At 65.1% G+C, this 47,254-nt stretch carries 40 protein-coding genes and 4 tRNA genes; 31 read left to right on the forward strand and 13 right to left on the reverse strand.

Annotation, left to right across the window (positions count from 1 at the left end):
• Window positions 1–445 precede the first annotated feature (445 nt).
• Together GOSPT_RS21685 and GOSPT_RS21690 are read right to left on the reverse strand one after the other, a co-directional pair.
• Window positions 446–1,387 carry an oxygenase MpaB family protein gene (locus GOSPT_RS21685; RefSeq protein WP_005209125.1) on the reverse strand — a complete coding sequence of 314 codons (942 nt, stop codon included), beginning with the start codon at window positions 1,385–1,387 and terminating at the stop codon, window positions 446–448.
• Between the two features lie 111 nt (window positions 1,388–1,498).
• On the reverse strand, window positions 1,499–2,800 hold the full coding sequence (locus GOSPT_RS21690) for an FAD-dependent monooxygenase (RefSeq protein ID WP_005209126.1): 1,302 nt from the start codon (window positions 2,798–2,800) through the stop codon (window positions 1,499–1,501).
• Window positions 2,801–2,862: 62 nt separating this feature from the next.
• On the opposite strand from GOSPT_RS21690, the gene GOSPT_RS21695 reads away from it, so the two are divergent.
• Together GOSPT_RS21695 and htpX are read left to right on the forward strand one after the other, a co-directional pair.
• Entirely contained in the window at window positions 2,863–3,876 is a 1,014-nt protein-coding gene (locus GOSPT_RS21695; RefSeq protein ID WP_039857016.1) for a polyprenyl synthetase family protein, read from the forward strand.
• A gap of 97 nt (window positions 3,877–3,973) precedes the next feature.
• Window positions 3,974–4,828, forward strand: a complete 855-nt coding sequence (gene htpX / locus GOSPT_RS21700; RefSeq protein ID WP_005209130.1) for a zinc metalloprotease HtpX — start codon at window positions 3,974–3,976, stop codon at window positions 4,826–4,828.
• Between the two features lie 22 nt (window positions 4,829–4,850).
• Here the strand turns inward: htpX and GOSPT_RS21705 are convergent, their stop codons facing one another.
• A complete protein-coding gene (locus tag GOSPT_RS21705) occupies window positions 4,851–5,342 on the reverse strand; it encodes a YajQ family cyclic di-GMP-binding protein (RefSeq protein WP_005209133.1) in 492 nt (163 codons plus the stop codon).
• A 392-nt stretch (window positions 5,343–5,734) separates the two neighbouring features.
• Between GOSPT_RS21705 and GOSPT_RS21710 the strand changes: the two genes are divergently transcribed.
• The 5 genes from GOSPT_RS21710 to GOSPT_RS21730 all read left to right on the forward strand — a co-directional run bounded on the left by GOSPT_RS21710 (window position 5,735) and on the right by GOSPT_RS21730 (window position 7,798).
• Window positions 5,735–5,815 (forward strand) — tRNA-Tyr (locus GOSPT_RS21710).
• Window positions 5,816–5,939: 124 nt separating this feature from the next.
• A tRNA-Thr gene (locus GOSPT_RS21715) sits at window positions 5,940–6,012 on the forward strand.
• A 76-nt stretch (window positions 6,013–6,088) separates the two neighbouring features.
• Window positions 6,089–6,162, forward strand: a tRNA-Met gene (locus GOSPT_RS21720).
• Between the two features lie 88 nt (window positions 6,163–6,250).
• Window positions 6,251–6,418, forward strand: a complete 168-nt coding sequence (rpmG, locus tag GOSPT_RS21725; protein ID WP_003929651.1) for a 50S ribosomal protein L33 — start codon at window positions 6,251–6,253, stop codon at window positions 6,416–6,418.
• A 294-nt stretch (window positions 6,419–6,712) separates the two neighbouring features.
• On the forward strand, window positions 6,713–7,798 hold the full coding sequence (locus GOSPT_RS21730; protein WP_005209135.1) for a fused (3R)-hydroxyacyl-ACP dehydratase subunits HadA/HadB: 1,086 nt from the start codon (window positions 6,713–6,715) through the stop codon (window positions 7,796–7,798).
• Between the two features lie 252 nt (window positions 7,799–8,050).
• Here the strand turns inward: GOSPT_RS21730 and GOSPT_RS21735 are convergent, their stop codons facing one another.
• Window positions 8,051–9,367, reverse strand: coding sequence for a diacylglycerol/lipid kinase family protein (locus tag GOSPT_RS21735; RefSeq protein ID WP_005209136.1), 1,317 nt, complete (start codon window positions 9,365–9,367; stop codon window positions 8,051–8,053).
• Window positions 9,364–10,368, reverse strand: a complete 1,005-nt coding sequence (locus GOSPT_RS21740; RefSeq protein WP_051994143.1) for a DMT family transporter — start codon at window positions 10,366–10,368, stop codon at window positions 9,364–9,366. The genes GOSPT_RS21735 and GOSPT_RS21740 overlap by 4 nt, the downstream gene beginning before the upstream one ends.
• Between GOSPT_RS21740 and GOSPT_RS21745 the strand changes: the two genes are divergently transcribed.
• On the forward strand, window positions 10,367–11,767 hold the full coding sequence (locus GOSPT_RS21745; RefSeq protein WP_039857019.1) for an aminotransferase-like domain-containing protein: 1,401 nt from the start codon (window positions 10,367–10,369) through the stop codon (window positions 11,765–11,767). The two genes, GOSPT_RS21740 and GOSPT_RS21745, sit on opposite strands and share 2 nt — an antisense overlap.
• Window positions 11,768–11,869: 102 nt before the next feature.
• Here the strand turns inward: GOSPT_RS21745 and GOSPT_RS21750 are convergent, their stop codons facing one another.
• On the reverse strand, window positions 11,870–12,742 hold the full coding sequence (locus GOSPT_RS21750; RefSeq protein ID WP_005209141.1) for a type IV toxin-antitoxin system AbiEi family antitoxin domain-containing protein: 873 nt from the start codon (window positions 12,740–12,742) through the stop codon (window positions 11,870–11,872).
• Window positions 12,743–13,089: 347 nt separating this feature from the next.
• Here GOSPT_RS21750 and GOSPT_RS21755 point away from each other — a divergent pair.
• From GOSPT_RS21755 to rplA, 5 genes are all read left to right on the forward strand, one after another.
• A tRNA-Trp gene (locus GOSPT_RS21755) sits at window positions 13,090–13,162 on the forward strand.
• A 38-nt stretch (window positions 13,163–13,200) separates the two neighbouring features.
• Window positions 13,201–13,674, forward strand: a complete 474-nt coding sequence (gene secE / locus GOSPT_RS21760; protein ID WP_005209143.1) for a preprotein translocase subunit SecE — start codon at window positions 13,201–13,203, stop codon at window positions 13,672–13,674.
• 82 nt (window positions 13,675–13,756) lie between these two features.
• A complete protein-coding gene (nusG, locus tag GOSPT_RS21765; protein ID WP_005209145.1) occupies window positions 13,757–14,611 on the forward strand; it encodes a transcription termination/antitermination protein NusG in 855 nt (284 codons plus the stop codon).
• A gap of 105 nt (window positions 14,612–14,716) precedes the next feature.
• A complete protein-coding gene (rplK, locus tag GOSPT_RS21770) occupies window positions 14,717–15,148 on the forward strand; it encodes a 50S ribosomal protein L11 (RefSeq protein WP_005209147.1) in 432 nt (143 codons plus the stop codon).
• A gap of 151 nt (window positions 15,149–15,299) precedes the next feature.
• The gene (gene rplA, locus GOSPT_RS21775) at window positions 15,300–16,016 is read left to right on the forward strand and encodes a 50S ribosomal protein L1 (RefSeq protein WP_005209149.1); all 717 of its coding nucleotides are present in this window, start codon (window positions 15,300–15,302) and stop codon (window positions 16,014–16,016) included.
• A 115-nt stretch (window positions 16,017–16,131) separates the two neighbouring features.
• Here rplA and GOSPT_RS21780 read toward each other — a convergent pair whose 3' ends face one another.
• Window positions 16,132–17,064, reverse strand: a complete 933-nt coding sequence (locus GOSPT_RS21780) for an alpha/beta fold hydrolase (RefSeq protein WP_005209151.1) — start codon at window positions 17,062–17,064, stop codon at window positions 16,132–16,134.
• Window positions 17,065–17,192: 128 nt separating this feature from the next.
• The gene (locus GOSPT_RS21785; RefSeq protein ID WP_005209154.1) at window positions 17,193–18,764 is read right to left on the reverse strand and encodes an amino acid permease; all 1,572 of its coding nucleotides are present in this window, start codon (window positions 18,762–18,764) and stop codon (window positions 17,193–17,195) included.
• A 264-nt stretch (window positions 18,765–19,028) separates the two neighbouring features.
• Between GOSPT_RS21785 and GOSPT_RS21790 the strand changes: the two genes are divergently transcribed.
• Entirely contained in the window at window positions 19,029–19,985 is a 957-nt protein-coding gene (locus GOSPT_RS21790; RefSeq protein WP_039857024.1) for an L-lactate dehydrogenase, read from the forward strand.
• Between the two features lie 24 nt (window positions 19,986–20,009).
• Here GOSPT_RS21790 and GOSPT_RS21795 read toward each other — a convergent pair whose 3' ends face one another.
• A complete protein-coding gene (locus GOSPT_RS21795) occupies window positions 20,010–20,369 on the reverse strand; it encodes a winged helix-turn-helix domain-containing protein (protein WP_039857021.1) in 360 nt (119 codons plus the stop codon).
• Window positions 20,366–20,827, reverse strand: a complete 462-nt coding sequence (locus GOSPT_RS21800; RefSeq protein ID WP_005209160.1) for a hypothetical protein — start codon at window positions 20,825–20,827, stop codon at window positions 20,366–20,368. Before GOSPT_RS21800 ends, GOSPT_RS21795 begins: the two co-directional genes overlap by 4 nt.
• 154 nt (window positions 20,828–20,981) lie before the next feature.
• On the opposite strand from GOSPT_RS21800, the gene GOSPT_RS21805 reads away from it, so the two are divergent.
• Window positions 20,982–21,818: a DUF2786 domain-containing protein gene (locus GOSPT_RS21805; protein WP_005209162.1), complete on the forward strand. Its 837-nt coding sequence runs from the start codon at window positions 20,982–20,984 to the stop codon at window positions 21,816–21,818.
• 10 nt (window positions 21,819–21,828) lie between these two features.
• Here the strand turns inward: GOSPT_RS21805 and GOSPT_RS21810 are convergent, their stop codons facing one another.
• A complete protein-coding gene (locus GOSPT_RS21810; RefSeq protein ID WP_245548771.1) occupies window positions 21,829–22,329 on the reverse strand; it encodes a hypothetical protein in 501 nt (166 codons plus the stop codon).
• 55 nt (window positions 22,330–22,384) lie between these two features.
• On the opposite strand from GOSPT_RS21810, the gene GOSPT_RS21815 reads away from it, so the two are divergent.
• Window positions 22,385–22,885 carry a TIGR04338 family metallohydrolase gene (locus GOSPT_RS21815; protein WP_005209167.1) on the forward strand — a complete coding sequence of 167 codons (501 nt, stop codon included), beginning with the start codon at window positions 22,385–22,387 and terminating at the stop codon, window positions 22,883–22,885.
• On the opposite strand, the gene GOSPT_RS21820 is transcribed toward GOSPT_RS21815, so the two are convergent.
• Together GOSPT_RS21820 and GOSPT_RS21825 are read right to left on the reverse strand one after the other, a co-directional pair.
• A complete protein-coding gene (locus tag GOSPT_RS21820) occupies window positions 22,852–24,963 on the reverse strand; it encodes a CocE/NonD family hydrolase (protein WP_005209168.1) in 2,112 nt (703 codons plus the stop codon). The genes GOSPT_RS21815 and GOSPT_RS21820 overlap by 34 nt on opposite strands.
• 242 nt (window positions 24,964–25,205) lie before the next feature.
• Complete coding sequence (locus GOSPT_RS21825; protein WP_005209170.1) at window positions 25,206–26,444, reverse strand: glycoside hydrolase family 76 protein; 1,239 nt, start codon at window positions 26,442–26,444, stop codon at window positions 25,206–25,208.
• A gap of 294 nt (window positions 26,445–26,738) precedes the next feature.
• On the opposite strand from GOSPT_RS21825, the gene rplJ reads away from it, so the two are divergent.
• From rplJ to rpoC, 15 genes are all read left to right on the forward strand, one after another.
• Window positions 26,739–27,263, forward strand: coding sequence for a 50S ribosomal protein L10 (gene rplJ, locus GOSPT_RS21830; protein WP_005209172.1), 525 nt, complete (start codon window positions 26,739–26,741; stop codon window positions 27,261–27,263).
• Between the two features lie 98 nt (window positions 27,264–27,361).
• Entirely contained in the window at window positions 27,362–27,751 is a 390-nt protein-coding gene (gene rplL / locus GOSPT_RS21835) for a 50S ribosomal protein L7/L12 (protein WP_039857022.1), read from the forward strand.
• 331 nt (window positions 27,752–28,082) lie between these two features.
• Entirely contained in the window at window positions 28,083–29,357 is a 1,275-nt protein-coding gene (locus tag GOSPT_RS21840) for an ABC transporter ATP-binding protein (protein ID WP_005209176.1), read from the forward strand.
• A 2-nt stretch (window positions 29,358–29,359) separates the two neighbouring features.
• The gene (locus GOSPT_RS21845; protein WP_005209182.1) at window positions 29,360–30,166 is read left to right on the forward strand and encodes an MlaE family ABC transporter permease; all 807 of its coding nucleotides are present in this window, start codon (window positions 29,360–29,362) and stop codon (window positions 30,164–30,166) included.
• A 2-nt stretch (window positions 30,167–30,168) separates the two neighbouring features.
• A complete protein-coding gene (locus GOSPT_RS21850; protein WP_005209184.1) occupies window positions 30,169–31,041 on the forward strand; it encodes an MlaE family ABC transporter permease in 873 nt (290 codons plus the stop codon).
• A 3-nt stretch (window positions 31,042–31,044) separates the two neighbouring features.
• A complete protein-coding gene (locus tag GOSPT_RS21855; protein ID WP_005209185.1) occupies window positions 31,045–32,382 on the forward strand; it encodes an MCE family protein in 1,338 nt (445 codons plus the stop codon).
• Window positions 32,379–33,458: an MCE family protein gene (locus tag GOSPT_RS21860; protein ID WP_005209187.1), complete on the forward strand. Its 1,080-nt coding sequence runs from the start codon at window positions 32,379–32,381 to the stop codon at window positions 33,456–33,458. Before GOSPT_RS21855 ends, GOSPT_RS21860 begins: the two co-directional genes overlap by 4 nt.
• 2 nt (window positions 33,459–33,460) lie before the next feature.
• Window positions 33,461–34,516, forward strand: coding sequence for an MCE family protein (locus GOSPT_RS21865; RefSeq protein WP_005209189.1), 1,056 nt, complete (start codon window positions 33,461–33,463; stop codon window positions 34,514–34,516).
• The gene (locus GOSPT_RS21870; protein WP_005209191.1) at window positions 34,513–35,829 is read left to right on the forward strand and encodes an MCE family protein; all 1,317 of its coding nucleotides are present in this window, start codon (window positions 34,513–34,515) and stop codon (window positions 35,827–35,829) included. The genes GOSPT_RS21865 and GOSPT_RS21870 overlap by 4 nt, the downstream gene beginning before the upstream one ends.
• Window positions 35,829–37,163 (forward strand): MCE family protein, encoded by a 1,335-nt coding sequence (locus GOSPT_RS21875; RefSeq protein ID WP_005209193.1) that lies wholly within the window; start codon window positions 35,829–35,831, stop codon window positions 37,161–37,163. Before GOSPT_RS21870 ends, GOSPT_RS21875 begins: the two co-directional genes overlap by 1 nt.
• Entirely contained in the window at window positions 37,164–38,441 is a 1,278-nt protein-coding gene (locus GOSPT_RS21880) for an MCE family protein (RefSeq protein WP_005209195.1), read from the forward strand.
• An 81-nt stretch (window positions 38,442–38,522) separates the two neighbouring features.
• Window positions 38,523–39,179, forward strand: coding sequence for a hypothetical protein (locus GOSPT_RS21885; RefSeq protein WP_005209196.1), 657 nt, complete (start codon window positions 38,523–38,525; stop codon window positions 39,177–39,179).
• Window positions 39,179–40,291, forward strand: a complete 1,113-nt coding sequence (locus GOSPT_RS21890) for a hypothetical protein (protein ID WP_005209198.1) — start codon at window positions 39,179–39,181, stop codon at window positions 40,289–40,291. Before GOSPT_RS21885 ends, GOSPT_RS21890 begins: the two co-directional genes overlap by 1 nt.
• Before the next feature lie 596 nt (window positions 40,292–40,887).
• Window positions 40,888–44,385: a DNA-directed RNA polymerase subunit beta gene (rpoB, locus tag GOSPT_RS21895; RefSeq protein ID WP_005209199.1), complete on the forward strand. Its 3,498-nt coding sequence runs from the start codon at window positions 40,888–40,890 to the stop codon at window positions 44,383–44,385.
• Between the two features lie 79 nt (window positions 44,386–44,464).
• Window positions 44,465–47,254: DNA-directed RNA polymerase subunit beta' (rpoC, locus tag GOSPT_RS21900; RefSeq protein ID WP_005209202.1), on the forward strand; the 2,790-nt coding region annotated here is incomplete at its 3' end.

Consider the following 47,254-nt stretch of genomic DNA (forward strand, 5'->3'; position numbering starts at 1 on the left):
GTGTACGCGCGCTGCGGGTGATCTCGACAAGCTCGATCAGCGGAGTGGGCTCAATCGGCGGGCCGGGCCCGACTGTGAAACAGCAGCCCCGCTGGTCGAGCGGGCGCGAGCGCAGCGAGCACCCCGGTCGAGACCACTGCGCCCGACGGGTGATCTCGACAAGCTCGATCAGCGGGGTGGGGCTCAATCGGCGGGCCGGGGCCGACTGCGAAATAGCAGCCCCGCTGGTCGAGCGGGCGCGAGCGCAGCGAGTACCCAGGTCGAGACCACTGGGCCGGGCGGGGTGATCTCGACAAGCTCGATCAGCGGAGTGAGGCTCGATCAGCGGGCGGGGGCTCGATCGGCGGGTTATCTCGACAAGCTCGATCAGTGGGCGGGGGCTCGATCAGCGGGCCCAGGTTCGGGCGTGCGGCGGGTCGGCGTGGCTCCGAAGGGCAAATGGTCGCTAGGCCGAACTCTTGTGCGCGACGGGGCATCCCGTGGGGAAGGTGCCGAGGTCGTCGACGCGGTAGCCGTTCGGGTAGCCGCGGACCTCGGCGGTGTCGATGCCGAAGACCGGCTCGGTTCGGGGTGTGGCGAAGTAGCGGATCGCCAGGCCGCGCGCTTTGAGCCCCGCGGTGACGAGTACCCGCTCGGCGCGTGTGGGGTGCGGGTAGTGGAACGCGTCGAGGAGGGGTTCGTCCATGAGTGCGCGGGCGAGTCGTCGGACGAGCGGTGCGGGGAGCAGTCGGTACGGCATGAAGGTGGTCAGCAGGTCGAGGGTCGAGTCGGCGACTGCGCGTGAGCCTTCGCGGAAGTCGAAGTGCTGCTGCTCGTAGGAGTCCATCAGGGACTCGAACTCGGCGTAGGTGTCGGGAATGTCCTTGATTCCCAAGTGCTTTCCGAGTAGGCGGTAGTAATTCGTGAGCCCGTCGATCTCACGCTGGCTGAGCGTGCGCCACTCGTACGCGTTGATCCAGCGGGGTGGGCAGACGACGAATGTCGCAAGGACGTAGCGCATGTCGTCGTTGGAGATGTCGTAGCGGCCGTGCATCTGGTTGATCCGACGGACCGCCGCGTGCCCCTGGCTGCCCGGAGCAAAACCGTGCTCGACGGGCGCCGACAGGAGGAGCACCGTGTCGTCGTAGCGCTTCTGGGTTTCGTCGGTGAATTGGAGTGTCTTGTACAGCAATTCGCCGATCGACGGCACCGCGTACGTGCGGAACAGCGCAAAGCTGAGCGCTTGCGTTGTGGCCCAGACGAACTCCGTGCTCGACAGTTCGAGGGCGTAGGTACGTGGCTCCTCGGCGGGGTCGACGGCGGCGAGTTCGTCGCGGCGACGGTAGCGCTCGCGTCGACGCGCGGAGATCGTGCCTAGAAGCCGCGAAGGCAGTGTCCGCAGAGGCATGGGTGCTCCCTTGTCGACGTTGTGGCGTATGACACATTCACAATGAAACGTATCACGCAGAACGTCTCAAACCAATGGTCGACGCTCCGTCGCGGGGCCACCGGGGTGGGTTCAGGCGAACGGTGGCCGGTGGTCGATGCGCGTGGAGATGTGCCCGGCCGCACGCCAGGCCCGGGCGACCAGATCGGCGTCGTCGTCGGTGATGAGGTTGCCCATCACGCGTACGACGAGCGACATCACCTTTGCCGATCGGATGCCCGGCCGACCGAGCAGCGGCACGGCACGAGGAACGGTCAGCACGCCGGCGAGGCGTCGAGCGGCCGAGAAAGCCAGGCCGTAGTGCTCGACGAGGGTCTGCTGCCACTGTGCGGTGTGGTCGGGGCTGCCGAGGCGCTGCGCGGCAAGGCGGCCGGTCTCGAGGGCGTAGTCGATGCCCTCGCCGTTGAGCGGATTGACGCATGCGGCGGCGTCGCCGATGAGCATCCAGTTGGGCCCCGACACGCCCGTCACCGCGCCACCCATCGGCAGCAGCGCCGACGTCAGTCGAGCGGGCTTCCCGGTGATCTGCCACTCGTCGCCGACCATGCGCGCGTAGTGGTCGAGTATGGGTCGTAAAGCCATGTGCGCCGGGCGTTTTGACGTCGCCAGCGCCCCGACGCCGACGTTCAACAGGCCGCCCTCGGTGCTGTGCTGATCCGGCTCGCTCCCGGTGCCATGTTGATCCGAATCGCCCGCGGCGCCCCCAAGGGGGAAGAGCCACCCGTAGCCAGGCAGGAGCTCGCCGTCGGGGGCGCGTAGCTCTAGGTGCGAGCCCATCCAGTTGTCGTCGGCACGTGTCGACGGGACGTAGGCGCGTGCTGCGACACCAAATGCGGTGTCGCGGTGCCACTCTCGGCCGAGCTTCTTGCCCAGAGTCGAGCGCACACCGTCGGCGACGATGACCTCGCGCACGCGGATGGTGTGCGGTCCGTCGGCGTCGTCGACGGTGACCGTCGAGATCCGGTCGCCGGACATCTCGACGTCGACGGCCTTGGCGCCCTGGAACATTCGGGCGCCGCGGGCGACGGCGAGGGCGCGCAGCTCGTCGTCGAGTTCCATCCGTGTGATGGCGCTGCCGTACGCAGGAAAGCGGCCCGCGGGCCACGGCACGCGCTGGGTGGCGCCCCAGCCGTGCAGTTCGAGACCGTCGATGCGGGGGCTGGCGGCGAGGCGGTCGGCGAATCCGAGCGCGACGAGTTCGGCGGTCGCGCGCGGCGTCAGGCCGTCGCCACATGTCTTGTCGCGGGGGAAGGTGGCGGCGTCGAGGAGTACGACGTCATGACCGGCAGCGGCGGCGTGGGCGGCGGCGGCAGACCCGCCCGGTCCCGCGCCGACGACGAGGACGTCGGCGCTCTCGGGGATCTGGCTCGTCACTCGACCAGTATGTGGCCTCCCGGCACGCTCGCCGCACGCGCCCACCGACTAGGCTCGGCGGAGTGAAGTCGACTTTCGCGGGTCTGGATCTGGGTTCCGAAGAGTTCGCGGGTACCGTGCGGACCTCGTTGGCCCAGGTAGAAGAGTTGTTGCTGTCTGAGCTGGCATCTGGTGACGACGTCATGACCGAAGCCGCGAGCCACCTGGCCAAGGCTGGTGGCAAGCGTTTTCGTCCCATGTTCGCGATCCTGGCCGCCCAGTTCGGGCCGCGTCCGGATGCGAGCGAGGTGATCACGGCCGCAACGGTCGTCGAGATGATCCACCTCGCGACGCTCTACCACGACGACGTGATGGACGAGGCCCCGATGCGACGCGGCGCACAGAGCGCCAACGCGCGGTGGTCCAACAGCATCGCGATCCTCTCCGGCGACTACCTGTTCGCCCGCGCGTCACGTCTGGTGTCGACGCTGGGACCCGACCCGGTGCGCATCATCGCCGAGACCTTCGCCGAGCTGGTGACGGGTCAGATGCGCGAGACCATCGGCGCACGCGACGTCGACCCGATCGATCACTACCTGAAGGTGGTGTGGGAGAAGACCGGTTCGCTCATCGCGGCTGCTGGTCGATTCGGCGCGATGACTTCCGGTGCAAACGTGGACGACGTCGAGCGGCTCTCCCGGCTCGGCGACATCGTCGGCACCGCATTCCAACTCTCCGACGACATCATCGACATCAGTTCTGCGACAGGCGATTCGGGCAAAACCCCCGGAACCGACCTGCGTGAGGGTGTGCACACGCTGCCGGTGCTCTACGCACTTGCCGACGACGATGCGGCGTCGAACAGGTTGCGAGAACTGCTCGTCGACGACGGCGGTGCGGCCAAGCCGCTGACCGACGACGCCGAGGTTGCCGAGGCGCTCGGACTGCTTGTCGAGTCGCGTGGCATGGCCCAGGCGAACGCGACGCTGCGCGGATACGCAGACGAGGCGGGGCAGGTGCTCGGTGCGCTTCCCGAGGGGCCCGCTCATTCCGCATTCACCTCGCTGGTCGACTACACGATCGCGCGCACGGGGTAACTCGCCGACGCCGCACGGAAACCCAACCACACCTTGGATCGTTTGAGAAACTGAGAGCCCCGGCAGCGCGTCGGAGGCGAGTTCGAACGAGGATCTGATGCGAAACGGTGTGAAGACGGCACTTCTGCTCGGCACGATGTCGGCGTTGATCGTCGCGATCGGTGCTTGTTTCCGGAGTCCGACGATTCTGTGGGGGTCGGTGATCCTTGCGATCGCCGTGAACGGCTACGTGTACTTCAACAGCGCCAAGATGTCGCTGAAGGCGATGCATGCGCAGCCGGTGACGGAGGTCGAGGCGCCGGTGATGTACCGGGTGGTGCGCGAGCTCGCGACGCAGGCGCGGCAGCCGATGCCTGCGTTGTACATCAGTCCGACGGAGTCGCCCAATGCGTTTGCGACGGGACGTAATCCGAAGAACGCGGCGGTGTGCTGTACGGCGGGAATCCTGCGACTCCTCGACGAACGAGAACTGCGCGCGGTGCTCGGCCACGAGCTCTCGCATGTCTACAACCGCGACATCCTGATCAGTTCGGTCGCGGGCGCGATGGCCGCGATCATCAGCGGTCTGGCGAACTTCGCGATGTTCTTCGGGATGTCGGGCAACCGCAACAACGGACCGAACCCGATTGCGCTGATCCTCATCTCGCTGCTCGGACCGTTTGCAGCGACGCTGATCAAGCTTGCGGTGTCGAGGTCGCGGGAGTTTCAGGCCGACAAGTCGGGTGCTGAACTGACCAACGATCCGTTGGCGCTGGCGTCGGCGCTCGCCAAGATCTCCGGCGGCATCCAGGTGGCACCGCTACCCCCGCAGCCCGACATCGCCGCGCAGAGCCACGCGATGATCGAGAGTCCGTTCCGCGCGACGGACCGCATGGCCAAGATGTTCTCGACGCACCCGCCGACCGAGGAGCGCATCCGGCGGCTGCAGGAGATGGCGCGGCGGGGGGTCTAGCGGGCCCGCGCTTCGTGTCAGTTCAGCGGTAGTTGACGAACTGCAGGGCGATGCCGAAGTCCTCGCCCTTGAGAAGCGCGATGACGGACTGGAGGTCGTCGCGCTTCTTGCTCGACACGCGTAGTTCGTCGCCTTGGATCTGCGCCTTGACGCCCTTGGGGCCCTCGTCGCGGATCTTCTTGGAGATCTTCTTGGCGTGCTCGGAGTCGATGCCCTGCACGAGGTTGCCGGAGATCTTGTAGGTCTTGCCGGACGACTGGACGTCGCCGGCGTCGAACGCCTTGAGCGAGATGTCGCGGCGGATCAGCTTCTCCTTGAACACATCGAGGGCCGCCTGGGCGCGCTCCTCGGCGTCGGAGGTGATGACGATCGTCTCTTCGCCGGACCAGTCGATGCCGGTGTTGGTGCCGCGGAAGTCGTAGCGCTGCGAGAGTTCCTTCGCGGCCTGGTTGAGGGCATTGTCGACCTCCTGGCGGTCGATCTTGCTCACCACGTCAAACGATGAATCAGCCATGGATCACAGCGTAGCCCGACGCCGCTCGGGCTCGGGGCGAGTGGGGTGGTCTCGACAAGCTCGACCAGCGGGTAGAGGCTCGACCAGCGGGTAGGGGCTCGTCAGCGGGGTGCAGCTCGGTCGGCGGTGGTCTCGACAAGCTCGACCAGCGGCGGGGGCGCTCGACCGTGCGGCGGGTGGTTTCGACAAGCTCGACCAGCGATCGGTCGGCTCGACCAGCGGCGGGGGCGCTCGACCGTGCGGCGGGTGGTCTCGACAAGCTCGACCAGCGCGTGACCGCTCGACCAGCGATGGGGCGTCGGGCTGACCTGCGGGTTTGCGTCGAAGACCGGGGTTCGTTGTATTCTTCTCGGCGTTGTTCTTACGGTCTCGAAGGTCGTGGGAAACAGCACGGCAGATTGCCCGAGCGGCCAAAGGGAGCGGACTGTAAATCCGTCGCGAAAGCTACGCAGGTTCGAATCCTGCATCTGCCACAACGAGGTGAACGTCTGGTCGGCGGTCCATCGGAGAGCTGTGAGAGCAGCGATTTGGTGAGCCGCCGCATCGGTGTGTAACCTCGTTAAGGCTCTCCGGACGCCCGCAAGGGCAGCCGGAAACGCCCCCTTAGCTCAGTCGGCAGAGCGTTTCCATGGTAAGGAAAAGGTCGACGGTTCGATTCCGTCAGGGGGCTCGGTAGGACTTGAACGCCCGACGCCGCAACGCCACCGCGAGGACTGCGTCCACGCTGACGGCGTTCATGTCACCATGGCGGTGTAGCTCAGCTGGTTAGAGCGCACGACTCATAATCGTGAGGTCGAGGGATCGAGTCCCTCCACCGCTACACGTAAGGCTTGTCGCGCGGCCCGGGTCGGGCGAGGCGGCGCCTAGTGCTCCGACGACCCAGACCCACCCGAAAGAAGGCGAACCCAGTGGCTTCCTCAACTGACGTCCGGCCAAAGATCACCTTGGCCTGCGAGGTGTGCAAGCACCGCAACTACATCACCAAGAAGAATCGTCGTAACGATCCCGATCGTCTCGAGATCAAGAAGTTCTGCCCGAACTGCGGCAAGCACCAGGCGCACAAAGAGTCGCGCTGATTCTTCCCCGAGGCCAATGGCCCCGGAGCGTCGTCGAATGACGGTCGTATCGGGGTATGTCTCCGCCGTGAGCGCAACGTCGAATCCGGTTTGCGTAGTTCGGCATTGTGCGTCGTCGCGAGATGCGCACCCACGAGTTTGTGCAACTGCGGGCTGTCTCACACGAGGCAGCCCGCAGTTGTCGTTCAGATGAAGTAATTCAGTACAGTTGCCAGCGAGTATGTGTCTCGACGATGAGCGGTCAGCCTCCGTCCGTCGGACGCACAGCCGAGTGCAGCGTGAGGAGTTCACCCGATGTCACAGATCACCGATAGCGAGATCCAAGACCGGATCGATGCGTTGAAGAACGGTGTGAAATTGACTCCGGAAGAGATCGCGGCGCACACCAAGTCGATGGTCGGTTTCAACTACACGGTCGACGACTACTACGAGGTCGGCCGCGAGGAGATCCGCAAGCACGCTCGCGCCGTTCAGGACGCGCATCCCGTCCACTGGGACGAGGCGGCGGCTGCGGAGATGGGTCACGACACCCTGATTGCCGCGCCGACCTTTGTCTCGGTGCTCGGGATCATCGCGCAGCGTCGGCTCTTCGAAGACATCGTCACCGGCTACGACCTGTGGCAGATCATGCAGACCGACCAGCGGCTGATCTTCCACCAGCCGATCAAGGTGGGCGACCGACTGATCTGCGACGTCTCGCTGGAGTCGTTCCGGCAGATGGGTGGCGCGGACGTGATGGTCACCAAGAACATCATCTGGAACCAGCACGACGAGCCGGTCATGACGACCTTTACAAGCCTTGTCGCGCGGGCGGCCGTCGACGCCGATCCCGAGGTCCTCGACGAGCTCGAGCACGTCATGATGAAGGTCGACAAGGAGCCGACGCTGCCGCGCAGCGTGCACGGACCGTTCGATCGCTACGACGACCCGGACCCGGTGGTTGCGCCGAAGCCGTACTCGGCAATCAACTTCGACGACCTCGAGGTCGGCCAGGAGCTGACCCCGATGACCAAGACCCTCACGCGCGGCAACCTGGTCAACTATGCGGGTGTCGCGGGAGATCCCAACCCGATCCACTTCTCTGACGAGCTGGCCAAGGTCATCGGCCTCGAGACTGTCGTGGCGCACGGCATGCAGACGATGGGCCTCGGCGCGAGCTTCATCACCGAGTTCATCGGCGACCCGGCCGCGGTCTACGAGTACAACGTGCGCTTCACCAGCCCGGTGTACGTCTACCCCGACACCTACGCCAACGTCGACTTCACGGGCAAGATCAAGTCGCTCGACCCGGAGACCCGACGCGGCGTGATCAGCATCGTCGCCAAGCAGGGCGACCGCAAGATCTTCGGCCGCGCCCACGCACACGTGCAGTTCAACTGACGCCCGCGGCTCTCGGTGGGTGGTCTCGACAAGCTCGACCAGCGGTCGGGGCCGACCAGCGGGTTCGGCTCGACCAGCGGGTGTGGGGCTCGGCCGGCGGGTGGTCTCGACCAGCGGGCGGGGTGGTCTCGACAAGCTCGACCAGCGGGCGGGGTGGTCTCGACAAGCTCGACCAGCGGGCGGGGTGGTCTCGACAAGCTCGACCAGCGCGGGCAGCTCGACCAGCGCGGGCAGCTCGACCAGCTGTGGGCGTCAGGCAGCCTGACGCGTCGCCACGTGGACCGGCTGCCCGAGCGCGATGCGGAAGAGAGCGCGCACCGAATCGAGGGCGCCGTCCGGTACGTCGGCGGACGGCGAGGCGCCGGGGTGCCGGCGGGCGATGCGAGCACGCAGCACCTGGTGGCGGATCTCGAAGCGCACAGGCGCGGTCAGTGTCGCGGCCTCGCCGTCGATTCCGGCGTTGAGGTCGGTGTCCGAATCGATCTCGAACGTCGGCGCCACCCATTCGCTCCAGAGGTGTTGTAGCCGTGTCGAACCGGGACGTGATGCGGGGTCGGCGATGACTGCGACGCCGAGCAGCCCGTCCTCGATGCTCGGGCGGGTACCCGACCCGATGATGTGTCCGAGGCGATACTGGTTGTTGGACACCATGACTGCCGCGACCGACTCGTGTTCTGTGCCGTTGGGGTAGTGCCAGGAGACCGACGGTTGGTCGGCGTTGGGTCCGAGGACCTGCGACGCGACGTCGAGCAGCGTTTTGGCTTTGGCGTTGCGGTAGCTCTCGCGTTGGACCGCTTCGCCGTAGACGCCGAGCGAGACGTTGTTGACGAAGACCTGTCCGTTGACGACGCCGAGGTCGACGCGACGTTCTCCACCTTCGACGAAGGAATCGAGGGCTCCGACAGCGTCGTCGCGGTCGACGCCGAGGTCGAGTGCGAAATGATTGCGAGTGCCCGACGGAATGCACGCGTAAGGCAGATCGTGCGACGCCGCGACGTCGGCGACGACCGCCTGCGAACCGTCGCCGCCAGCCATTGCGAGTGCGTCGGCACCGTCGGCGACGGCGCCCTCGGCGAGGGCTCGCAAATCGTCTCCCTTGACCAGTTCGATGGTCCGGTAACCCCGACGTTCCGCCTCGTCGGCGAGGTGGAGCCGGTCGGCTTTGCCGTCGCCGGAGCGTCGGTTGTAGATGAGTACGGGAGCGCTCGGGGGCGCGACGACGGGCAACGGCACCGAGACCCGGAACGCCCGCGACGCCGCGGCGATGGCGATTGCGAACAGTGCGATCACGACGAGTGTGCCGATCAGGAGCCACCAACTGCGCAGCACGACGATGACGATGGCGACGACAGCCAGGATCACCGCGATGATCAGTTCGGCGAGGCGTCGGTTCCCGATGTTGAACAAGCCGTCGACGGCGAGTCCCGCGGCGACAAGCAGGAGGACGAGTGCGATGAGTCCGACGGGGAATTGGTTACCCGCCGAGACGATGGCGATCACCACGCCGAGTGCGCCCGAGGCGAGCGAGAGGATGGCAAAACCGCGTCGTTGTCCCGCAGATTGTGTCATCCGCCCACGATACGCAGCCGACCAGTGGTGACGCGGGACATCGGGCCGCGACGCACGGAACTGTCGCGGGTTCGGCTCCTGACGGTGAATGCAGCGCAGGCGATCACAGCGATGCCACCGGCGATGACACCGAGCGACACCGACTCGCGCAGCAGCAGCGCCGCCCACGCCACCGAGAGGACGGGTTGGACGAGTTGCGCCTGACTGACGACGGTCATCGGCCCGATCGCGAGTCCGCGGTACCAGGCGAAGAATCCGAGGAACATGCTGACGGCACAGAGATATCCGAACGACGTCCAGTGTGCCGCGCTGATGTCTGTCGGCGGTCGCAGGTGGATCGAGCGGGCAGACGCCATCGCCATGACCGGCAGCGCGAGCACCAGGGCCCAACAGATGGTCTGCCACGCGCCGAGTTCTCGCGCGAGAATGCCGCCCTGGGCATAGCCGACCGCGCCGAGAACCACGGCGCAGAGCAGGTAGACGTAGTCGATGCTGCTCGACGACGCTCCGCCGTGTGCGAGGAGCGCGAACGTGACCGTTGCGATGGCTCCCGCGGACGCACCGATCCAGAACCGCACTCCGGGACGTTCGCGGGTGAGTGTGACCGCCACGACGGCGGTCATCGCGGGAAGCAGTCCGACGATCACCGCGGCGTGACCGGAATCGGAATGTCGCAGGGCAAGAGAGGTGAACAGCGGGAATCCGACGACGACGCCCGCGGCGACCGGGACCAGACGAAGCCACTGACGGGCGGTGGGAAAGCGGGTGCGCGTGACACCGAGCGCGACGACGGCCAGCGCTGCCGCGACGACGGCCCTGCCGCATCCGACGAGCAGCGGGTCGAGTCCTGGTGTACCTGCCGAACCGACGGCGATGCGGGTCAGCGGCACCGAGAAGGAGAACGCGGCCACCCCGACGAAGCCCCAGACCAGACCACTTGTCGGTGTTTGGAGCGATAGCGGCGTCGAACTTGGCGCGATAGCGCTACTATTGTCTCTCATGTTCGACGATAGCAGTTCACGCATCGCGCAACACCTCAGAGTGCTCGCCGAGCGTGAGCAGCCGGGCTCGAGGCTGCCGTCGACGCGCGCGCTGGCCAAGCAGTTCGGGGCCGGTCCGGTGACCGTGCAGCGAGCACTTGCCACGCTGGTGTCCGACGGCATCGTCGAAACACGTTCGGGTGAGGGAACATTCGTCGCTTCTCGACGCCTCGCCACAAGACGTGACATCGGATGGCAGACCGCAGCGCTCGGACCGGAGCGTTCCGGAATCCCCGCAACCGGGTCGACGCTGCGGATGGTCCCGCACGACACCATCGCCATGCACGGCGGATACCCCGACGAGGAGCTGCTACCGCAGGAGCCTGTCGCGGCCGCGGTGCGTCGTGTGTCGCGGCAGGCCGAGGCGTTCACGAGGCCGCCGGTCGCGGGTGTTCCGGAGTTGCGTCGCTGGTTCGTGAGCGAGCTCGCGGAGGGCGGTGATCGCGGTTGGCGCGACTCCGACGTCGTGATCACCTCGGGCGGACAGGCCGCGCTCGCCGCGACGATGCGGGCGATCGCCGCTCCGGGTGAGGCGATCGTGATGGAGTCGCCGACCTACTGGGGTGCGATCGCCGCGGCACGGCAGGCCGGTCTGGTGATCGTGCCCGTCGCGCGCACCGGGGGCGCACCGAGCGCCGTCGACCTCGACACCGCGTTCGCGACGTCAGGTGCACGCGTTTTCTACGCCCAGCCCAACTACGCCAACCCGACCGGCGAGCAGTGGTCGGCACAGCAGCGGGCAGAGGTGCTCGACGTCGTGGCGGCGCATCGGGCATTCGTCGTCGAGGACGACTGGGCGCATGACTTCGGCGTCGACACCGCGCCGCGCACGCTCGTCTCCGCGGACGAGAACGGTCACGTCGTCTACCTCAGGTCGTTGACGAAGAGCATGTCGTCGTCGATCAGGGTCGCCGCGGTGATGGCGCGTGGGCCGGTGCGTCAGCGCATCGAGAGCGCGCTGGCGCTCTCCGACCTGTATGTGTCGCCGATCCTGCAGCTCGCCGCGCTCGACGTCGTGACCAGGCCCGCGTGGCGCACATCGTTGCAGCGGCTGCGACGCGGACTCGGTGCGCGTCGCGACGCTTTGCTCGACGCGCTGCGCGCCGAACCGTCGTTGACGGCCACGACACCGCCGGGCGGGCTGCACCTGTGGGTTCGGCTGCCCGACGTCGGCGCTGGGGATGTGCCCACCGACCCGGACGTGGTCGCGGCTCGGGCGCTGGCGCGCGGGCTGTCGGTGGTGGCCGGCCGCGAGTGGTTCCCGGCCGAGCCGACCGGTCCGTATGTGCGGCTGAGCTACGCCGCTGCGGGACCCGACCGCTACGCCGAGGCCGTCGAGATCCTCGCGGGGTCGTGTTAGGCGGCGTCCTGGCAGAGCGGTAGGGGTTCCGGTTGCCCAGAGGCGCGGAATCCGAGCGTCTGGGCAACCGGAACCGGGGTGCTGCAGCTAGGCGTGTGCCCACTAGGCGGCTGATGCGTCGAGGGCGTCGAGAACCTGGCGGGCTGTGGCGTCGGGGCGTCGAGTGATGTCGTCCCAGGTGAAGTTCAGCATCCGCCAGCCGTCGGCGAGGAGGGCGTTGCGTTTGGTCCGGTCGCGTTGGAAGGTCTTGGCGTCGCGGTGGAACGCGAAGCCGTCGATCTCGACGATGAGTCGTGCGTCGCGGAACACGAAGTCGAGCAGGTACCCGAGGACCTCGGTGTTGGCCGTCCACCCGGTGATGTCGTGTGCGTCGAACAGCGCGGTGGTGGTGCGTTCGGCCTCGGATCGCGCACCGGACCGCAGCGCGTCGAAGAGCCGTCGTGCCTCGGGTGCACCGCGACGTCGCGGGTAACGGCCCAGCGCGTCGTCGAGTTCGGTGATGGAGACGCGGTGGGTGAGGAGGGCGTTGTCGACGGTCGAGGTGTCGCCGTCGGCGGCGACGTCGAGCAGGGTGGCCGCGACCGACGCCACGCGAAGCCCGTCGACCACGACGATGTCTGGTTCGTGCAGGCGGCGATGTGTGACCTTCACGCCCGACGACGCACCGGCGTGGCGGCCCTTCACCTGGGTGGCGACGGTGATCTTCGACGGAAAAGCACTGGTCAGGCCGTGCCACCATGCGGCCGACGACCCGACGAGCACCGCGGATTTGCCGACCGATGCGACCGCGATCCGGACTCGGACGCGTGCCGTGCGCGGATGGTCGACGGCCCGAAACGTCGCCTCAGCCTCGCGCACCCACGTGCCCGCGGAAAGTCGACGCCGCACCGAATGCCTGTTCACGCCGAGCGCTCGCGCCTGTGCGAGAGTGATGACGCCGTCGTGCGTGGACAGGTGCTGCGCGAGCGTGGTCATGCGAGATCGGACGCAACGGGACACCCTGAGGTTCCATGTCCGAAGGTTCCGCGCCGAGGCCGGAAACTTGCGGTTGCCCAGAGGTGCGGAATCCGAGCGTCTGGGCAACCGGAAAATCACGCCGATCGGCGCTGGTGGGGGCGGGTCGGTGCAGGAAGTGTTTTGGGTTAACCGGGGCGGGTGTTCTACACTGAAGTGTCAGGTTTACCCTTGACTTGCGCGCCGCCCATAGGGTGGCGCGTTGGTTTTGTCGGCGACGGCCCATCGGTTTCGGATCGGTAGGCTGGTTCCGGCAGGTCGACCATGACCGGTGGTTGCAGAACTCGCGAGAGTGAACGCAGCCGCAAAGGGGCGTAGCTCAACTGGCAGAGCAGCGGTCTCCAAAACCGCAGGTTGCAGGTTCAAGTCCTGTCGCCCCTGCCCTGGAGAGGGCACACGTTGACGAGAGGACCTCGAAGGTGAGCAAGCGAGATCGAGCAGCCCGCGCCAAAAACGACGGGCAGTCCACCGCCGCCGATTCGGCAGCGGAGGAGCTCGAGACCCGCGACGACGCCGTCGAGGACGCAGATGGCGGAGCCTCGGATGCGTCGTCGGGCGATCTTCGCCCGACGGGTAAGCGTTCGGGACGTCGTCGCTCGTCAGCGGGTGCCGTCGACACGACAGACGGTGATGCGGATTCCGACGGTGGATCCGCAGTCGCCGTCAAGGAACGCAAGGTAAAGAAGGCGTCCGAGCAGAGCAGCAATCCGTTTGTGCGGATCTGGGTGTTCATGCAGCAGGTCGTCTCGGAGATGAAGAAGGTCATCTGGCCGACGCGGCGCGAGACGATCACGTACACGATCATCGTGCTCGTGTTCGTGGTGGTGATGACCGCGTTCATCTTCGGGATCGACATCGGCTTCGCCAAGCTAGTTCTCTGGATCCTCGGCTGATTCGGGCTCACTCAGGTGAGCCCGCTCCCGACCGGGTCATCCGACGGACGACCAACTTCATGAAAGAGGAGCGTGGGCTGCAGTGAGCACCCCGGATAACGAGTTCGACCCGACCGACACGGTCGAGACCGACGTCACTGACGCCGGGAGCGAAGCGACCGTGGACGAGACCGACGATCCGGGCACCGAGGCGCAGGTCGAGGCCGCACAGGACGACGCCGCAGCCGTCGACGGTGGCGAAGAGGCCGTCGAGCAGGCAGAAGCCGCCGAGGACGCCGCAGCTGATGCCGACGCAGCAGCGGCCGAAGCCGAGGAAGAGGTCGACCCCGCCGAGGAACTGCGCAAGCAACTGCGTCGCGCACCCGGCGAGTGGTACGTCATCCACAGCTATGCCGGTTACGAGAACAAGGTCAAGACCAACCTCGAGACCCGCGTGCAGAACCTCGACGTCGGCGACTACATCTTCCAGGTCGAGGTCCCGACCGAAGAGGTCACCGAGATCAAGAACGGCCAGCAGAAGAAGGTCAACCGCAAGGTGCTGCCCGGCTACATCCTGGTGCGCATGGACCTCAACGACGAGTCGTGGGGCGCGGTGCGCAACACCCCGGGTGTCACGGGCTTCGTCGGAATGACCAGCAAGCCGTCGCCGTTGAGTCTCAATGAAGTGCTGCAGTTCCTGCTGCCGCGCACCCCGGCGAAGAAGGCCACGGCCAAGGGCGCCGAGAGTGTCGAGCAGGCCGCAGCGGCTGCGACGTCGGTCGTCGAGGTCGACTTCGAGGTCGGTGAGTCGGTCACCGTCATGGACGGCCCGTTCGCCACGCTGCCCGCGTCGATCAGCGAGGTGAACGCCGAGCAGCGCAAGGTCAAGGTGCTCGTGTCGATCTTCGGTCGCGAGACGCCGGTGGAACTCGGCTTCAACCAGGTCGAGAAGATCTGATACCTGCCGAGAAGATCTGAAACCTGCTCCGCACGGACGGAGCAACACACAAGCTTCCACGCCTCCAGCGGACGTGGATCTGCAAGAAACAAACAAGGAACAAGGATGCCTCCCAAGAAGAAGAAGCTCGCCGGGATCATCAAGCTCCAGATCCAGGCAGGCCAGGCAAACCCGGCCCCGCCAGTGGGTCCGGCGCTCGGTCAGCACGGCGTGAACATCATGGAATTCTGCAAGGCGTACAACGCCGCGACCGAGTCGCAGCGTGGCAACGTCGTGCCGGTCGAGATCTTCGTGTACGAAGATCGCTCGTTCGACTTCAAGCTCAAGACCCCGCCCGCAGCCAAGCTGCTGCTCAAGGCTGCCGGTCTGCAGAAGGGTTCGGGCGAGCCGCACACCAAGAAGGTCGGCAAGGTCTCGATGGACCAGGTCCGCGAGATCGCCAAGACCAAGGCCGAAGACCTCAACGCCACCGACATCGACCAGGCCGCGAAGATCATCGCCGGTACTGCACGATCGATGGGGATTACCGTCGAGTGAGCTTGCGAACTCGCGCAAGAATCACCGTCGAGTGAGCTTGCGAACTCGCGCAAGTTTGACCGTCGAGGGCTGATCAGCCCGCTGAGTGGGAGGGCCGGCTCGGCCCACACACCACCAACCCGAATCATCAATACGGAGAAAGAACAGAGCAATGAGCAAGAGCAGCAAGGCCTACAAGGCCGCGGCCGAAAAGGTCGACAAGGACAAGCTCTACAGCCCGCTGGAGGCTGCTGAGCTGGCGAAGGAAACGTCGTCGAAGAACACCGATTCGACCGTCGAGGTCGCAATCCGGCTGGGCGTCGACCCGCGTAAGGCAGACCAGATGGTTCGAGGCACCGTCAACCTGCCTCACGGCACGGGTAAGACCGCCCGCGTCATCGTGTTCGCCGCAGGCGACAAGGCCGCCGAGGCCGTTGCAGCCGGTGCCGACGAGGTCGGCGCCGAGGACCTGATCGAGAAGATCCAGGGCGGCTGGCTCGACTTCGACGCCGCGATCGCCACCCCTGATCAGATGGCCAAGGTCGGCCGTATCGCGCGTGTCCTCGGACCGCGCGGCCTGATGCCGAACCCGAAGACCGGCACGGTCACCACCGACGTGACCAAGGCGATCAACGACATCAAGGGCGGCAAGATCAACTTCCGCGTCGACAAGGCAGCCAACCTGCACTTCGTCATCGGCAAGGCGTCGTTCGAGCCGAGCGCGCTCGCCGAGAACTACGGCGCAGCGTACGACGAGATCATGCGCGCGAAGCCGTCGGCCGCGAAGGGCCGCTACATCAAGAAGGTGACCGTCTCGACGACGACGGGCCCGGGCATCCCGGTCGACCCGGCCGTGACGCGCAACTTCACCGAGGCTCCTCAGGACTGAGAGCGTCATCTGTTGTAGCGCAACAGTTTCGAAGCCCCCGAATGCCACTGGCGTTCGGGGGCTTCTGCGTTGGGATCTATCCGACGACGTCGCCGCTATCCGACGATGCCACTGTCTATCCGACGACGCGCTCAGCGAAGGCGATGATCTCGTCGGCGACCTCGTCGCGGATGGGCGGCTCGTTGTGCACCTCGTGCCGGTAGCCGGTGTAGATGCGGGTGCGCACGTCGGAGTGTCCGCTCGCGGCGAGCTGATTGCCGACGTGGTAGGCGCCCTCGCCGAAGTTGGCGACGGGGTCGGCGTCGCCCGCGAGGATGAGGACGGGGAGGTCGGAGCGGACTGTCGGATACCAGGTCTCGGCGTTGACGGCGTCGTAGAGATCGACGAATCCGCGGATGAATCGCACGGACATGGGTGCGCCGAAGTTGTTGAAGGGGTCGCGGGCGTGGTCGCGGACGACCCCGGGATCGCGAGCCACCCATGCCGTGGGGAAGGCGTCGGGGCCGAAGCGCGCGGTGAAGCCGTCGAACATCTGCCCCGCGTAGGTCTCCGTCGCTGTCGACGTCGGGTCGGACTCCGCGGCCAGGGCCTCGCGGTCGAGGACGTCGTCGATGCCGTGGATCTGGGCCGCGATGCCGCAGAGGATGAGTCCCTTGAGCCAGTCGCTGTCGTCGGACACGAGACCGCGCGCGATCATCGAACCCCAGGAGTGCCCGAAGACGACGTAGGGCAGGTTGGGGTAGAGCTCACGCACCTTGGCGCGCAGGCTGCGTTCATCTGCGACGACGACCTTGTCGGCGTCGTCTCCGGCGTCGGCCCAGACTCCCGAGGTCATGGCCGTCTTGCCGTGTCCTGCGTGGTCGTCGGCGACGACGACGAACCCGGCGTCGAGCAGCTTGGTGATCAGTCGAAGGTAGCGGCGCGAGTGCTCACCGAGTCCGTGGACGATGTGGATGATGCCGCGCGTCATGGTGGCGGGCTCGTAGACCCAACCGAAGATGGTGTCGCGACCGTTGGCCGACGTGAACTCGATTTCGTGAAGTGACAACGCTGTCCTCTTCCGACGGGCCGCGAGCGCGGCGTGACTGTGTCACGTCCGAGGTTAATCGCGTGGGGCCGTGCTGGGGTCGGCGTCGTGCGCGCGCTGCCTGATCGGCTCGCCCAGACGCGCCCAGGTCAGGCGTCGACGGGTTCGGCGTCGACCTGCTTGATCGGTCCGGTGAACCACTTCTTCACCGACACGTGCCAGTAGCCGTAGAGCAGGATCAGTGCGCCGCCGACGAGCAGCGGGGTGTAGTTGACGTACTTCCACTCGAAGCTAGCGTCCCAGGGCATGCCGCCGAGCGAGGTCGGGAACATCGCGACGAGCGAGGTCAGCGCGATCTCGATCAGCGCGAGTGGCGCGATCCACTTGTACTTGGAGCCCAACGTCCACGAGCCGGCCTCGAACGAGTCTCCCGCTTTCCAGCGGTAGTAGATCGGGACCGCGAAGCACAGGTACAACCCGACGACGCCGATCGAGACGACGGCATAGAAGGCGACGGGTACGGGTGCGCCGTTGATGTCGACCGATACCAGCGCGGGCAGGGTGATGATCGCGGCGATGGTGGCTGTTGCGACAACGGCGTTGGCGGGCATGCCATTTGAGCGGACCTTGGACCAGAGCTTGTGGCCGGGCACGGCGCCGTCGCGGCTGAACGCGAACATCATTCGCGACGCACTCGTCTGGCATGCGGCCGTGCAGAAGAGCTGGCCTGCGGTGGAGATGATCAGCACGACGCCTGCCCACTTCGAGGTGAGCGCCTGGGTGAAGATCGTCGCGACCGCGCCGCCACTCTTGGAGACGCCGTCTGCGTCCTGGACTGCGAACAGGAAGCTGAGCAGCAGGATCCATCCACCGACTGCGGAGTAGGCGATGGAACGCCAAATGCCCTGTGCCGCAGCGTTGGCCGCGCCCTTGGTCTCCTCGGAGAGGTGGGCGGAAGCGTCGTAGCCGGTGATTGTGTACTGGGTGAGGATCGCCGAGATGGGCAGCACGAAGAGGATGAAGCCGAAGCCCGACGTCTTGCCGTCGAAGATGCCGCTGTTGTTGACGGTCTTGGCGAAGACGTCGGAGAAGGATGCGTGCTGATCGGGGAGCAGGAACAGGATGAGAATGACTGCGGCAGCACCGAATACGTGCCACCAGACCGAGATGTTGTTGAGCATCGAGAGCAGGTGACCGGAGAAGATGTTGATCAGCGCCGAGCAGGCCAAGATGATCAGGAAGATGATGAACACTCTGGTCAGGCTGTACCCGTCGAGCCATGACTGGCTGAATGTGCCGATGGTGAGGTCGAGGAACGTCGCAGCGCCGTACGCGACCGATGCCAGGATGGCGATGAGGCCGATGAGGTTGAGCCACCCGGTGTAGAAGCCCGCCTTGGCGCCGCCGAGTTTGGCTGCCCACCAATAGATTCCGCCGGATGTGGGGTATGCCGAGACGAGTTCGGCCATGCAGAAGCCGATCAGCAGGATGAAGATCGAGACGATCGGCCAGCCCCATGCGATCGCGGCCGGTCCGCCGTTGTTCCATCCGAGTCCGAAAGACGTGAAACAACCCGACAGGATCGAGATGATCGAGAACGAGATCGCGAAGTTCGAGAATCCAGACCACGAGCGGTGCAGCTCCTGGGTGTAGCCGAGTCTCGCGAGGTGGGCCTCGTCGTCGGAAAGATCCTCGGCAACGGTGTCATGGCCTTCTGGCATGGGTGTGCTCCCCCGGGTAAGTGATGGTGCGACGCGCCGTTGCGATGCGCAGACCAGCAGAACATAAGCTCTCCGTGGTGATTTCGCATGCCAGAAACGGACATGACGACGAATTCGTGAGTGTGATGGTCGCTTCTGTCGCGAAACTGCGGTATGGACGGCGGGTGAAATGATCGACGATCGGGCTGCGGACATGGCGTCGGCCGACGATAATCAACCGCAGGGGCGAGGATTTCGGGGCAGCACGAGACACAGGCGGTGAACGTGAGACAAGCCCGACCGAGCAAGCTGGCCATCATCGGGGCAGGCGCCGTGGGTACCGCGATCGCGTATGCGTCGTTGATTCGCGGTGTGGCGCGCACGATCGCGCTGATGGACATCAACACGTCGAAGGTGACCGCAGAAGTCCTCGACCTCTCGCACGGACTCGAATTCGTGCCGCGCGCCGACATCGTCGGCGACGACGACGTGTCGGTCTGCGCAGACGCCGACGTCGTCGTGTTCACCGCGGGAGCAAAACAGAAGCCGGGGCAGTCGCGGCTCGAATTGGCCGAAGCCACAATCAATTTGACCAAGAACATCCTGCCCGGTGCCATCAAGGTCGCACCCAACGCGATCTACATCATGGTCACCAACCCCGTCGACATCGTGACCTATGCGGCATTGAAGTACAGCGGGCTGCCCAGCAATCAACTGTTCGGTTCGGGCACGGTGCTCGACTCGTCGCGCCTGCGGTTCCTCATCGCGCAGCACGTCGGCGTCGCGGTGCAGAACGTCCACGGCTACATCGTCGGCGAGCACGGCGACTCCGAGATCCCGCTCTGGAGTTCGGCGTCGATCGGTGGCGTGCCGCTGCTGGAGTGGAAGCCGTTGCCGGGCGGTCAGGCCATCGACGCCCCGGCGCGCGAACGCATCCAGCACGAGGTGGTGCACGCGGCGTACAAGATCATCGAGGGCAAGGGCGCGACCAACTACGCCATCGGGCTCGCGACGACACGCATCATCGAGGCGGTGCTCAACGACGAACACCGCGTGATGCCGATCTCGACCGTCACGGGCGGCTACGAGGGACTCGACGACGTATGTCTGTCACTGCCGACGCTCATCGACCGCAACGGCGCGGGCAGCCGACTCGAGATCAAGATGTCCGACGCCGAGCACGAGGGACTGATGAAGTCCGCCGAGACGCTGCGGGAGATGCAGGACAAGTTCGGGCTGTAGCGCCGCTCGCCGGCGCGCGCTAGGTCAGGGTTTGGCCTCGGCGTCGAATGGGGCGTCGGGTTGTTGCGTGCTGTCCTGGTGCGGGCCGTCTTCTCGCGTGCCGCCGACGATGGCCTGCAGCGCGGCGACGTGGCCGGTGAACGCCTCGCGTCCGGCGTCTGTGAGGCGGGCCCGGACGCTACGTCGACGACCGGTGCTCGGGCGTTCGGTGCTCACGTAGCCGGCAGATTCCAGCGTGGCGAGCTGCTTGGACAACGCTGAGTCCGACAGGGCCAGTCGTTCTCTGAGGTAGCCGAAATCGGCCCAATCGGCGGCGGCGAGGGTCGCGACGAGCGTCAGGCGGGTGCTCGGGTGGATCAACTCGTCGAATTTCGGTGTGCTCACGCGCCCACTCGCCCGCGGATGTCGTCGAAGATCTGCGGTCCGCCGAAGCCCAGGATCGCCGCCACGAACACGGCTGCCCAGATGGACGGGTGCCGCGTGCCGTCGGCGTCGAGTGCCAGCGCTGCGCCAACCGTCACGACGACCGCGGTCAGCAGCATGGCGATGACGATCAATGGGATGCGACGATCGGCCACGCTGCGCGCGGGGCGTACGTGTGTGCTCGCGCGGCGGCCGTCGAAGAGTCGGGAGGCGATCGTCGAGTGAACCACGCCGAACACGATGGTCGCGACGGTCGTGACCCACGGGGGAGCGAATGCGCCGATGACGCCGAGAACGACCCAGGAGACGGCCATCGCCCACCAGTAGATGCGGGGGAGCCCGAGGTCGTCGGCGACCCGACGACGTGCTCCGTCGACGGACCCGAGCGCCTCACGCGCTTGGTCGGGAGTGATGTCCATGAGGTCTCCTCGGTGGGTGGTCTTTTGCCGTGGATGTTTGTGGGCCACTTTCCGTATAGGAAAGTAGTCTCTACTTTCCTACTGGGAAAGTCAACAGATTCGACAAATCCTCCGTGGAGTGGAACCAAACGGCCATCGATCTAGTCTGATCTGTATGCGCGACGACAAACTCCTCACCCGGATCGCGGGGCTGCTGCGGCAGGCCGAGAACACCGACAACGAGCACGAGGCCGAGACGTTCATGCAGGCCGCGCAACGGTTGGCGACGTCGGCCTCGATCGACCTTGCGGTGGCCCGTGCCCACGACCCCGCGGCCAGACGCAAGACGACGCCGATCACCAGGCAGGTCGCGATCGGCGAGACCGGAAAGCGTGGATTGCGCACGTACGTACAGCTTGTCGTCGCGATCGCGCGTGCCAACGACGTGACCGTCGACGTCGCGGGCAACAACACGTTCGTGCTCGCGTACGGATACGAGGCCGACATCGACACATGTGAGGCGCTCTACACGTCGCTGCTGATCCAGATGGTCGCGGCGAGCGACGCCTACCTGCGATCGGGTGACTACCGGGGCGAGACGTCGGCGCGGGTGGTGCGCAAGGGGACGGGTTGGCGGTCGAGGAGAGTCGTCGAACGTAAGCCGCTCGCCCCGATCACGGCGCGGTTGAACTTCCAGTCGGCGTTCGCCGAGCGGATCGGCGTGCGGCTGACCGAGGCACGCGATGCCGCACGGGCGGAGGCGGTGGCGCGTGACGACTCCCGCGAACTTCCCGCGGGCTCGACGTCGACCGCACTTGCGTTGCGCGACAAAGAACTCGAGGTCACCAGCTTCTACAAAACCGAGTCGACGGCGCGCGGCACCTGGCGCCCGACGACCGCGTCGTCGGGGTACTCGGAGGGCGCGCGCAAAGCGGGCGACCGCGCGGGGCGTCGAGCAAAGATCGGTGCCGACCGCGAATTCGGCGCTCCCCGTGGGGCACTCGAGGGTTAGGGTGGGCGGCTCAGCGCATCTCGCCCTGCAGCGCGTCTTTGTAGCGCGCGTTCTGGGCGGCGTCGGTGCCCTCGGGAAAGGTCATGACGATGTCGACGACCTGAAAGTCTCCCGGATGTGCACCCGCGTAGAGCTGGGCACGGCCGGAGGTGGGGAACTGCATGAGGACGACTTGGTCGGATTCGACGGCGCTGCTGCACCCGGCTTCGGGGCATCGCGCGGCGGTTGCGTCGTGACGACCGGTGACGGGCAGTCCGGTGGCCGCGATGCGGTCGAGCACCTGATTGAGTTGGGCGGGGTCGACGGGATTGTCGACGTACGACGTCGAGGGCGCCGATACCGCTGTGACCTCACCCGCCGACGAACTGCAGCCGGTCAGCGCAACCCCGACGATCGCGGCGCCGACGATCGCGGTCGCGGCGGACTTCCCGATGGTGTGCGAGCGCGGCGTCATCGCGTGGACTCCCTGCGTGTCGAGGTGCGAAATGCTGACGTCGTCGAGCCTAGTCATGGCGGAGCAGCTCGCCGCATACGCCATATCGGGGTGCGACAGGTCGGGGAGCGTCATGGCGCCGCGTGACACTCGACGCGAACGGTTCTACGAGGCCGAGCGCATGGTGTTCCGGATGTTCGAGCGTGCAGGCGGTACGCACACGGTGCAGCTCGCGGGCACGGAGCTCACGCTGCCCGTCGAGGTCCAGTTCGCATCGGTCGACTCCGTGCGCGACTACGTCGGTCGCGTGCTGTCGATGCCGTCGGTGAAGCAGCGCTTCGACGCCGCGTCGACGCCGGTGTCGGTGCGGGCACGCCGCGGACATCGCTCGGCCCACTACGCACGACGCGTGGACTCGGATCAGCGTGAGATCGCGATCCCCGACTCCGCGGAGGGCCGCTGGGCGCTGCGCGAACTGGTCGTGCTGCACGAGATCGCGCATCACCTCGACGATTCAGGCGGACCGGCGCATGGTCGGGAGTTTGCGACGACGCTGACCGAGCTCGTCGGCGTGGTCCTGGGACCGGAGGCCGGGTTCGTCTACCGCGTGGTGTTCGCGGATTCGGGTCTGTGAGGGGTTCGCAGGACCTGGCTCAGAAGCCCTTCGCCCGCAAGGAAAGTCAGGTGGCTCGGGTGCTCAGGGTCGAGGACCAGGCGTTGCCTGCGGCCGCGCGCCTTCACCAGATCGGGCACGACGGTCAGATAGCGCGGGAAACTTGCGGCGTATACGTCGACGCGTAGCCGATGGCCGGGTTCGAGGACGGCATCGGTCGGGACGAGATCGACGTCGATGCGCACCGGGGCGTCAGGTGGCACCGGCAGCTTGCGCTTGCGCGACAAGAAGTGGTGCGCGCCAACGAGACTGCCGTCCGAGGCATAAGTCGACTTGCTGGGATCGAGCGCCCGATTCGACGCCGACAGTGCGCCGTTGGTCAGCACCTTCGACGTTCCATTCGGCGCGACGTCGTTGACGGTGACGGCCCAGATGGCCTCATGTGCCGTGGTGGCGACGTTGAGGCGCAGATTCATCGCACCGCTGATCTGCGTCTGCTGGGTGACGGGAGCACTGGTGAACGAGAGTGCGCCGCGCTCTTGGAATCTGGCGTCGGAGGTGAAGGGTTTACCCAGGGCCATCGTCGCGCCCGCGGTCACCTGTGTCATGTCGCGCGAGATGAGTCCGCGGACGTCCGGGCGGACGTGCAGCGAGGTGTAATCGGTGCACGGTGTGGATTGCAGGCTGCCGTCGTGTACGCAATGTGTTGCGCTGGAGGAACATTCGCTCGACAAGTAGAGCCGACGCGGTGCGACGCCCTGGCGCGGGAACGACTGGCCCGCGGTCCACGTGCCACCCTGCTGGCGCAGCGTCACCGGTCCGTAGTGCTCGACGCCGTTCGCGTGTCCCTTGAGCCAGCGGTCGAACCACGCGCGCTCGAGGACGTCGAGACGAGGTGGCGCGAATTTGCCGCCATAGCCGGACCCGACGTCGAAGTGATAACCGTCGCCGACGATCAACTGCTTGCGGCCCGGTTCGAGGTTCAGACGCTCGTAAATCCCTGTGGCACTACGACCGAAGAGGTCGTGCCATGCCCCGACGGTGAGCGTCGGCGCCTCGATCTGATCGATCTGCGGATCGCGGGCGTCGAAGTACGGGTCGTCGAAGATGCGGTCGTCGCGGGCGGTGAGGAAGCCCCAGAGGAGCGACGGGATCTCGGTTGCCGGAGATGCGACACGGTCGCGAAGGTAGCGGAAGTGATTGCCGCGCAGAACATCTCGCAGCAGAGTCGACGGATTCGGTACCCACTTCAGGATGTTCACCACGGACAACCATGCCGGGATGAACGCCGAGGGCATGCCGCCGGTGATGTAGATGTCGCGCACGATGTCGTCGCAGCCCTCGACCGCGAAGACCGCGCCGAGCTGGGGCGGCCGCTTGTCGGCGGCCTGTAGCGAGTTGATGGCCGAGTACGACCATCCCGCGAGTCCGACCTTGCCGTTGCACCACTCCTGCTCGGAGACCCAGTCGATGATCTCGACGGAATCCTGCTGTTCACGTGGGCCGAGGATCTCCCACTTGCCGTGGCTGGCGCCGGTGCCGCGAACGTCGACGATGATCTGGGCGTAACCGCTGCGCACCAGGTTTCGATTGATGCCGAAGACGTCGATCACGCCGCCGGCGAGTACCTGGGTCAGGGTGGTCAGCCCCTCGAGCGGTGTGCCCGTCGCGTCGACCGATCGGGCTGCCGCGCGCACGGCACCTCCGATGACAGGGGCGTGCATCGTGGTGTCGATGAAGTCGATCGCCGCTCGGTTGTACGGGTTGATGTTGATGATCGCCGGGTAGGGCGTCGTCACCACGTCGCCGAAGCGTGTGGCCGGCCGGACGATGGTCGCCCGCAACTCGACGCCGTCGCTCATCGTCAGAGTGACATCGCGGTCGATCGAGACGCGTGGGTAGACCTGCGGGCCGTCGACCTGCTCGCGCCAGCGCATCGCACTGGCGCCGCCGGTGGGGTCGCCGAGGGGGAGTGTGCCGAAGACTGGTGTGTCGGTGACGGATCGGCGCAGCGACGAGGGGTCACGTGGAAATGGCTCTATGCGCGCGCTCTCTGTCGGCGCGTGCTCGTTCGCTGTCGGTCCCAACTGAAACGCCATGGTGCATCAGCCTGCCTTGGAGGTCACTGCACCTGCGTCAGCCGGTCGTTGTCCGGTGGGCGTGCTGCCGCGGATGCCATCACTTCATCGTGTCGGTAGGAGTGACACGAACCGCGTTGTGGCCAGCCACAACCCCACCCAGATGTGGTCCACATCACTCCGGATCTCGACAATAGTGCATGTCGTGTCTCAGAACGCTAACTAGGGGGCGTCAATTTGGCGCTCAGTGCCATAACTGCAGGTCAGGGGCGAACATTTTGTTCGGATAGTCCGAGATCTATTGCGGCAGCGGCCTCGAGGACCATCCAACCGGACAGTTGAACCGACAGATCGCGCTCGGGAACCGACGACGAATTGACCGCTCCCGCGATGAATGCGGCGTCGGTGCCGCCTCTTGTCGGCCGGACCGCCTGCTGGTGCCAATCGGCGCTGAAGACGACCGTGTCGTCGACTTCTGCACGTGTGGACCACGCGGCGTCGGCGCTGCTGAGTACGAGGGCGGCGCTGCGTCGACGCAACTCGTCCGCGCCGGGCAGATCGGCGGGGAGATCGGTGGCGACCAGAGCCAGGTAGCGCGCGAGCACGCCCATGAACAGGCCGCCGTCGCCTCCGCCCGCTCCGCGGATCACGCCGTCGGGGCACTCGTGGGATTCGACCGCCGTCAGGAGTCGATCGATGCGGTCGAGGTGAACCGTGTCGCGGGTGCGGCGCGCCGCCTCCACCTCTGACCCGAGTACGACGCCCTGACAGTAGGTGTAGATGGCGGTGACGCGTTCGAATCCGTCGTCCTTCGGCTTGATGCCGTCGATGACGAGGTGGGAGTCGGGGTCGACGAGGGCGGAGTCCATCCAGTCGCACATCGCAAGCGCGCGGTCGAGGTGGCCTGTGCGCGCGAGCAGGATGGTCGCCGGGCCGTTCGCGGGCGCATTGAAGAAGGTGTCGATGGTGCGCCAGGGGATTCCGCCGCCGCGCTCGGGCTCCCAGGCGTTGTACATACGTGTGCTCAGGGTGCGTAGCGCCTTGGGGTGGTGGAGGTCGAGGTGACGGTCGGCGCGTTCGATCGCCAGACCCAGCCAGGCCATGTCGTCGTAGTAGTTGTTGGTCCAGCGGCCGAGGTTGCGTAACCGGATTCCGCGGAGCAGGCGGTTGGCGACGTCGGCGAGGTGTGGGTCGTAGGACATGTCGTCGGTGGGGCGATGGATCGCGGCGTCGACGATGAGGTCGAGAAGGTGTGCGTGCCACCAGTAGTGCCAGAATCCGAAGCGACTGCGGACGACGTCGAGCGGTAGTCGCCCGAGTGGCCAGGCGATCGTCGCCAAGCGTGTCCCCGGGACCCACCATGCGTGCCTCAGATGTCGGCCGAGAATGGCGTCGGCCGCGATCGCCGCTCGAGCGTTGGGTTCGGTGACAACAGATACGTTGGACTCTGGGACATTGGGTTCTGGTACACCGTCTGCGGACGATTTGGATGCATTCCCCATGGTCGGGTAGCCTATTACTTCGGTGTGACGTGCACATGTACGTCGTATCGGTTCAACCAGAGACCGTCGGTCATCGGGAGCGATTCCGATCGAAGGACGACTGCAGCGTCGCAAGGCGCGAGGTCGGCGGCCCACGCAGGGAGAACGAGGAATAGTGGTGGGCGCCTGGTGTGCCTTGCCGAGAAACTACGCCCCGTGCCATCTGCGTGCCGGGGCGTTTATTTGTTTCGCCCCTCCTTGCGGGTATCTGGTCCGAACTCTGACCAACTCGAGTGATGAGGAAGGAGGCGAAGTATGGCCAAGTCCGAAAAGATCGCAGCAGTCGCTGAGATCGCCGAGCAGTTCAAGGGCTCAACGGCGACGGTCGTCACGGAATACCGTGGATTGTCCGTCACCCAGATCACCGATCTGCGACGTTCCCTCGGCGAGGGCGCAACCTACTCCGTCGCCAAGAACACCCTGGTGAAGCGTGCCGCTGCTGAGGCGGGCGTTGAGGGACTCGACGAGCTGTTCTCCGGCCCGACCGCGATTGCCTTCATCGAAGGTGAGCCGGTGGTGGCCGCGAAGGCGATCAAGAACTTCGCCAAGGACAACAAGGCTCTGGTCATCAAGGGCGGGTACATGGATGGCAAGTCGCTGTCCGTTGCCGAGATCGAAACGATCGCCGACCTTGAGACCCGTGAGGTCTTGCTGGCCAAGCTCGCCGGTGCCATGAAGGGCAACTTGGCAAAGGCCGCCGGACTGTTCAATCAGCCGGCGTCGCAGGTGGCACGACTCGCTGCCTCCCTGCAGGAGAAGAAGGAATCCGCAGGCGAATAAGTACCTCGGTACTCATCCGCCAGCACACAAGCATTCCCCCGCGCGGGGATTGACAAGACAAGATGCCCCGCGTGGGGACTTACAGGAAGGACGCCACCATGGCGAAGCTCACCGCTGACGAGCTCATCGATCAGTTCAAGGAACTGACCCTGCTGGAGCTCAGCGATTTCGTGAAGAAGTTCGAAGAGGTCTTCGAGGTCACCGCGGCCGCACCGGTCGCCGTTGCCGCTGCAGGCGCACCGGCTGCTGCCGGCGCCGACGCTGCTGCCGAGCAGGACGAGTTCGACGTCATCCTCGAGGGTGCCGGCGACAAGAAGATCCAGGTCATCAAGGTCGTGCGTGAGGTCGTTTCCGGCCTCGGCCTGAAGGAGGCGAAGGACCTCGTCGAGGGTGCTCCCAAGCCGATCCTGGAGAAGGTCGACAAGGAGGCCGCTGAGGCCGCCAAGACCAAGCTCGAAGAGGCCGGCGCCAAGGTGTCCGTCAAGTAAGACGGCGCCTAAGCGACGCTCTTCATACGAGCCCGGGACAGCTGTGCTGTCCCGGGCTCGTTGCTGTCCGCGGGTAGCCCACAGTTGCCGCACAATGTGACCGCCAACCTACTTTTGTTATGTCGGTGGCATGGGATACTCTCTTGGGCAGTCAGGTTACCGGCCGGTAATTGGTCAAACCTGAGAACCGCCGAGAGGCGGTGTGGATACGGGGGAGCAGTCCGCTAGAGTGACCCCAACCACAGTTGAGTCCGCCTGCGTTTGTGCCGCCTATGTCCGATGTCTTGCCTTGGCTGCCGCGCTTCGGGACCCGAGTTTCTTGGAGGATGTAGTGGGTGTTGAGGTCAGCGTCGAGGGGCTCACCAAGTCTTTTGGTTCTCAGAACATCTGGCGTGATGTGACGTTGACCTTGCCGTCGGGTGAGGTGTCTGCACTGCTGGGGCCGTCCGGTACCGGTAAGTCGGTGTTTTTGAAGACGCTGATCGGGTTGCTGCATCCCGAGCAGGGTTCGGTGGTGATCGACGGCACCGATATCACGCAGTGCTCGGCCAAGGAGCTCTACGAGATCCGCAAGTTGTTCGGGGTGTTGTTCCAGGACGGCGCACTGTTCGGATCGATGAGTTTGTACGACAACATCGCGTTCCCACTTCGTGAGCACACGAAGAAGAAGGAAGACGATGTCCGCAAGATCGTGATGGAGAAGATCGATCTGGTCGGTTTGGCCGGCGCCGAAGACAAGCTTCCCGGTGAGATCTCCGGTGGTATGCGCAAGCGCGCCGGGTTGGCGCGGGCATTGGTCCTGGACCCTCAGATCATTTTGTGTGACGAGCCGGACTCGGGTCTCGACCCGGTGCGTACCGCCTATATCTCCCAGTTGCTGATCGACATCAATGCGCAGATCGACGCGACGATCCTGATCGTCACGCACAACATCAACATCGCCCGCACGATTCCGGACAACATCGGCATGTTGTTCCGTAAGGAACTGGTGATGTTCGGGCCGCGTGAGCAGTTGTTGACCTCGGAGCAGCCGGTCGTCAAGCAGTTCCTCTCCGGTGATCGGTTTGGTCCGATCGGCATGTCGGAGGAGAAGGACGAGGCGGTGCAGAAGCAGGAAGAGGCTATGCAGGCCGCCGGCATCGGTGGTGGCGGCACGAAGGATGATTTCTCGGAGATCATTCCGCAGGTGCAGCCGAATCCGGGAATGCCTGAGCGCAAGGCCGTGGCCCGTCACCGCGAACGTGTGTTGGAGTTGTTGCCGTCGTTGCCGGAGAACGCGCAACGCGCGATCCGTGAGTCGATGCAGCAGGAAGACCAGATCCGGGAGGAATCCCGAGCCCACGCCGCCAACACCCACGGCGTCGAATGGTCCGACACCGAGGGTGGCCTGCAGGCAGGCAGCGAGAACGTCATGGTCGACACCTCCACCGACGTCATCGATCACGGTGACCGCAATCAGGGTGGGTACGGAAACGACTACGCCGGTGACGATTACGCCGGTGACGATGCGCAGACCCAGCAGTGGGCTGTGCCGGAGGAAGCGAAGACTCAGCACATCGAGTCGGAACGTCCCGAGGGTGGGCGTCACTACGGCGGGGGCTCATAGGTATGACGAATGCCACCACGCGTGGCGTCGACAGAATCGCGCGGGCCGGTGAAGGTGCACTCGCCCAGACAGGCAATATCGTCCAGCTTTTCGTCGATGTAGCACGCCAGACTTTCGTGCGCCCATTCCAGTGGCGCGAGTTCATCCAGCAGGCATGGTTCATCGCAAGCGTGACGATCCTGCCGACTGCGCTCATCGCGATCCCGTTCGGCGCCATCGTGTCTCTGCAGACCGGTTCGCTGATCAAGCAGCTCGGAGCGGAGTCGTACACCGGCGCCGCGTCGGTGCTGGTCGTCATCCAGCAGGGCTCACCGCTGGTCACGTCGCTGTTGATCGCGGGCGCCGCGGGCTCGGCCGTCGCCGCCGACCTCGGATCGCGGACCATTCGCGAAGAGATCGACGCGATGGAGGTGCTGGGCATCAACCCCATCCAGCGCCTCGTCGTACCTCGTGTGCTCGCAATGGTGCTGGTCGCAATCCTGCTCAACGGTCTGGTCGCCGTCGTCGGTATCGGTGGTGGCTACTTCTTCAACGTGGTCGTCCAGGGCGGAACGCCGGGTGCATACCTGGCGTCATTCGGTGCGCTTGCCCAGCTTCCCGACCTCTGGATCTCACTTCTCAAAGCTGCCATCTTCGGTGTGATCGCGGGCGTCGTCGCGTCGTACAAGGGACTCACCCCGAAGGGCGGCCCCAAGGGCGTCGGTGACGCGGTCAACCAGAGCGTCGTCATCACCTTCCTGCTGCTGTTCCTGGCCAACCTGATCATCACTGCGGTCTACCTGCAGATCGTCCCGCCGAAGGGGAGCTGACCATGGCCGGTGGAGTGACTATCGCCAAGAGCCGCCCCGAGTACTACATGTACGAGGCGCGCAAACAGCTCGGCAAACCACTGAAGTTGCTCGACGGTGCGGGCGAGCAGATGTCCTTCTACGGACGCACGCTCGCCTGGATTCCGCGCACGCTGGTCCACTACACGCGCGAGGTCCTGCGCATTCTCGCCGAAGTGGCGTTCGGTTCCGGCGGTCTCGCCGTGATCGGCGGCACCGTCGGCGTGATGGTGTTGATGTCGGGTTTCACCGGCGTCGTGGTCGGGCTGCAGGGCTACGCCGCACTCGACCAGATCGGCTCGCAGGTGCTCACCGGCTTCTTGTCGGCGTACGTCAACACCCGAGAGGTCGCGCCACTCGTCGCAGGTCTCGCGTTGTCGGCGACGGTCGGTTGCGGTTTCACCGCCCAGCTCGGAGCCATGCGCATCTCGGAAGAGATCGACGCGCTGGAGTCGATGGCCGTGCCGTCGATCCCGTTCCTGGTGTCGACGCGCGTGATCGCAGGTTTCATCGCGGTCATCCCGCTCTACGTGCTCGGACTGTTGTCGGCGTACTTCGCCTCAAGAGTGGTGACGACTGTCTTCAACGGACAGTCCGGCGGCTCGTACGACCACTACTTCAACCTGTTCCTACCACCGGAAGACGTGTTGTGGTCTTTCGGTAAGGTGCTGGTCTTTGCGTTCGTGATCATTCTCGTGCACTGCTACTACGGCTACTACGCAAGTGGTGGCCCCGCGGGTGTCGGCGTGGCCGTCGGACACGCGGTTCGAGCGGCGTTGGTCCTCATCGCCGTGCTCGACTTCTTTCTCGGCCTCGCCATCTGGGGGACGACGACGACTGTGAGAGTGGGGGGCTAGGCGATGACAGTGATTCGTCGCCGGTTGCTCGGACTGGTGTTCTTCATCGTGGTCGCACTGTTCTTCACGCTCACGATCATGAAATTCAACAAGGACTTCACGACGTTCACCGACGTCACGCTGAAGACCGACTCGGTGGGTAACGCGCTACCGACGAATGCTGACGTGAAAGCGCGCGGCGTTCTCGTCGGCGAGGTGCGCGACGTCGAACCCGCAGGCAATGGCACGGTCAACGTGACGCTCGGCCTCAAGCCCGAGATGGCTGCGCAACTGCCTGCCGACACCACCGCGCGCATCCTGCCCAAAACGCTGTTCGGTGAGCGCTACGTCGCACTTCAGGTGCCCGAGCAGGCGTCGGGTCCGACGCTGGCAAACGGCGCGACGATCCAGACCGACACGAGCGGCAACGCGAAAGAGGTCCAGGATCTCCTCGACCGTCTGCTGCCTGTCCTCGACGCGATCCCGCCGCAGGACCTCAACGTGACGCTGACCGCGCTGTCGCAGGCACTCTCGGGTCGCGGTGAGCAGATCGGTACGACGCTCGAAGAGCTCAACACCATCTTCGGTCGTCTGTCGACGCCGAAGAATCTCAACTCGCTCGAGGGCACGTTGCAGGGCCTCGCGTCGTTCTCGAAGACCTATTCGACGGCGTTGCCCGACGTCATCGACGCACTCGACAACTTCCGGACGACCAACAAGACGATCGTCGACCGTCAGGGCGACCTGCGGACGTTGATCGCAACGCTCGGAACCGCGTCGACCGACACGACCAACTGGTTGCAGCAGAACGGCAACAACCTCGTCGATCTCGTCACCGACTCGGAGCCGTTCCTGACCGGACTCGCCAAGCAGTCGCCGACGTTCGTCTGCGCCTTCCACAACTTCGCGACGCTGATCCCGGAATCGGAGAAGATCGTCGGAAAGGGCACCAAGAATCCCGGTGTGCGCGTGAATCTGCAGTTCGTCAATCCGCGCGGCCGCTATCTGCCCAACCAGGACGAGCCGCGGTTCTTCGACCAGGATGCCCCGGCTGTCTGCTACGACCCGCCGACCAACGGCCGCCCGTTCCCGCAGTACCCCGGCGGTAGCCTCGCCGACGGCTCGTACCAGCCGCCGTCGCGCAACCCCGGCCCGACGACCGTCCAGAAGCTGCCGCAACCGCAGTTCACGAAGACCCCTGTCGGGACAATCCGCGAGAACTCGTTCGACGATCCGACCTACCGGGCGCAGCTGAAGGTGATCTACGGCGCGGCCAGCGGGACCGAACCCGACGACGTGCCCACCTGGACCACCATGATCGGTGCTGCGCCACTGCAGGGAGCGCAGGTGCACATCAAATGAAGTCCATTGTGGGGCCGTTGACCAAGCTGATCGTCTTCGCTGTGGTCACCGTGGTCGCGACTGCGCTGCTCGCGCTGACCATCGCCAACATCGGTGGTGGGGCAGACAACGACTACAAGGCCGTGTTCTCCGACGCGTCGATGCTCAACAAGGGCGACGACGTGCGCATCGCCGGTGTGCGTGTGGGGCAGGTCAGCAACGTCGAGGTCTACGACAAGAACCGGGCACAGGTCTCGTTCAACGTCGACCGCCAGCTGCCCGAGGGTGCGCAGATCTACATCAAGTACCGCAACCTCACGGGTCTGCGTTACCTCTCGGTGGAGAAGGGTGCGGGCGATGCGTCGCAGACCGTGAACCCCGGCCACACCTTCGGCGCGAACCCGAACGAGAACAACACGCATCCCGCGGTCAACCTGACGCAGCTGTTCAACGGCTTCAAGCCGCTGTTCCGCCAGCTTCAGCCCGAAGACGTGAACAAGCTCTCCGACGAGATCATCAAGGTCTTCGAGGGTGAGTCGAGCAACGTGTCGAGTCTGATCAGCGACACCGCAGATCTGACCAACTCGATCGCGGACAAGGACGCCGTGATCGGCGACCTGATCACCAACCTGACCAAGGTTCTCGACACGGTCAACCGTAATGACGAGCAGTTCACCGCACTCCTCGACAACACCGAGCAGTTGGTGACGGGCCTTGCCGCACAACGCGGTTCGGTCGGTTCGGCGATCACGTCGGTCTCCAACCTGACAGCGGTCACGGCGTCGATCCTCACGTCGACGCGGCCGTCTATTCAGGGCGACATCGCCGGCCTCAAGCAGGTGGCCGACCAGGTCAACAAGCGTCACGACGACGTCGCGCAGATCCTGACCAACCTGCCGATCAAGCTCCAGAAGATCGGCCGTGCGGCGACATTCGGTTCCTGGTTCCAGTTCTATCTGTGCGGAATCGACGTCGTCGCAGGAAACGGCAAGTCGACGCTGCTGACGCAGCCGCTCGTGCCGCTTCCGTACATCAACCACGTCCTTTACACCAGCGCGGCAAGCCGTTGCTGGAAAGACAACCAGCCAGGGGGGTGAGCATGGCAGACGGAACAGCCCAGAAGAAGCCGGGGCACAAGCGATTCGGTGGGCATCGCAGCCCCGTCAGTATCGGTGCGATCGGTATCCTGATCCTGCTCATGATGGCGGTGTCGGCGTTCTACCTGACCTCGTTGCCGCTCGTCGGTGCGGGTGCCCAGTACACGGCCAAGTTCACCGAGGCCGCCGGGCTCCGCAAGGGCGCCGAGGTGCGCGTCGCGGGCGTGAAGGTCGGTGAGGTCAGCGACGTCTCGCTCGACGGCAACCGCGTTGACGTGAAGTTCCGCGTGACCAACACGTGGATCGGCGATCAGACGCAGGCGTCGATCCAGATCAAGACGGTGCTGGGGCAGAAGTATCTGTCGCTCAACCCCCGTGGCAGCAAGATCGCCGACCCGAGCGTCGCGCTCACCGATACGGTGTCGCCCTACGACGTGATCGAGGCGTTCTCCGACGCCGCCGACTCGGTCGAGACCTTGAACACCGATCAGCTCGCGACGTCGATGAAGGCGATCTCCGACACGTTCTCCGGAACGTCGGGCGATGTCGGACCTGCGCTCGAGGGCGTCACGCGTCTGTCGCAGACGATCGCCAGCCGCGACCAAGAGGTGCAGAAGCTCCTCGAGGCGACCAAGAGCACGTCGAAGATTCTCGCCGATCGCAACCAGGAGTTCGTGAAGCTGATCGCGGGTGCAGGCCAGTTGCTCGACGAGCTCAACAACCGCCAGAAGAACATCTCGGCGTTGCTGAAAACGACGACGGCACTGAGTGATTCGCTGAGCGGGATCGTTCGGGACAACGAGGCTCAGATCGGCCCGGCGCTCGACTCGCTGAAGGGCGTCAACGATCTGCTCAAGGAGCAGAACAAGAACCTTCAGGACACGATCACGTACATGGCGCCGTTCTATCGCCTCTACGCGAACGTGCTCGGCAACGGTCGGTGGTTCGAGTCCGTGGTGACCAACCTCCTGCCGCCTGCACTGCCGCAGCAGAACACGACGCGCCTGCCCAACAAGCAGGCGAACCAGAACAACGGTGGAACGGAGGCAACCGGATGACCACCCCGGATCTGTCCAAGACCTCCGGTCCCGGACGTTGGTTCACCCCACGCCACATCGTGATCATCGTGCTCGGGTTGATTCTCGCGCTGATCGTCGCCGGTGCGCTGTGGTGGGTCTTCAGCTCGATGGGGACCACCAAGATCAACGCGACGTTCGCGCGGACCGTCGGTATCTACAAGGGTTCCGACGTCCGGGTTCTCGGTGTGCCCGTCGGCAAGGTCGACTCGGTCACCCCCGACGGCCAGACCGTCAAGGTGACGATGACCGTCAACCGCGGCGTCGACCTCCCCGCCGACGTGCGTGCGGTTCAGGTGATCCCGTCAGTGGTCGCCGACCGTTACGTGCAGCTGACACCCGCCTATTCGGGTGGTCCGAAGGCGCCGCGCAACATCACGCTGACCGAGAAGCAGACGATGGTTCCCGTCGAGGTCGACAAGATCTACGAGAGCGTCGAAAAGCTGTCGAAGGCGTTGGGTCCCAACGGAGCCAACAAGGACGGCGCGGTCAGCGACCTCGTCGCGGTCGGCGCGCAGAACCTCGAGGGCAACGGCGCCAAGCTCGGCGATGCCATCGAGAATCTGTCCAAGGCGACGACGACGCTGTCGGACTCGCGCGGCAACATCGTCGACACCGTCAACAACCTCGACGTGTTCGTCGGAGCGTTGAAAGAGAACGACTCCCAGGTACGCCAATTCAACAACCAGATGGCGTCGTTCAACACGTTCCTCGCGGGGGAGCGGCAGCAACTGTCGGCCGCGCTGAACAAGCTGTCGATCGCGCTCGGCGACGTCGCGACGTTCGTCGCCGACAACCGCGAGCAGATCGGCCAGACCGTCAACGATCTCAAGCCGACGACCCAGGCGCTCGTCAACACTCAACAGAGTCTCAAGGAGACGCTGACCGTGCTGCCGCTGACGATCAACAACCTGATCAACGCGTACGACGCGGAGTCGGGCACGATCGCCATGCGTCTCACGCTGCCGGACCTGCAGGACCCGACACAGTCGACCTGCCAGTTCCTCGACCTCGGTGCACTGCTTCCGGGCAATCCCGCGGCAGATCAGTTCAGCGACACGCTCAAGCCGTTCATCAACCAGTGCAAGACAATCGGTAAGCAGATCACCAACGACGTGCTCACCCCGATCCTGCCGGTGTTGCCGTTCGGCATCATGAGCAACAACAAGCTGCAGAAGTACCCGGTGCCGGGAACTGTTCCCGGGACACCCGACCCGCAGGCGAATCCGGGCCCGGCGACCAAGACGCCTGCATCGGCGAAGCCGTCGGCCGCACCACGGTCGGGAGGTAACTGATGACTCGGCGTCTCAGTCGGTTCGTTCCGCGCGCGTGGCGTGGGGTCATCGCCGCGGTGGTGGTCCTGACCGCGATGCTGACGGTCGCGGGCTGCGGGTCGAATGGTATCCAGTCGATCCCGCTGCCCGGCGGCGTCGACGTCGGCGACAACCCGCGCACCTACAAGATCCAGTTCTCGAACATCCTCGACCTGGTTCCGCAGTCGGTGGTCAAGCGTGACGGTATCCCCGTCGGGCGTGTGACCAGCGTCGAGATCCCCAAGAACGAATGGTTCGCGCTGGTCACTGTCAAGGTGAAGAACGACATCGATCTGTCCGATCAGGCCGGTGCCGCGGTGCAGCAGACGTCGCTGCTCGGCGAGAAGTTCGTCGCCCTGACAGAGCCTGCGAACAGTGCGTCGTTGCCACGCCAGGACCAGTCGACGGCGATCCCGCTGGATCGCACGCGTACCGCAACCGATATCGAGCAGGTGCTCGGCGCACTGTCGATGCTGCTCAACGGTGGTGGGATCAACCAGCTCGAACCGATCGTGACCGAGCTCAACAAGGCGCTCGACGGTCGTGCCGACAAGGTCCACGACCTGATCGGCAACGCCAGTTCGCTCGTGGCAGGTCTCAATCGCCAGCGCGACTCGATTCTCGCGGCAATCGACGGCCTCGACAGGTTGTCGGACAGGGCCGCCGCGCAGACGACGCAGATCGACCGCATCCTCAAGGAACTGCCTGCAGGTGTGGCGGTGCTCGAGGAGCAGCGTCCGCAGTTCGTCGACCTGCTGACCAAGCTCGACAAGCTCGGTCAGGTCGGCACCGATGTTCTCGGACGGTCGCACGATGCGTTGATCACCGATCTGAAGGCGCTGCGTCCCGTGCTCACAGAGCTCGCGAAGGCTGCCCCGGATCTCATCACCGCGGCACCGCTGATGCTGACGCACCCGTTCCCGGATTCGTTGCTGCCTGCTGTTCAGGGCGACTCGACGAACCTGTTCATGACGCTCGACCTGCGGCTGTTGAACCAGCTCGAGGCGTTGGGAGTCGGACAGGGGACGCCGAAGTACCAGCCGTCGCAGCGTCACAGCGTTCCGGTGAATCAGAGCAACCCGTACATCAACGGGAACGGCCCGCGCTACGGCTGGCCGACCATCACGTTGTTGCCGCCCGCTCCCAATGCGACACCGGGTCCGAACACACCACCGTCGGGTGGCCGCTATCCGGCATCGGCGACGGTCCCGCGCGGCAGTGGGGCGTCGGCGGCCAAACCCGCCAACTTCCCGGCGCCGGCGTCGAGTGACCAGAGGTTCATCGATGGTCCGCTGAAACTCCTGGGGGTCGGATAGATGATCAGCAGACTCGCGAAGATCCAGCTCATCTTGTTCGTGGTCGTCGGCCTGGTCGCGATCGCCTTTGTCGGCGCCAAGTACGCACGACTCGACAAGACGGTCGGCATTGGCACGTACACGGTGACGGCGTCGCTGAAGGATTCGGGCGGCATCTTCACCAATGCCGAGGTGACCTACATGGGCATCCCGGTCGGTCGTGTCGGCAAGCTCGAGCTGACCAAGACCGGAGTGAACGTCGCACTCGTCATCGACTCGAACTCGCCGCAGATCCCGGCGGATTCGGTCGCGGTGATCGCGAACCGGTCGGCGATCGGTGAGCAGTATGTCGACCTGCAACCGCAGTCGACGGGCTCGCCCTACCTCGCCGACAACTCGACGATCACGCGGTCGTCGGTTCCGCCGCCGCTCGAAGACGTCGTGTCGTCGGCGATCGACTTCACACAGTCGATCCCGATCGACGACCTGCACACGGTCATCACCGAGCTCGGCAAGGCGTTCAACGGACAGTCCGAGAACCTGACGCGGCTCGTCGACTCGCTCGGCAAGCTCTCGCGCGCAGGTGTCGACAATCTCGACCAGACGATCTCGCTGATCAACAACGCCAACGTCGTGTTGGCAACGCAGGCCGAGCAGTCCGATCAGATCCTCGCGTGGTCGCGCAGCCTTGACCTGGTCACCGCGACGCTCGCGGCGTCCGACCCGGACCTGAGGCGATTGCTCACCACCGGAACGACGTCGGCGACGCAGATCTCGAATCTGATCCAGAAGAACGGCGGCGACATCGGCAAGGTTGTCGGTCAGCTCTCCGAGGTTGCACGCACGATCGAGCCCGCCGGCTATATGACGAACGGAACGTTCGCGATGCTGTCGGCGCTGTCGGCGGGTAGCCATTCACCTGCGCCCGGCGATGGGCAGATCCACTTCGGCATCGTGCTCGAGACCAATAACCCGGCGGCATGTACGCGTGGCTATGAGTCGACCGACGCCATGATCGACCAGATCCGTAAGAAGGACCCGACATTCGATATCCGCTACGACGAGTTCCCGTTCAACACGCAGGCGTCCTGCGACGTCCCGTTCGGAAATCCGACCGGTGTGCGCAGCGCCAAGCGCGTGGAGTACGCGAACCCGAATATCACCCAGCCCTGGGATTCGACCCCGAAGAAGGATCCGGACAAGCTGAATCTGACCCCGTTGGCCACGCAGCTGGCGGCAATGATGGGCGTCCGTCCGGTCAAGCCGGGCGGGTTCGGAACCGACGGATTCGGTGGCTGACCTGCGAGAGCGCCACGTCGTCGACGATGTGCGTCGATCGAATTGGCTCTCTCTCAGGTGTGCTCGATACAGTGACGCGCGATGACCACCATGACTGATCCGACAAAGGCGTCGGAGCCGACGAATGCCAACGACAGCACGTGGCGTAGTCACCCGCTCGTCGGTGTGCTCGCTATCGTCGCGGTGCTTGCGGCCGCCGCGTGCGTCGCCTTCTTCGGCTACCGCGCCTACGAGGCGTACTTCGTCGAGAAGCCGATCCAGACCGCGCGCGACGAGGCGGTGTCGGGTGCCGAGCAGGCGATCATCAACGTCACGACCGTCGACCCCAAGAACACCGCCGATTGGAAGCGTCGCGTCGACAGCTCGTTGACCGGCAAGGCCAAGGAGCAGATCACGGCGCAGGACGTGACGACGCTCAATCAGCAGATCACGCAGGCCGGGCCACAGGCTGCGACGCTGACGTCGCGGCTCAAGCGCTCAGCTCCGACCGAGGTCAATGCCGACGCAGGCACTGCCAAGGTGCTGATCTACGTCGACGCCACGGCCAAGCGCGAGAACGAGGCGGGCGTCACCCAGACGATGGGCTTCTCGGTCAGCATGACCAAGACGGACGGCACCTGGAAGGCGTCTAACATCTCCCCGCTCGATGGGATCAGCGTCGACGACCCGGGACAGTCCGGCTCTGGGAGTCAGCAGTCCGGCCAGCAACCCAGTCAGCAACAGGGAGGGGGGAACTGATGGTACGTCCACCGCGCAAGTCGGGTAACGGCCCGTTCCGTCGACCCTCCGCCTACCGGCCGCGCGTCGCAGGCCGTGGCCGTACCTCGGCCACCGGCGAGCCGCAGACGCCCGAAACGACCGAGAGCCCTGAGGCCACGGAGAGCCCTGCGAACGCGGGGACTCCTGAGGCCACAGAAAGCTCGCCGGTCAAGGACGTTTCCGCCGAGAGTGCCGACAGTAGCGCCGAGAGTGCTGACGGCGCCGGGCGGGGCACCGCTGACGCGGCTGTCACTGCCGACGGTGCCGAGGACAGCCTCGAAGGCACTCAGGACAGCGCCGAGGGGACCGCAGAACCCGTCGCCGAGGCCGCCGACGCTGCAGAGCCCGTCGCCGACTCCACCGAGGCCGCCGACTCCACCGAGGCCGCCGACACCACCGCGGGCGGTGGGCTATCGCTCACGAAGTCCGACGGGGGTGCCGCGGAAACCCGGCCGACCGCAAAGACTCGACGTGTCGCACGCGTGTCGACCATCAAACCCAACACCTCGTCGAAGACTTCGACGACAGAGGCGTCGTCGGATCAGGATTCGAAGAAGCGTCGGGTCGGGTCGCCGACATCGCTTCTGAGGCTGAGCCGTCGCACGCTGACGGTCCTCGGAGTCGTCACCGGCGTCCTGGTGATCGCCGCAATCGTGCTGGCGCTGCACCCGGGCGCGACGATCGGCCCCAACAAGGCATTCGTCGACCAGGCCGCCACCACCGAGCTGGTGTCACAGGCACAAACCAAGGTCTGCACGGCCAACTCCGCGAACGGAACGAAGTTCGACGAATGGTCGAACAAGGCGAGAGCCGGCCTGACCGGGGAAGCGCTCGCACAGTTCAACAAGCAGGTCGCGCCGCTCAAGCAGGTCATGGAGCAGGCCAAAGCCACCACCGACTGCCAGATCGACGCGATCGGCGTTCGTGAACTCACCGGCAGCGGCGACGATTCACGAGCCGTCATCGTGGTCAACATGGTCCTGTCCGGCACCCAGAACGGCGTACCGACGCAGAGCCTCACCCCGCGCTACCAAGTGAACATGGAGAAGCAGGGCGACTCGTGGCTGATCGCCAAGGTCGCAGATATCTGATTTTTTTGCGCGGCTCGTGGCTGCGCCTCGTGCCCCGTTCTTCCTCCTCATCGCATCGTCGCTTCGCTCCTCGCTCTTCGTCGTGCAGAACGGGGCGGCGCCGCCACGAGCCGACGCTGGCCCATCGTCGCTACGCTCCTCGCGTGAACCGGCGCTGGTCGCTTCACGACGCCCAGGGCAGCCGTGTGGCCAGCGCGTGTTCTACGCGCGACGGGGTGCTGAACTCTTGCCGCAGCGAGCCCGCCAACGCGGCATCACGCAGGTGAGGCGCTAATTTTCTTGCACAAATTGGCGCGTACCGCTTGACGTGGCGGCGTTGGCGGGCCAATCTGTCACCAGCGATTGCAGCGCGGGCAGCCACCAGTGCGAAATCGTTTCCAGACGCTACTTGACAAAGTGCGTCTATTTTCTGCTACAGTTGGACGTTGCGCTGGCTGCCTCCTGTCCATCTGTCGATTCTCCTTCTGGCCACATTCTCCTCTGGTGTGTGCATGGTGATCGCGATCGAAGGTTGTCACCAGCGAACGGCCCACCAAGCCACTTAGCGCTTGTTGCACACACCGCTAGGCAGAACCCTCGTGTTGGAAGGACGCACCTTGGCAGTCGATCGCCAGTCCACCTCAACCACCATCCCGAATGCGCCGCACCGCGCATCGTTCGCGAAAATCAGCGAGCCTCTGGAGGTACCGGGCCTCCTTGATCTACAGCTCGATTCCTTCGAGTGGCTCGTCGGCTCCCCCGAGTGGCGCGCCAAGGCCATCGCCCGTGGCGAAGAGAACCCCGTCGGCGGACTGGAGGACATCCTCCACGAACTGTCGCCGATCGAGGACTTCTCGGGGTCGATGTCGCTTTCCTTCTCCGACCCTCACTTCGACGAGGTCAAGGCCTCCGTCGAGGAGTGCAAAGACAAGGACATGACCTACGCGGCGCCCCTGTTCGTCACCGCGGAATTCATCAACAACAACACCGGTGAGATCAAGTCGCAGACCGTCTTCATGGGCGACTTCCCGATCATGACCGACAAGGGCAGCTTCATCATCAACGGCACCGAGCGTGTCGTCGTCTCGCAGCTCGTCCGCAGCCCCGGCGTCTACTTCGACGCCTCCATCGACAAGGCCACCGAGAAGACCCTCCACACCGTGAAGGTCATCCCGGGCCGTGGCGCGTGGCTGGAGTTCGACGTCGACAAGCGCGACACCGTCGGTGTGCGCATCGACCGCAAGCGTCGTCAGCCGGTCACCGTGCTGCTGAAGGCTCTCGGCTGGACGAACGAAGAGATCAGCGAGCGCTTCGGGTTCTCCGAGATCATGATGTCGACCCTGGAGAAGGACAACACCGCCAACCAGGACGAGGCGCTGCTCGAGGTCTACCGCAAGCTGCGTCCGGGCGAGCCCCCGACCCGCGAGTCGGCTGAGAACCTCCTCGAGAACCTGTTCTTCAAAGAGAAGCGCTACGACCTCGCACGTGTCGGTCGTTACAAGATCAACAAGAAGCTGGGCCTCACCGACAACCCGATGACGGGCGAGTCGGTCCTGACCCGCGAAGACATCGCCGCGACCGTCGAGTACCTCGTGCGTCTGCACGATTCCGACCCGCACACCGTGTCGCTCGCGAAGGTCGCCGGACCCGACGGCCTCGACGTCCCGATCGAGGTCGACGACATCGACCACTTCGGCAACCGTCGTCTGCGTACCGTCGGCGAGCTCATCCAGAACCAGATTCGCGTCGGCCTCTCGCGTATGGAGCGCGTCGTGCGTGAGCGCATGACGACCCAGGACGTCGAGGCGATCACTCCGCAGACCCTGATCAACATCCGTCCCGTCGTGGCGGCGATCAAGGAGTTCTTCGGAACGTCGCAGCTCTCGCAGTTCATGGATCAGAACAACCCGCTGTCGGGTCTGACGCACAAGCGTCGTCTCTCGGCTCTCGGCCCCGGTGGTCTGAGCCGTGAGCGTGCGGGCCTCGAGGTCCGCGACGTCCACCCGTCGCACTACGGCCGCATGTGTCCGATCGAGACCCCTGAGGGTCCGAACATCGGTCTGATCGGATCGCTCTCGGTGTACGCGCGGGTCAACCCGTTCGGCTTCATCGAGACGCCGTACCGCAAGGTCGTCGACGGTGTCGTCACCGACGACATCCAGTACCTGACCGCGGATGAGGAAGACCGCTTCCTCATCGGCCAGGCGAACACCAACTTCGACCTCAACGGAACCATCACCGACGATCGCGTGCTGGTCCGTAAGAAGGGTTCGGAGGTCGAGTTCGTCGGCGCGACCGAGGTCGAATACCTCGACGTCTCGCCGCGACAGATGGTGTCGGTCGCGACCGCGATGATCCCGTTCCTCGAGCACGACGACGCGAACCGCGCCCTGATGGGTGCGAACATGCAGCGTCAGGCCGTGCCGCTGGTCCGTAACGAGTCGCCGCTGGTCGGCACCGGTATGGAGCTGCGCGCGGCGGTCGATGCCGGCGACGTCATCGTCTCGGGCAAGACCGGTGTGATCGAAGAGGTCTCCGCCGACTACATCACCGTGATGGCAGACGACGGCACCCGCGACACCTACCGGATGCGCAAGTTCGCGCGTTCCAACCACGGCACGTGCGCCAACCAGCGCCCGATCGTCGACGAGGGACAGCGCGTCGAGGCAGGCCAGGTCCTGGCCGACGGTCCGTGTACCGAGAACGGCGAGATGGCACTGGGTAAGAACCTGCTCGTGGCGATCATGCCGTGGGAGGGTCACAACTACGAGGACGCCATCATCCTGAGCCAGCGGCTCGTGGAGGAAGACGTACTCACCTCGATCCACATCGAGGAGCACGAGATCGACGCCCGCGACACCAAGCTCGGTGCCGAGGAGATCACGCGCGACATCCCGAACGTCTCCGATGAGGTCCTCGCCGACCTCGACGAGCGCGGCATCGTGCGTATCGGTGCCGAGGTCCGTGACGGCGACATCCTGGTCGGCAAGGTAACCCCGAAGGGCGAGACCGAGCTGACCCCGGAAGAGCGTCTGCTCCGCGCGATCTTCGGTGAGAAGGCTCGCGAGGTTCGCGACACGTCGCTCAAGGTGCCCCACGGTGAGACCGGCAAGGTCATCGGTGTTCGCGTCTTCAGCCGCGACGACGACGACGATCTCGCTCCCGGTGTCAACGAGCTGGTCCGCGTGTACGTGGCCCAGAAGCGCAAGATCCAGGACGGCGACAAGCTCGCAGGCCGCCACGGCAACAAGGGCGTCATCGGCAAGATCCTCCCGCAGGAGGACATGCCGTTCCTGCCCGACGGCACCCCTGTCGACATCATCCTGAACACCCACGGTGTTCCGCGTCGTATGAACATCGGTCAGATCCTGGAGACCCACCTCGGGTGGATCGCCAAGACCGGCTGGAACATCAACGTCGCGAGTGGTGTGCCCGACTGGGCGTCGAAGCTGCCCGAGGACATGTACTCGGCCGAGCCCGACACCAACACCGCAACCCCGGTGTTCGACGGCGCCCGCGAGGAGGAGCTGACCGGACTGCTGTCCTCGACGCTGCCGAACCGCGACGGTGAGGTCATGGTCAACGGCGACGGCAAGGCGACGCTGTTCGACGGTCGTTCCGGCGAGCCGTTCCCGTACCCGGTGTCTGTCGGCTACATGTACATCATCAAGCTGCACCACCTGGTCGACGACAAGATCCACGCTCGCTCCACCGGTCCGTACTCGATGATCACCCAGCAGCCGCTCGGCGGTAAGGCCCAGTTCGGTGGCCAGCGATTCGGTGAGATGGAGTGTTGGGCCATGCAGGCGTACGGCGCTGCCTACACGCTGCAGGAGCTGCTGACGATCAAGTCCGACGACGTGGTCGGCCGCGTCAAGGTCTACGAGGCCATCGTCAAGGGCGAGAACATCCCCGAGCCGGGCATCCCCGAGTCGTTCAAGGTGCTCCTCAAGGAGCTGCAGTCACTCTGCTTGAACGTCGAGGTGCTGAGCTCCGACGGTGCGGCGATTCAGATGCACGACACCGACGACGAGGATCTCGAGCGCGCAGCCGCGAACCTCGGCATCAACCTGTCGCGCAACGAGTCGGCCACCGTCGACGACCTCGCGAACTGATCTCGCTGCCGCCGGTCACGGAGTTTCCGTGACCGGCGGCCAACGGCCCTTTATTGACAGAGCTCTGGAAAGGTAACAAGTGCTCGACGTCAACTTTTTCGACGAACTGAAAATCGGTCTTGCAACGGCCGACGATATCCACAACTGGTCGTACGGCGAGGTCAAGAAGCCGGAGACCATCAACTACCGCACGCTCAAGCCTGAGAAGGACGGCCTGTTCTGCGAGAAGATCTTCGGACCTACTCGCGACTGGGAGTGCTACTGCGGCAAGTACAAGCGCGTGCGCTTCAAGGGCATCATCTGCGAGCGCTGCGGCGTCGAGGTCACCAAGGCCAAGGTGCGCCGTGAGCGGATGGGCCACATCGAGCTGGCCGCGCCGGTCACCCACATCTGGTACTTCAAGGGTGTACCGAGCCGCCTGGGCTACCTGCTCGACCTCGCGCCGAAGGATCTCGAGAAGATCATCTACTTCGCCGCATACGTCATCACCTCGGTCGACGACGAGCTCCGCCACAACGAGCTCTCGACGCTCGAGGCGGAGATGGAGGTCGAGAAGAAGGCTATCGCCGATCAGCGCGACGCCGACCTCAACGAGCGTCAGCAGAAGCTCGAGGCCGACCTCGCCGAGCTCGAGGCCGAGGGTGCCAAGGCCGACGTGCGCCGCAAGGTGCGCGACGGTGGCGACCGCGAGATGAAGCGGATGCGCGACGCAGCACAGCGTGAGCTCGACGCTCTCGAAGAGCTGTGGGACAAGTTCGTGAAGCTCTCTCCCGGCGATTTGATCATCGACGAGAAGCTCTACCACCAGCTGCAGGACCGCTACGGCGAGTACTTCACCGGTGCCATGGGCGCCGAGGCGATCAAGAAGCTCCTCGAGACCTTCGACATCGACGCCGAGGCCGAGTCGCTGCGCGAGACCATCCGCAGCGGTAAGGGCCAGAAGAAGCTGCGCGCGCTCAAGCGACTCAAGGTCGTCGCGGCGTTCCAGCAGTCGGGCAACTCGCCGCTGGGCATGGTTCTCGACGCCGTGCCGGTGATCCCGCCGGAGCTGCGTCCGATGGTGCAGCTCGACGGTGGCCGCTTCGCGACCTCCGACCTCAACGATCTGTACCGCCGCGTCATCAACCGCAACAACCGCCTCAAGCGACTGATCGACCTCGGTGCCCCCGAGATCATCGTCAACAACGAGAAGCGGATGCTGCAGGAGTCGGTTGACGCCCTGTTCGACAACGGCCGCCGCGGCCGTCCGGTCACCGGACCGGGCAACCGTCCGCTCAAGTCGCTGTCTGATCTGCTCAAGGGCAAGCAGGGGCGTTTCCGTCAGAACCTGCTCGGTAAGCGCGTCGACTACTCGGGCCGTTCGGTCATCGTCGTCGGCCCGCAGCTCAAGCTGCATCAGTGTGGTCTGCCCAAGCTGATGGCTCTCGAGCTGTTCAAGCCGTTCGTGATGAAGCGCCTCGTCGATTTGAACCAGGCGCAGAACATCAAGAGTGCAAAGCGCATGGTCGAGCGTCAGCGCCCGGCCGTGTGGGACGTCCTCGAAGAGGTCATCGCCGAGCACCCCGTGCTGCTCAACCGTGCTCCGACGCTGCACCGCCTGGGCATCCAGGCGTTCGAGCCGCAGCTCGTCGAGGGCAAGGCCATTCAGCTGCACCCGCTCGTGTGTGAGGCGTTCAACGCCGACTTCGATGGTGACCAGATGGCCGTGCACCTTCCGCTGAGTGCGGAGGCGCAGGCCGAGGCGCGCATCCTGATGTTGTCGTCGAACAACATCCTGTCGCCCGCGTCGGGTCGCCCGCTGGCCATGCCGCGTCTGGACATGGTGACCGGTCTGTACTACCTGACCACCCTCAAGGAGGGCGCGGCAGGCGAGTACACCCCGGCAACCGACGACGACATCGAGCGTGGCGTCTACTCGAGCCCGGCTGAGGCCATCATGGCCGTCGACCGCGGTGCGCTCACCGTGCAGTCGCGCATCAAGGTGCGTCTGACCGATCAGCGTCCGCCTGCCGACATCGAGGCCGAGCAGTTCCCGGATGGCTGGAAGTTCGGTCAGCCGTGGGACGTCGTGACGACGCTGGGGCGCGTGCTCTTCAACGAGCTGCTCCCCGTCGAGTACGCGTATGTCGACGAGCAGATGCCGAAGAAGCGTCAGGCTGCGATCATCAACGATCTCGCAGAGCGCTACCCGATGATCGTTGTCGCGCAGACCGTCGACAAGCTCAAGGACGTCGGCTTCTACTGGGCTACCCGTTCGGGTGTCACCGTGTCGATGGCCGACGTGCTCGTGCCGCCGGCCAAGGCTGAGATCCTCGAGCGTTACGAGGAGCGGGCCGACGGACTGGAGCGCAAGTTCCAGCGTGGTGCTCTCACCCCGGATGAGCGTCGTGACGCTCTGGTCGAGATCTGGAAGCAGGCCACCGAGGAAGTCGGTAAGGCCATGGAGGACTACTACCCCGACGACAACCCGATCACCATGATCCCGAAGTCCGGCGCGACCGGAAACATGACGCAGGTGCGAAACCTGTCGGGCATGAAGGGTCTGGTGACCAACCCGAAGGGTGAGTTCATCCCGCGTCCGATCAAGTCCTCGTTCCGCGAGGGTCTGACCGTCGCCGAGTACTTCATCAACACGCACGGTGCTCGTAAGGGTCTGGCCGACACCGCACTTCGTACGGCCGACTCGGGTTACCTGACCCGTCGTCTGGTCGACGTCAGCCAGGACGTCATCGTCCGCGAGACCGACTGTGGCACCGAGCGCGGCATCAACGTGTTGCTCGGCGAGAAGCAGCCGGATGGTTCGATCATCCGCGACGCGCACGTCGAGACCTCGGCGTACGCCCGCACCCTGGCCGCCGACGCGGTCGAC

The sequence above is a fragment of the Gordonia sputi NBRC 100414 genome, assembly GCF_000248055.1.
Taxonomy (GTDB): Bacteria; Actinomycetota; Actinomycetes; order Mycobacteriales; family Mycobacteriaceae; genus Gordonia; species Gordonia sputi.

What these genes read in the sequence shown, in the direction of transcription:
- GOSPT_RS21685 (WP_005209125.1), bottom strand. Translation starts at nt 1,387, where the DNA reads ATGCCTCTGCGGACACTGCCTTCGCGGCTTCTAGGCACGATCTCCGCG.
- htpX (WP_005209130.1), top strand. Translation starts at nt 3,974, where the DNA reads ATGCGAAACGGTGTGAAGACGGCACTTCTGCTCGGCACGATGTCGGCG.
- GOSPT_RS21705 (WP_005209133.1), bottom strand. Translation starts at nt 5,342, where the DNA reads ATGGCTGATTCATCGTTTGACGTGGTGAGCAAGATCGACCGCCAGGAG.
- GOSPT_RS21730 (WP_005209135.1), top strand. Translation starts at nt 6,713, where the DNA reads ATGTCACAGATCACCGATAGCGAGATCCAAGACCGGATCGATGCGTTG.
- GOSPT_RS21735 (WP_005209136.1), bottom strand. Translation starts at nt 9,367, where the DNA reads ATGACACAATCTGCGGGACAACGACGCGGTTTTGCCATCCTCTCGCTC.
- GOSPT_RS21745 (WP_039857019.1), top strand. Translation starts at nt 10,367, where the DNA reads ATGTTCGACGATAGCAGTTCACGCATCGCGCAACACCTCAGAGTGCTC.
- GOSPT_RS21740 (WP_051994143.1), bottom strand. Translation starts at nt 10,368, where the DNA reads ATGAGAGACAATAGTAGCGCTATCGCGCCAAGTTCGACGCCGCTATCG.
- GOSPT_RS21750 (WP_005209141.1), bottom strand. Translation starts at nt 12,742, where the DNA reads ATGACCACGCTCGCGCAGCACCTGTCCACGCACGACGGCGTCATCACT.
- rplK (WP_005209147.1), top strand. Translation starts at nt 14,717, where the DNA reads ATGCCTCCCAAGAAGAAGAAGCTCGCCGGGATCATCAAGCTCCAGATC.
- rplA (WP_005209149.1), top strand. Translation starts at nt 15,300, where the DNA reads ATGAGCAAGAGCAGCAAGGCCTACAAGGCCGCGGCCGAAAAGGTCGAC.
- GOSPT_RS21785 (WP_005209154.1), bottom strand. Translation starts at nt 18,764, where the DNA reads ATGCCAGAAGGCCATGACACCGTTGCCGAGGATCTTTCCGACGACGAG.
- GOSPT_RS21800 (WP_005209160.1), bottom strand. Translation starts at nt 20,827, where the DNA reads ATGGACATCACTCCCGACCAAGCGCGTGAGGCGCTCGGGTCCGTCGAC.
- GOSPT_RS21805 (WP_005209162.1), top strand. Translation starts at nt 20,982, where the DNA reads ATGCGCGACGACAAACTCCTCACCCGGATCGCGGGGCTGCTGCGGCAG.
- GOSPT_RS21810 (WP_245548771.1), bottom strand. Translation starts at nt 22,329, where the DNA reads ATGACTAGGCTCGACGACGTCAGCATTTCGCACCTCGACACGCAGGGA.
- GOSPT_RS21815 (WP_005209167.1), top strand. Translation starts at nt 22,385, where the DNA reads ATGGCGCCGCGTGACACTCGACGCGAACGGTTCTACGAGGCCGAGCGC.
- GOSPT_RS21820 (WP_005209168.1), bottom strand. Translation starts at nt 24,963, where the DNA reads ATGGCGTTTCAGTTGGGACCGACAGCGAACGAGCACGCGCCGACAGAG.
- GOSPT_RS21825 (WP_005209170.1), bottom strand. Translation starts at nt 26,444, where the DNA reads ATGGGGAATGCATCCAAATCGTCCGCAGACGGTGTACCAGAACCCAAT.
- rplJ (WP_005209172.1), top strand. Translation starts at nt 26,739, where the DNA reads ATGGCCAAGTCCGAAAAGATCGCAGCAGTCGCTGAGATCGCCGAGCAG.
- rplL (WP_039857022.1), top strand. Translation starts at nt 27,362, where the DNA reads ATGGCGAAGCTCACCGCTGACGAGCTCATCGATCAGTTCAAGGAACTG.
- GOSPT_RS21845 (WP_005209182.1), top strand. Translation starts at nt 29,360, where the DNA reads ATGACGAATGCCACCACGCGTGGCGTCGACAGAATCGCGCGGGCCGGT.
- GOSPT_RS21850 (WP_005209184.1), top strand. Translation starts at nt 30,169, where the DNA reads ATGGCCGGTGGAGTGACTATCGCCAAGAGCCGCCCCGAGTACTACATG.
- GOSPT_RS21855 (WP_005209185.1), top strand. Translation starts at nt 31,045, where the DNA reads ATGACAGTGATTCGTCGCCGGTTGCTCGGACTGGTGTTCTTCATCGTG.
- GOSPT_RS21860 (WP_005209187.1), top strand. Translation starts at nt 32,379, where the DNA reads ATGAAGTCCATTGTGGGGCCGTTGACCAAGCTGATCGTCTTCGCTGTG.
- GOSPT_RS21865 (WP_005209189.1), top strand. Translation starts at nt 33,461, where the DNA reads ATGGCAGACGGAACAGCCCAGAAGAAGCCGGGGCACAAGCGATTCGGT.
- GOSPT_RS21870 (WP_005209191.1), top strand. Translation starts at nt 34,513, where the DNA reads ATGACCACCCCGGATCTGTCCAAGACCTCCGGTCCCGGACGTTGGTTC.
- GOSPT_RS21875 (WP_005209193.1), top strand. Translation starts at nt 35,829, where the DNA reads ATGACTCGGCGTCTCAGTCGGTTCGTTCCGCGCGCGTGGCGTGGGGTC.
- GOSPT_RS21880 (WP_005209195.1), top strand. Translation starts at nt 37,164, where the DNA reads ATGATCAGCAGACTCGCGAAGATCCAGCTCATCTTGTTCGTGGTCGTC.
- GOSPT_RS21885 (WP_005209196.1), top strand. Translation starts at nt 38,523, where the DNA reads ATGACCACCATGACTGATCCGACAAAGGCGTCGGAGCCGACGAATGCC.
- GOSPT_RS21890 (WP_005209198.1), top strand. Translation starts at nt 39,179, where the DNA reads ATGGTACGTCCACCGCGCAAGTCGGGTAACGGCCCGTTCCGTCGACCC.